Origin of the sequence: Micromonospora sp. NPDC050200 (genome assembly GCF_040656135.1) — a bacterium.
Classification (GTDB): domain Bacteria; phylum Actinomycetota; class Actinomycetes; order Mycobacteriales; family Micromonosporaceae; genus Micromonospora.
In genome coordinates this window covers 1-57,339 of the sequence record NZ_JBFALG010000027.1, presented here as the reverse complement: position 1 = coordinate 57,339, position 57,339 = coordinate 1, and the positions used below count along the sequence as shown (strand labels likewise).

The 57,339-nt window shown below is 73.9% G+C and carries 54 protein-coding genes and 3 pseudogenes (1 of these 57 only partly in view); 5 read left to right on the top strand and 52 right to left on the bottom strand.

Annotation, left to right across the window (positions count from 1 at the left end; genetic code table 11):
* The 9 genes from AB0I41_RS19170 to AB0I41_RS19130 form a co-directional block, all read right to left on the bottom strand.
* Positions 1–40, bottom strand: the start of a protein-coding gene (locus tag AB0I41_RS19170) for an RNA methyltransferase (RefSeq protein WP_357109022.1). It extends 800 nt beyond the left edge of the window; the window shows 40 of its 840 coding nt (coding positions 1–40); its start codon is at positions 38–40; its stop codon lies off the left edge, out of view.
* Between the two features lie 29 nt (positions 41–69).
* The gene (gene rplT / locus AB0I41_RS19165; protein WP_030335718.1) at positions 70–462 is read right to left on the bottom strand and encodes a 50S ribosomal protein L20; all 393 of its coding nucleotides are present in this window, start codon (positions 460–462) and stop codon (positions 70–72) included.
* Positions 463–494: 32 nt separating this feature from the next.
* Complete coding sequence (rpmI, locus tag AB0I41_RS19160) at positions 495–689, bottom strand: 50S ribosomal protein L35 (protein WP_026267805.1); 195 nt, start codon at positions 687–689, stop codon at positions 495–497.
* Between the two features lie 19 nt (positions 690–708).
* Entirely contained in the window at positions 709–1,359 is a 651-nt protein-coding gene (infC, locus tag AB0I41_RS19155) for a translation initiation factor IF-3 (protein ID WP_357109017.1), read from the bottom strand.
* Positions 1,360–1,705: 346 nt separating this feature from the next.
* Positions 1,706–2,179: a PH domain-containing protein gene (locus AB0I41_RS19150; RefSeq protein ID WP_357109014.1), complete on the bottom strand. Its 474-nt coding sequence runs from the start codon at positions 2,177–2,179 to the stop codon at positions 1,706–1,708.
* 103 nt (positions 2,180–2,282) lie between these two features.
* Positions 2,283–3,344, bottom strand: coding sequence for a DMT family transporter (locus AB0I41_RS19145; RefSeq protein WP_357109011.1), 1,062 nt, complete (start codon positions 3,342–3,344; stop codon positions 2,283–2,285).
* Entirely contained in the window at positions 3,341–4,186 is an 846-nt protein-coding gene (gene hisG / locus AB0I41_RS19140; RefSeq protein WP_357109009.1) for an ATP phosphoribosyltransferase, read from the bottom strand. Before hisG ends, AB0I41_RS19145 begins: the two co-directional genes overlap by 4 nt.
* Before the next feature lie 44 nt (positions 4,187–4,230).
* A complete protein-coding gene (locus tag AB0I41_RS19135) occupies positions 4,231–4,494 on the bottom strand; it encodes a phosphoribosyl-ATP diphosphatase (protein WP_036375234.1) in 264 nt (87 codons plus the stop codon).
* A 253-nt stretch (positions 4,495–4,747) separates the two neighbouring features.
* A complete protein-coding gene (locus AB0I41_RS19130; RefSeq protein WP_357109005.1) occupies positions 4,748–5,440 on the bottom strand; it encodes an alpha/beta hydrolase in 693 nt (230 codons plus the stop codon).
* A gap of 74 nt (positions 5,441–5,514) precedes the next feature.
* Here AB0I41_RS19130 and AB0I41_RS19125 point away from each other — a divergent pair, with 74 nt between their 5' ends.
* Both AB0I41_RS19125 and AB0I41_RS19120 read left to right on the top strand, forming a co-directional pair.
* The gene (locus AB0I41_RS19125) at positions 5,515–6,150 is read left to right on the top strand and encodes a helix-turn-helix domain-containing protein (RefSeq protein WP_357109003.1); all 636 of its coding nucleotides are present in this window, start codon (positions 5,515–5,517) and stop codon (positions 6,148–6,150) included.
* Positions 6,147–7,427, top strand: a complete 1,281-nt coding sequence (locus tag AB0I41_RS19120) for an MFS transporter (protein WP_357108999.1) — start codon at positions 6,147–6,149, stop codon at positions 7,425–7,427. The genes AB0I41_RS19125 and AB0I41_RS19120 overlap by 4 nt, the downstream gene beginning before the upstream one ends.
* 99 nt (positions 7,428–7,526) lie before the next feature.
* Here AB0I41_RS19120 and ribH read toward each other — a convergent pair whose 3' ends face one another.
* The 26 genes and pseudogenes from ribH to pyrR form a co-directional block, all read right to left on the bottom strand.
* Entirely contained in the window at positions 7,527–8,027 is a 501-nt protein-coding gene (gene ribH / locus AB0I41_RS19115; protein ID WP_357108996.1) for a 6,7-dimethyl-8-ribityllumazine synthase, read from the bottom strand.
* Between the two features lie 2 nt (positions 8,028–8,029).
* Positions 8,030–9,295, bottom strand: a complete 1,266-nt coding sequence (locus AB0I41_RS19110; protein WP_357108993.1) for a bifunctional 3,4-dihydroxy-2-butanone-4-phosphate synthase/GTP cyclohydrolase II — start codon at positions 9,293–9,295, stop codon at positions 8,030–8,032.
* Between the two features lie 37 nt (positions 9,296–9,332).
* Positions 9,333–10,025, bottom strand: a complete 693-nt coding sequence (gene pnuC, locus AB0I41_RS19105) for a nicotinamide riboside transporter PnuC (protein WP_357108990.1) — start codon at positions 10,023–10,025, stop codon at positions 9,333–9,335.
* Positions 10,025–10,636: a riboflavin synthase gene (locus tag AB0I41_RS19100; protein WP_357108987.1), complete on the bottom strand. Its 612-nt coding sequence runs from the start codon at positions 10,634–10,636 to the stop codon at positions 10,025–10,027. Before AB0I41_RS19100 ends, pnuC begins: the two co-directional genes overlap by 1 nt.
* Position 10,637: 1 nt before the next feature.
* A complete protein-coding gene (gene ribD, locus AB0I41_RS19095) occupies positions 10,638–11,702 on the bottom strand; it encodes a bifunctional diaminohydroxyphosphoribosylaminopyrimidine deaminase/5-amino-6-(5-phosphoribosylamino)uracil reductase RibD (RefSeq protein ID WP_357108985.1) in 1,065 nt (354 codons plus the stop codon).
* A 384-nt stretch (positions 11,703–12,086) separates the two neighbouring features.
* On the bottom strand, positions 12,087–13,046 hold the full coding sequence (locus AB0I41_RS19090) for a response regulator (protein WP_357108982.1): 960 nt from the start codon (positions 13,044–13,046) through the stop codon (positions 12,087–12,089).
* A 1-nt stretch (position 13,047) separates the two neighbouring features.
* Positions 13,048–13,728: a ribulose-phosphate 3-epimerase gene (gene rpe / locus AB0I41_RS19085; RefSeq protein ID WP_357108979.1), complete on the bottom strand. Its 681-nt coding sequence runs from the start codon at positions 13,726–13,728 to the stop codon at positions 13,048–13,050.
* Between the two features lie 339 nt (positions 13,729–14,067).
* Positions 14,068–15,423: pseudogene (locus tag AB0I41_RS19080) on the bottom strand (transcription antitermination factor NusB); the annotation flags it as partial.
* Between the two features lie 221 nt (positions 15,424–15,644).
* Complete coding sequence (gene fmt / locus AB0I41_RS19075; protein ID WP_357108975.1) at positions 15,645–16,571, bottom strand: methionyl-tRNA formyltransferase; 927 nt, start codon at positions 16,569–16,571, stop codon at positions 15,645–15,647.
* A gap of 4 nt (positions 16,572–16,575) precedes the next feature.
* The gene (def, locus tag AB0I41_RS19070) at positions 16,576–17,136 is read right to left on the bottom strand and encodes a peptide deformylase (protein ID WP_357108972.1); all 561 of its coding nucleotides are present in this window, start codon (positions 17,134–17,136) and stop codon (positions 16,576–16,578) included.
* 153 nt (positions 17,137–17,289) lie between these two features.
* Positions 17,290–17,536 (bottom strand): annotated as a pseudogene (locus tag AB0I41_RS19065) (cytochrome P450); the annotation flags it as partial.
* Positions 17,537–17,626: 90 nt separating this feature from the next.
* Positions 17,627–18,610 (bottom strand): AAA family ATPase, encoded by a 984-nt coding sequence (locus AB0I41_RS19060; RefSeq protein WP_357108969.1) that lies wholly within the window; start codon positions 18,608–18,610, stop codon positions 17,627–17,629.
* 213 nt (positions 18,611–18,823) lie between these two features.
* Positions 18,824–21,091 carry a primosome assembly protein PriA gene (locus tag AB0I41_RS19055; protein ID WP_357108964.1) on the bottom strand — a complete coding sequence of 756 codons (2,268 nt, stop codon included), beginning with the start codon at positions 21,089–21,091 and terminating at the stop codon, positions 18,824–18,826.
* A 59-nt stretch (positions 21,092–21,150) separates the two neighbouring features.
* Entirely contained in the window at positions 21,151–22,341 is a 1,191-nt protein-coding gene (gene metK, locus AB0I41_RS19050; protein ID WP_357108962.1) for a methionine adenosyltransferase, read from the bottom strand.
* Between the two features lie 99 nt (positions 22,342–22,440).
* Positions 22,441–23,649 (bottom strand): bifunctional phosphopantothenoylcysteine decarboxylase/phosphopantothenate--cysteine ligase CoaBC, encoded by a 1,209-nt coding sequence (gene coaBC / locus AB0I41_RS19045; RefSeq protein ID WP_357108960.1) that lies wholly within the window; start codon positions 23,647–23,649, stop codon positions 22,441–22,443.
* A gap of 15 nt (positions 23,650–23,664) precedes the next feature.
* A complete protein-coding gene (rpoZ, locus tag AB0I41_RS19040) occupies positions 23,665–23,928 on the bottom strand; it encodes a DNA-directed RNA polymerase subunit omega (protein WP_007075826.1) in 264 nt (87 codons plus the stop codon).
* Positions 23,929–23,975: 47 nt separating this feature from the next.
* Positions 23,976–24,509 carry a guanylate kinase gene (locus AB0I41_RS19035; RefSeq protein ID WP_357108958.1) on the bottom strand — a complete coding sequence of 178 codons (534 nt, stop codon included), beginning with the start codon at positions 24,507–24,509 and terminating at the stop codon, positions 23,976–23,978.
* 25 nt (positions 24,510–24,534) lie between these two features.
* Positions 24,535–24,852 (bottom strand): integration host factor, actinobacterial type, encoded by a 318-nt coding sequence (mihF, locus tag AB0I41_RS19030; RefSeq protein WP_088962722.1) that lies wholly within the window; start codon positions 24,850–24,852, stop codon positions 24,535–24,537.
* Between the two features lie 169 nt (positions 24,853–25,021).
* A complete protein-coding gene (pyrF, locus tag AB0I41_RS19025) occupies positions 25,022–25,855 on the bottom strand; it encodes an orotidine-5'-phosphate decarboxylase (RefSeq protein ID WP_357108954.1) in 834 nt (277 codons plus the stop codon).
* Between the two features lie 66 nt (positions 25,856–25,921).
* Positions 25,922–27,196, bottom strand: a complete 1,275-nt coding sequence (locus AB0I41_RS19020) for an adenosylmethionine--8-amino-7-oxononanoate transaminase (RefSeq protein ID WP_357108951.1) — start codon at positions 27,194–27,196, stop codon at positions 25,922–25,924.
* A gap of 43 nt (positions 27,197–27,239) precedes the next feature.
* Entirely contained in the window at positions 27,240–28,277 is a 1,038-nt protein-coding gene (locus tag AB0I41_RS19015) for a quinone-dependent dihydroorotate dehydrogenase (RefSeq protein ID WP_357108948.1), read from the bottom strand.
* A 106-nt stretch (positions 28,278–28,383) separates the two neighbouring features.
* On the bottom strand, positions 28,384–31,731 hold the full coding sequence (gene carB, locus AB0I41_RS19010; RefSeq protein WP_357108945.1) for a carbamoyl-phosphate synthase large subunit: 3,348 nt from the start codon (positions 31,729–31,731) through the stop codon (positions 28,384–28,386).
* Positions 31,724–32,869: a glutamine-hydrolyzing carbamoyl-phosphate synthase small subunit gene (carA, locus tag AB0I41_RS19005; protein WP_357108942.1), complete on the bottom strand. Its 1,146-nt coding sequence runs from the start codon at positions 32,867–32,869 to the stop codon at positions 31,724–31,726. Before carA ends, carB begins: the two co-directional genes overlap by 8 nt.
* A complete protein-coding gene (locus tag AB0I41_RS19000) occupies positions 32,866–34,143 on the bottom strand; it encodes a dihydroorotase (protein ID WP_357108939.1) in 1,278 nt (425 codons plus the stop codon). Before AB0I41_RS19000 ends, carA begins: the two co-directional genes overlap by 4 nt.
* On the bottom strand, positions 34,140–35,066 hold the full coding sequence (locus AB0I41_RS18995) for an aspartate carbamoyltransferase catalytic subunit (protein ID WP_238448448.1): 927 nt from the start codon (positions 35,064–35,066) through the stop codon (positions 34,140–34,142). Before AB0I41_RS18995 ends, AB0I41_RS19000 begins: the two co-directional genes overlap by 4 nt.
* Before the next feature lie 55 nt (positions 35,067–35,121).
* Positions 35,122–35,706 carry a bifunctional pyr operon transcriptional regulator/uracil phosphoribosyltransferase PyrR gene (pyrR, locus tag AB0I41_RS18990; RefSeq protein WP_357108935.1) on the bottom strand — a complete coding sequence of 195 codons (585 nt, stop codon included), beginning with the start codon at positions 35,704–35,706 and terminating at the stop codon, positions 35,122–35,124.
* A 287-nt stretch (positions 35,707–35,993) separates the two neighbouring features.
* On the opposite strand from pyrR, the gene AB0I41_RS18985 reads away from it, so the two are divergent.
* A complete protein-coding gene (locus AB0I41_RS18985; protein WP_013285505.1) occupies positions 35,994–36,482 on the top strand; it encodes a helix-turn-helix domain-containing protein in 489 nt (162 codons plus the stop codon).
* A 78-nt stretch (positions 36,483–36,560) separates the two neighbouring features.
* On the opposite strand, the gene nusB is transcribed toward AB0I41_RS18985, so the two are convergent.
* The 6 genes from nusB to aroC form a co-directional block, all read right to left on the bottom strand.
* The gene (gene nusB / locus AB0I41_RS18980) at positions 36,561–36,971 is read right to left on the bottom strand and encodes a transcription antitermination factor NusB (protein ID WP_357109116.1); all 411 of its coding nucleotides are present in this window, start codon (positions 36,969–36,971) and stop codon (positions 36,561–36,563) included.
* Positions 36,972–36,994: 23 nt separating this feature from the next.
* On the bottom strand, positions 36,995–37,552 hold the full coding sequence (gene efp / locus AB0I41_RS18975; protein WP_357108932.1) for an elongation factor P: 558 nt from the start codon (positions 37,550–37,552) through the stop codon (positions 36,995–36,997).
* Positions 37,553–37,979: 427 nt separating this feature from the next.
* Positions 37,980–38,411: a type II 3-dehydroquinate dehydratase gene (gene aroQ, locus AB0I41_RS18970; protein WP_357108928.1), complete on the bottom strand. Its 432-nt coding sequence runs from the start codon at positions 38,409–38,411 to the stop codon at positions 37,980–37,982.
* Positions 38,408–39,484, bottom strand: coding sequence for a 3-dehydroquinate synthase (gene aroB / locus AB0I41_RS18965; protein ID WP_357108925.1), 1,077 nt, complete (start codon positions 39,482–39,484; stop codon positions 38,408–38,410). The genes aroQ and aroB overlap by 4 nt, the downstream gene beginning before the upstream one ends.
* 137 nt (positions 39,485–39,621) lie before the next feature.
* Complete coding sequence (locus tag AB0I41_RS18960; RefSeq protein WP_357108922.1) at positions 39,622–40,128, bottom strand: shikimate kinase; 507 nt, start codon at positions 40,126–40,128, stop codon at positions 39,622–39,624.
* A 68-nt stretch (positions 40,129–40,196) separates the two neighbouring features.
* On the bottom strand, positions 40,197–41,375 hold the full coding sequence (gene aroC, locus AB0I41_RS18955; RefSeq protein WP_357108919.1) for a chorismate synthase: 1,179 nt from the start codon (positions 41,373–41,375) through the stop codon (positions 40,197–40,199).
* 204 nt (positions 41,376–41,579) lie between these two features.
* On the opposite strand from aroC, the gene AB0I41_RS18950 reads away from it, so the two are divergent.
* Together AB0I41_RS18950 and AB0I41_RS18945 are read left to right on the top strand one after the other, a co-directional pair.
* Positions 41,580–42,188: a helix-turn-helix domain-containing protein gene (locus tag AB0I41_RS18950; RefSeq protein WP_357108916.1), complete on the top strand. Its 609-nt coding sequence runs from the start codon at positions 41,580–41,582 to the stop codon at positions 42,186–42,188.
* Positions 42,185–43,525 carry an MFS transporter gene (locus AB0I41_RS18945; protein WP_357108913.1) on the top strand — a complete coding sequence of 447 codons (1,341 nt, stop codon included), beginning with the start codon at positions 42,185–42,187 and terminating at the stop codon, positions 43,523–43,525. Before AB0I41_RS18950 ends, AB0I41_RS18945 begins: the two co-directional genes overlap by 4 nt.
* Before the next feature lie 50 nt (positions 43,526–43,575).
* Here AB0I41_RS18945 and AB0I41_RS18940 read toward each other — a convergent pair whose 3' ends face one another.
* From AB0I41_RS18940 to AB0I41_RS18890, 11 genes and pseudogenes are all read right to left on the bottom strand, one after another.
* Positions 43,576–44,463, bottom strand: coding sequence for a sulfotransferase domain-containing protein (locus AB0I41_RS18940; protein WP_357108911.1), 888 nt, complete (start codon positions 44,461–44,463; stop codon positions 43,576–43,578).
* A gap of 13 nt (positions 44,464–44,476) precedes the next feature.
* Entirely contained in the window at positions 44,477–46,063 is a 1,587-nt protein-coding gene (locus AB0I41_RS18935; RefSeq protein WP_357108908.1) for a polysaccharide biosynthesis C-terminal domain-containing protein, read from the bottom strand.
* Positions 46,060–47,451 (bottom strand): O-antigen ligase family protein, encoded by a 1,392-nt coding sequence (locus tag AB0I41_RS18930; RefSeq protein ID WP_357108906.1) that lies wholly within the window; start codon positions 47,449–47,451, stop codon positions 46,060–46,062. The genes AB0I41_RS18935 and AB0I41_RS18930 overlap by 4 nt, the downstream gene beginning before the upstream one ends.
* Positions 47,444–48,391 (bottom strand): glycosyltransferase, encoded by a 948-nt coding sequence (locus AB0I41_RS18925; protein ID WP_357108903.1) that lies wholly within the window; start codon positions 48,389–48,391, stop codon positions 47,444–47,446. The genes AB0I41_RS18930 and AB0I41_RS18925 overlap by 8 nt, the downstream gene beginning before the upstream one ends.
* On the bottom strand, positions 48,384–50,015 hold the full coding sequence (locus tag AB0I41_RS18920; protein ID WP_357108901.1) for a Wzz/FepE/Etk N-terminal domain-containing protein: 1,632 nt from the start codon (positions 50,013–50,015) through the stop codon (positions 48,384–48,386). The genes AB0I41_RS18925 and AB0I41_RS18920 overlap by 8 nt, the downstream gene beginning before the upstream one ends.
* Before the next feature lie 184 nt (positions 50,016–50,199).
* A complete protein-coding gene (locus tag AB0I41_RS18915; protein ID WP_357108899.1) occupies positions 50,200–52,125 on the bottom strand; it encodes a delta-60 repeat domain-containing protein in 1,926 nt (641 codons plus the stop codon).
* Between the two features lie 207 nt (positions 52,126–52,332).
* Positions 52,333–53,274: a glycosyltransferase gene (locus AB0I41_RS18910; protein WP_357108896.1), complete on the bottom strand. Its 942-nt coding sequence runs from the start codon at positions 53,272–53,274 to the stop codon at positions 52,333–52,335.
* An 80-nt stretch (positions 53,275–53,354) separates the two neighbouring features.
* Positions 53,355–54,194, bottom strand: a complete 840-nt coding sequence (locus tag AB0I41_RS18905; protein ID WP_357108892.1) for a phosphatase PAP2 family protein — start codon at positions 54,192–54,194, stop codon at positions 53,355–53,357.
* A gap of 319 nt (positions 54,195–54,513) precedes the next feature.
* The gene (locus AB0I41_RS18900; protein WP_357108889.1) at positions 54,514–55,746 is read right to left on the bottom strand and encodes a hypothetical protein; all 1,233 of its coding nucleotides are present in this window, start codon (positions 55,744–55,746) and stop codon (positions 54,514–54,516) included.
* A gap of 92 nt (positions 55,747–55,838) precedes the next feature.
* A complete protein-coding gene (locus AB0I41_RS18895; RefSeq protein WP_357108887.1) occupies positions 55,839–56,825 on the bottom strand; it encodes a glycoside hydrolase family 16 protein in 987 nt (328 codons plus the stop codon).
* A gap of 103 nt (positions 56,826–56,928) precedes the next feature.
* Positions 56,929–57,339 (bottom strand): annotated as a pseudogene (locus AB0I41_RS18890) (shikimate dehydrogenase); the annotation flags it as partial.

Here is a 57,339-nt window from a genome sequence, read left to right as displayed (position 1 = left end):
AGACAGCGTCGAGGCGCCTCCCGCGCGATGGTGACTGCATGGGAGACGCCTCGATCTGCTGCGGGTGGATCAGGCGGCCTGGGCCGCGGCGCCACCGGTGCCCTCGGCCGCCACGGCGGCGCGGGCCAGCTCGACGATCGCGGCGAACGCCGCGGCGTCGTTGACGGCCAGGTCGGCCAGGATCTTGCGGTCGACCTCGATGCCGGCCAGGCGCAGGCCCTGGATCAGCCGGTTGTAGGTCATGCCGTTGGCCCGGGCGCCAGCGTTGATCCGCTGGATCCAGAGCTGCCGGAAGTCGCCCTTGCGATCGCGACGGTCCCGGTAGGCGTACTGCATCGAGTGCAGCACCTGCTCCTTGGCCTTGCGGTACAGCCGGGAGCGCTGACCGCGGTAACCGCTCGCGGTCTCCAGCAGGGTACGACGCTTCTTCTGGGCGTTAACAGCCCGCTTGACGCGTGCCATCTCAACTCCTTCTTCGGCTCAGGTGGCGCGCGTCAGCGGCCGAGCAGCTTCTTGATTCGCTTGACGTCAGCCTTGGCCAGCTCGACCGTGCCGGTCAGCCGCCGGGTCTGGGTGGAGGGCTTCTTCTCCAGGTTGTGGCGAAGGCCGGCCTGCTGGGCAACGATCTTGCCCTTGCCGGTCACCTTGACCCGCTTGCCCATACCCGTGTGGCTCTTCATCTTCGGCATGTGGAACGTCTTCTCCCTGTTACTGGCCGCTGGTCTCAGCGGTCGGGCCGGTCTCGCCGGCTGCTGCGGTCTCGCCTGCCGCCGGGATCTCACCGACCTCCGGGGCGCCGGACTCCTCCGCGGCCCGTTCCCGAGGCCCGCCGCGGGACGCCGTGGCGGCGACCGCGGAGGCCTTCACGGCCCGGTGCGGAGCGAGAACCATGATCATGTTTCGGCCGTCCTGCTTCGGCGCGGCCTCGACGTATCCCAGGTCCGTGATCTCGGACTCGAGCCGGCGCAGGAGCCGGTAACCCAGCTCCGGGCGGCTCTGCTCGCGACCGCGGAACATGATCGTCACCTTGACCTTGTCGCCCGCCTTGAGGAACCGCACCACGTGACCCTTCTTGGTCTCGTAGTCGTGCGGGTCGATCTTCGGCCGGAGCTTCATCTCCTTGATGACGGTCTGCTGCTGGTTACGCCGCGCTTCGCGCGCCTTCAGTGCGCTCTCGTACTTGAACTTGCCGAAGTCCATGAGCTTGCACACCGGCGGGCGCGCCATCGGCGCAACCTCGACCAGGTCCAGGTCGACGTCCGCGGCCAGCTGCAGGGCGCGCTCCAGCGGGACGATGCCCACCTGCTCACCCTCAGGGCCGACCAGTCGGACCTCACGTGCCCGGATCTGCTCGTTCACGCGTGGTTCGACGCTGATGGGGCCTCCTCGAGTCAAGTCTCCTGCGTGTCCGACCCCGCGGGCCCCCGGGTGGGGGCCGCCCGGAAAGCAGAAGGCCCCGGCGCATGCCAGGGCCCGCTCGACCGGTCGGCACGATCACATGATCGCGCATCCGGGACCGGGATGTGCCCGGAACCGGTGACCGGACCCGGCCACCGTCAGGGGCGACACGGGTGGGAGCAGGCGCTCCGCTTCGGGACTGCCCGCACGCCGGAACGGGGGCAGTCTGGTCGACTCGGCAACACTACACCCTCGCCCCAGGCATCCCCAAACCGGGCTCGCAGGTCAGCGCGGTGTGACCGGACGCTCAGCGGCCGGTCGGGCCGGCGGAGAGCGCGGCCAGGTGGGCCTGGTGCAGCCGGCGCAGCGCGCGGACCCCCTCCACCGCGGACTCCTTGTCGGCAGCCTGGAGGGCGACCATCGGGAGCAGGTCGTCGTCGTGCAGCTCCAGGCTGGCCCAGGGGGCGCCCCGGTCGAAGCGCACCCCGCGGACGACCTCCCAGGGCAGCTCGTACGAGCCGATCACGTTGCGCACCCGCACGCCCCGGGCGTCCGCCTCGACCCGGGGCCGGGTGAAGAGCAGGATGGCGAGCGCGCCGAAGACGCCCAGACCGATCATGGCGAGCTGGTCGCCGCGCTGGAAGGTGCCGTACCCCTCGCCGGTGGAACCGGAGAGCGAGGTCGCCACCAGGCCGAAGACCACCAGGAGGGTGGCCGCCGAGGCCCAGCAGACGACCCGGACCCGACGGGGCTTCAGGCGGACCAGCTCGCTGTCGCTCACCCCACCAGTCTGCCATCCCCGCCCGGGCGGCGTTCCGTCGCCACACGGACCCCGGCAGACGGCCGGCGGCCGAAATCCATGCCCCGTCCACGGCACGGCGGTGTCAGCCGGCCGGCGGATCCGGCCGGTCGGCGTGCGCGGAGGCCCGCCGCTCCCGTCCCGCCGCGTGCGGTGCCGGATCGTCCGGGGCGGACCGGGCCCTCGGGGCCGATCGGGTGACGGTGGAGGTCGGCGACGCCGGGACGGTCCGGGCGGGCGGACGCACCTGACGGCCGGCGACCACCGACGCGACCAGGGTGAGCACCGCGCCGGCGAGGACCGGCCAGCGCAGCCCCGGACCGCCGGGCAGCAGCAGGTCCAGCAGCAGCCCTCCACCGAGCTGCCCGGCGACCAACGCCAGACCGGTCCGCAGCACCCCCAGCGCCCGCACGCCGACCAGCAGGCTGACCACGATGCCCACACCGAGCAGTCCGCCCGTGTACAGGTACCAGGCCGGCGGCCAGGCGGGCCGGACCACGGTGAACGCGCCGGCGAGCGCCGCAACGGCCAGCACGGCCGGTGTGCTGACGGCGAAGTTGACCGCGGTGCTGGCCGCGGCAGTGCCCGCCACGGCGACCCGGCCGTTCAGCGCGGACTGCGCGGCGACCGCCAGCCCACCCACCACGGCGAGCAGGACCAGGCCGACGGCCAGCTCGCCCAGGGGCTGACCCAGCTGGGCGAGCCCCACCGCCGCCGTACCGAGCAGGGCGCCGGCCACCCGGGGCGGGGAGAGCGCGAGCCGGCCCACCGGGGCGAGCCCGGCCCGGTCCACCGCCAGGCCGCCGAGACTGCTCCCGGCGACCTGGGCGATGGTGAAGACGGCCACCCCGAGCACCGGCACGACGTAGGTGCCGATCACGACGATCGCCGCCCCGCCGAGCCCACCCAGGTAGCACCACCACGGCAGCCGGGACCGGCGCAGCGCGGCGAGCCCGGCCCGCATCGACGGCAGCACCAGCAACCCGACCAGGATCAGCAGGGTGCCACCGGCGTTGTTGACCACCGCCCCGAGCACCGGGCTGCCCACCCGCTCGCCCAGCCCGGCATTGGCCACCCCCTGAGCGGCCGAGGCCGTACCGCCGAGCATGACCAGGGCCAGCGCGGCCGTCGGCGGCAGTGGCCTCACAGCCGGCAGGCGTGGATGTTGGTGACCAGGATGGCGCGGGCGCCCAGCTCGTACAGCTCGTCCATGATCCGGTGCACGTCGTCGCGGAGCACCATCGCCTGCACGGCGACCCAGCCCTCCCGGTGCAGCGGGGAGACGGTCGGCGACTCGATCCCGGGGGTGAGCGAGCTGGCCCGGTCGAGCAGGCCGGCCGGCACGTCGTAGGCGAGCATGACGTAACGGCGGGCCACCAGCACCCCGTGCAGGCGGCGCAGCAGCTGCTCGGCCTGCGGGTGGGTCGGGGCCCCGGCGCGGCGGACCAGGACCGCCGACGACCGCAGCAACGGGTCGCCGAAGACGACCAGGCCGGCCTGGCGCAGCGTGGCGCCGGTCTCCACCACGTCGGCGACCACGTCGGCGACGCCGAGCCGGATGGCGTTCTCCACCGCCCCGTCCAGCCGGATCACGTCGGCCTTGACGCCCAGGTCGCCGAGGTACCGCTCGACCAGCCCCGGGTACGCGGTGGCGATCCGGTGCCCGCCCAGCTCCTGCACCGAGTGGACGTCCTCGGGGCGGGCCGCGAAGCGGAAGGTGGCCCGGCCGAAGGCGAGGTCCACCACCTCCTCGGCCGGCGCGCCGGAGTCGATCAGCAGGTCGCGGCCGGTGATCCCGACGTCGAGGTCACCCGAGCCGACGTAGGTGGCGATGTCCTTCGGACGCAGGTAGAAGAACTCGATGTCGTTGGGCTCGTCCCGGCAGACCAGGTCCTTGGGGTCGGCGCGCTGGCGGTAGCCCGCCTCACGCAGCATCTGGGCGGCCTTCTCGGCCAGGGCGCCCTTGTTCGGTACGGCGACACGCAGCATGACGAGTGCTCCTTCGATCGAATCAGATCAACGACGGGGCGCACTCACAGATGTCGGTAGACGTCCTTGAGCTCGAGACCGGTGGCGAGCATCAGCACCTGGGCCTGGTAGAGCAGCTGCGAGATCTCCTCGGCGGCCCGCTCCGGGCCTTCGTGCTCGGCGGCCATCCACGACTCGGCCGCCTCCTCGACAACCTTCTTGCCGATGAAGTGCACCCCCTTCTCCAGCGCGGCGACCGTGCCGGAGCCCGGGGTGCCGGCGGCGGCCTTGGCCTGCAGCTCGGCGAACAACTCCTCGAACGTCTTCACGCCGCGATTCTTCCAGCCTCGGATGGCGGCGGCGTGCGGCGGGTCCCGCCGGCGGATCGGTGGACCGGGGCGCCGCGAGTGCCGGGCCGGCGGAGAGGGCAACGGGCCGGCGACAATTCCCTACCTAACGGATGGGACACCCTTCGAGGTGACGCCGGCCAGGCCTACGCTGTCCGCCCTGACCTGGGAGGCTGGGCGGCTCTGACCGGGCCCCGCGCCCAAGCGGACCGGGGATCGACGCCTCCGGCGTGGGTCAGGCGGGCGCCCGGGACAGGAACGCCGACACCGCGGCGTGGAACTCGGCGGGCCGGGACGCGTGCACGGCGTGCCCCGCGTCGATGGTCACCAGCTCCGCCGCGGGCAGCCGGGCGGCCATCCGGGCCAGCTCGTCCTGCGGCAGGTGGCTGCTCGGACCACCGGCGACGACCAGGGTCGGCACACTGATCCCGTCGAGGCGGTCCCACCAGGCCGGGTCGGGGTCGTTCAGCTCGACCAGGACGGCCTCGCGCGCCGCCCAGTCGAAGGGCTGCGGCCCGGCCGGCCGGGGCGGAACACGAAAGCCCATCGGCACGGGCGGGACCGGCTCCTCCAGCACCAGGGCGGCCAGGCGGTCCGGGTGCGCTGCGGCGAACCGGTAGGCCAGCACCGCGCCGAGCGAGTGACCGAGCAGGGTCACCCGGGCCAGGCCGAGCGCGTCCAGCAGTGCGCCCAGGTCGTCGGTCATCGGCGCGAACCCGTACCGGCCCGGACGGTCGGTGGCCCCGTAACCGCGCAGGTCCGGGGCGTACAGGCGGACCTGGTCGCCGAGCGCGTCGGCCAGCGGCGCCCAGGTGGCGCCGTCCACCGAGCCGGGGTGCAGGGCCACCACCGGCCGCGCGTCGGGCGGGCCCCAGGTCCGGTAAGCCGTCCGCAGTCCGGGCAGGTTCACGAAGTCGATCTCCCCCATCCGGCGAGTCAACCACAACGACGAATGAAAGGTGGGCTTTCGAAAGAGTTCTTTTGAAGCGTATCCTTTGACCCATGCCCGACCAGCCCGTCCGCGACATCACCGACCCGCAGGCCCTGCGGGCCATCGCCCACCCGCTGCGCCTGCGCATCCTCGAAGCGGTCGCCCTGCACGGCCCACTCACCGCCACCCAGGTCGCCGACCACGTCGGCGAGAGCCCCGCGAACTGCTCCTGGCACCTGCGCCAGCTCGCGAAGTACGGGTTCATCGCCGAGGCCGGCGGCGGCACCGGGCGGCAGCGCCCGTGGCGGCTGGTAACCGACGGGCACCGCTGGGGCGACGGCGAGGAGAGCCCCGAACTGGCCCGGGCCGGCGACGCCGCGGCGCAGGTGCTCCTCGACCTGGAGTACCGCGCGCTGCACGCCTGGATGGCGGCCCGCCGCCAGGAGTCCCCGGCCTGGCGGGACGCCGGCTTCATCAACCAGTTCCTCAGCTGGTACACCGCCGAGGAACTGGGCGCCCTGCAGTCGGAGGTACGCGAGCTCTTCGCCCGTCACCTCGACCGGCTCGACGACCCGGCGGCCCGCCCGCCCGGGTCCCGGCCGGTCCGGCTGATGGCCTGGGGCGTGCCCGCGGTGGACGGCCGCGCCGTCGACATGCCCGCCGGGGGCGGGCCCGCCCGAACCGGCACGGAGAACGGGGAATCATGAGACAGCTGCTGCGCCGGCCGGACATCCGGCTGCTCTTCGTCGCGTTGACCGTCAGCATGGTGGCCGAGTCGGTCCTCATCCTGGCCCTGGCGGTCTGGGTGAAGGACCTGACCGGATCCGACGGGCTGGCCGGCGCCACCTTCGTCGCGCTGACCGCCCCGATGGTGCTCGCGCCGCTGGTCGGCTGGGTGGTGGACCGGGCACCCCGGAGATCGCTGTTCGTGGTGCTCAACGTCGTCACCGCCGCGCTGCTCACCCCGCTGCTCACCGTCACCGGCGCCGACCGGCTCTGGATCGTGTACGCGGTGGCCGCCGGCTACGGGCTGTCGTACATCGCGCTCGGGGCGACCGTCACCGCGCTGGTGCAGGAGCTGGTGCCGGCGACGCTCCTGCCGGACGTCAACGGGGTGCTGCAGACCGTCAAGCAGGGACTGCGGCTGGCCGGGCCGCTGCTCGGCGCCGGGCTCTACGTCGTACTCGGTGGACCCCGGCTGACCACCACCTGCGCGCTCGGGTTCGTGGCCGCGGCGGGCGCCGGTCTGCTGCTGCGGGCCGTACCCGCGATCCCCGCGGCGGACCCGCCCCGGCCCCCGGTGACCGCCGCGGACGGCGGCGCCGGCCAGGGCGGCCTGGGCGCCGGGATCCGGCACCTGGTCGGCGAGCCCGCACTCCGCCGCGTGCTGGTCGCCGCCACGGTCGCCACCGTCGCGATCGGCTTCGGCGAGACGCTCTGGTTCGCGTACGTCGACTCCGGGCTGGGCCGGGAGACCGCCTTCCTGGGCGTACTGGTCTCCGTGCAGGGGGTCGGCGGGCTGCTCGGTGGGGTGGCCTCGGCGGCGCTGGTACGGCGGCTCGGGGAACTCGGCGCGGTCGCCGTCGGGGTGACCGCCGTCGCCGCCGGCACCCTCGCCCTGGTCCGGCCGGCGCTGGCGCTGGCGCTGCCGGGCAGCGTGCTGATCGGCCTCGGCCTGCCGGTCGCCATGGTGGGCACCATGACGCTGGTGCAGCGGCGTACCCCGGCCCACCTGGTCGGCCGGGTGTCGGCCGCACTGGACGCGCTGATCAGCGGCCCGCAGGCGGTGGCCATCGGCGCGGGCGCGCTGCTGGTGGGCCTGGTCGACTACCGGGTGCTCTACGGGGTGATCGGGGCGGTGCTGGCCGCCGCCGCCGGCTACCTCGTCACGGGCCGCCGTCTCACCGCCCCCGACCCCGGCCACGCCCCCGGACCGGAGCCTGCCCACGACGCAGCCGTGCCGGTCACCGGCGCCGCCCGCTAGCTCGCGCTCCGGAAGCCCGCGTGGCGGTGTCCGGGCGTCCGGGGCACCGCCACGTCGCGCGACGGGAGTCGTCCTGGGCTGGGACGGCCCGGCGAGCGGTCAGCGACCGAAGCCGACCCGGTGGCCGTTCGCAGCGGCCACGCCCCGGATGGCCAGCGCGGCGTCGAGCGCGGCGACGGTGGCCGCCCAGCCCTTGTCCTCCGCCGAGCCGGGCAGCCCGGCCCGGTCCCGGGCCTGCTCGATGGTCTCCACGGTGAGCACCCCGTGCGCCACCGGCTTCCCCTCGTCCAGCGCGACCCGGGTGAGGCCGTCGGTCACCGACCGGCAGACGTAGTCGAAGTGCGCGGTCGCGCCCCGCACCACCACGCCGAGGGCGACCACCACGTCACAGCGGCGGGCCAGTGCCTGGGCCACCACCGGCAGCTCCACCGAGCCGGCCACCCGGGCGACGACCGACCCGGCGCCGCACGCCTGCGCCGCCGCCACCGCCCGGTCGAGCATGTGGTCGGTGAGGTCGCCGTGCCAGCGCGCGGCCACCACGCCGACGGTCAGCCCCGCCGCGTCCACCGTGGTTACCCCGGGCTCGCCGAATCCGGCCATGTCTACACTCCGATCTCGTCGCCGTCGACCGGGCGGCCCATCGGCGCCTCGGTCACCTCGTCCAGCTCGTCCAGCAGGTGCCCCATCCGGTCCCGCTTGGTCCGCAGATACCGCACGTTCTCCGGGTGCGGCCGGATCGGCAGCCCCTCGCGGCCGGTGATGGTCAGGCCGTACCCCTCCAGCCCGGCCCGCTTGGCCGGGTTGTTGGTCAACAGCCGCATGGACCGCACGCCGAGGTCGTAGAGGATCTGCGCGCCGGTACCGTAGTCGCGGGCGTCGGCGGGCAGCCCCAGGTCGAGGTTGGCGTCCACGGTGTCCCGGCCCAGGTCCTGCAGCTGGTACGCCTGGAGCTTGTGCAGCAGCCCGATGCCGCGCCCCTCGTGGCCGCGCACGTAGAGCACCACCCCCCGCCCCTCCCGGGCGACCCGGGCCAGGGCCGCCTGCAACTGCGGGCCGCAGTCGCAGCGCAGCGAGCCGAAGACGTCCCCGGTCAGGCACTCCGAGTGCACCCGCACCAGCACGTCCTGCCCGTCGCCGATCTCCCCGTAGACCATGGCGATGTGCTCGGCCGGGTCGTGCTCGGCGCGGTAGCCCAGCGCCCGGAACACCCCGTACGGAGTGGGCATCCGGGCGTCCGCGACCTGCTCCACCTGCTTCTCGTGCCGCCGCCGGTACGCCACCAGGTCGGCGATGGTCACCAGGGTCAGGGCGTGCTCGGCGCAGAACTTCTCCAGGTCGGGCACCCGCATCATGGTGCCGTCGTCGTTGACCAGCTCGCAGAGCACGCCGGCGGGACGCAGCCCGGCCAGCCGGGTCAGGTCGACGGCCGCCTCGGTGTGCCCGGGGCGGCGCAGCACCCCGCCCTCGCGGGCGCGCAGCGGCACCACGTGCCCGGGGCGGGACAGGTCGGTCGGATCGGTGGCCGGATCGGCGAGCAGCCGGATGGTGTGCGAGCGGTCGGCGGCCGAAATGCCGGTGCTGATCCCCTCCCGGGCGTCCACCGTCACCGTGTAGGCGGTGCCGCGCCGGTCCTGGTTGGTGTGGTGCATGGGCGGCAGATCCAGCCGGTCGCACTCCGACTCGGTCAGCGACGCGCAGATGTAGCCGGACGTCCACCGGACCATGAACGCCACCAGCTCCGGCGTGGCCAGTTCGGCGGCGAAGATCAGGTCGCCCTCGTTCTCCCGGTTCTCGTCGTCGACCACGACGACGGGCCGGCCGGCGGCGATGTCGGCCACCGCCTGCTCGATGCTGGCGAAGGCGCTCATGCCGGCACCACCGGACTGAACCTGATGATTCGCTCGCTCATGCGACGGCCTCCGAGTAGGTGGACGGGATCGGCTGGGCGGCCGACGCGACGGCCCGCGAGGTACGCCACCAGGCGGCGAGACCCCAGACGCAGAAGGCGCCGTAGACCAGGTACATGGCGGCCGACGGGTAGAAGCCGCCGCGCAGCAGCAGCGGCACCCCCACCGCGTCGACGGCGATCCAGATCAGCCAGAACTCGACCCAGCCGCGGGCCATGCCGTACGTGGCGAGCAGGCTGCCGGTCAGGATCCAGGCGTCCGGCAGCGGGCCCCAGGAGCCGAGCGCGGCGAGCACCGGGTACGCGGCGGCGGTGCCGACGGCGGCGGCCAGCAGCAGGCCGAGCCGCTCCCGGCCGGTGGCCCAGCGTGGGCTGACCGCCGGCTGGTCGTCGCCCTGGTGGCGGTTGCGCGACCAGCGCCACCAGCCGTAGACGCTCACCGCGAAGAAGAAGACCTGCCGGCCGGCCTGACCGTAGAGGTCGTGCGCCTGCGGGGTGGTGAAGACGCCGCCGAGGAAGACGGTGAACAGCAGCGCGTTGCCGATCATGCCGACCGGCCAGGCCCAGACCAGGCGGCGCAGCCCGAGCAGCGCGGAGCCCAGGCCGAAGACGTTGCCGACGATCTCCCGGACCAGCACCGGCGAGCCGGCGACCTGGAGCTGGGCGTCGAGCAGCCAGCCGAGCGGACCCATCAGCGCCCACCTCCTCCGACGCGGGCGCCGAGCAGTCGCTCGACGTACTTGGCCAACACGTCGACCTCCAGGTTGACCGGGTCGCCGACGCCCTTGGCGCCCAGCGTGGTCAGCTTGAGCGTGGTGGGGATCAGCCCGACGGCGAACCAGTCGTCGCCGACCGCGGCGACGGTGAGCGAGACGCCGTCGATGGTGATCGAGCCCTTCTCCACCACGTACCGGGACAGGTCGGCGGGGAGCCGGAAGCGGACCGTCTCCCACTGCTCGGCGGGTTCCCGGGCGAGGATCTCGCCCACCCCGTCGACGTGGCCCTGCACGATGTGTCCGCCGAGCCGGCTGTTCAGCGCGGCGGCCCGTTCCAGGTTGACCGGGTCGCCCACGCGCAGCGCGCCGAGCGCGGAACGGCGCAGCGTCTCCCCCATCACGTCCGCGGTGAAGACGCCGTCGGAGACGTCCACCACGGTCAGACAGACGCCGTTGACCGCGATGGAATCGCCGTGCCGGGCGTCGGAGGTGACCAGCGGGCCGCGGACGGCGAGCAGCGCGGAGTCACCCCCGGTGTCCGTGACGCGGACGACCTCGCCCAACTCCTCGACTATGCCGGTGAACATGTCAGGCCTCCGTTACCTTTCGGGGCAGCGCGGTGATCCGCAGGTCGGGACCGACCTGCGCGACGTCGGTGATCTCCAGGTCGATGGCGTCGGCGATGGTGGTCACGCCGGCGTCGAGCAGCGCCGTCGGGCCGGCGCCGAGCAGCTTCGGCGCGACGTACCCGACGATCTTGTCGACCAGCCCGGCGGCCAGGAACGCGCCGGCCAGCCGGGGGCCGCCCTCCAGCAGTGCGGCCCGCACGCCGTGGTGGTGCAGCTCCGCCAGCAGCGCCGGCAGGTCGACCCGGCCGTCCGGGCCGGCCCCGACCTCCGCTGCGGTGGCGATCCACGTCCGGGCGGCGCCGTCGCGGACCCGGGCCCCTTCCGGGGTACGCCCGGCGCTGTCCACCACCACCCGCAGCGGCTGCCGGATGGCCAGGGTGCCGTCGCGCAGGTTCCGGGCGGTCAGCCGGGGGTCGTCGGCGAGCACGGTGCCCACCCCGGCGATCACCGCGTCGACCGTGCCGCGCAGCGCGTGCACGTCGATCCGGGCCGCCTCGGAGGTGATCCACATGCTGGTGCCGTCGGCCGCCGCCGACCGGCCGTCGAGCGTCGCGGCGTACTTCCAGATCAGGTACGGCCAGCCGCGGCGCATCGAGGTCAGCCAGGCGACGTTGCCGGCCTCGGCCTCCTCGGCGCGAACCCCGAACTCGACCTGGATGCCGGCGGCCCGCAGGGTGGCGGCGCCGCCGGAGGCCACCGGGTTGGGGTCGGGCACGGCGATCACCACCCGGGCGACGCCGGCCCGGACGAGGGCCAGGCTGCAGGGGCCGGTACGGCCGGTGTGGTCGCAGGGTTCGAGGGTGACCACCGCGGTTCCGCCCCGGGCGCGCTCACCGGCCTGGGCGAGCGCGACGATCTCGGCGTGCGGTCCGCCCGCGTACGCGTGGAATCCCTCCCCGACGACCGTGTCGTCCGGATCGAGCAGCACGCAGCCGACGACCGGGTTGGGGCTGGTGGTGCCGAGGCCACGGGCCGCGAGCGTGACGGCACGACGCATCGCCTCGTCGACGGAGACGCCGGCCATGCCCCTGCCCTCTCACTCGCCGGTCCGCGCGCGGGCGGTACGGGAGGAGCCGCGGGCAGGCGGCGGCGGATCCGGGAACGGCAGGGCCGCCCCCCGGGAAGCCCACGCGCTGGCTGGAGTGCAGCCCACGCAGGCCCGCCCCGTCCCGCGCGCTGTCTCCCATCCGGACTGTCTGGGTGCGGGACGATCCCCGCTCCCAACCGTCGGCCCCGGATTCTCACCAGGTCCACCGGGCGGCCTGAGCCGTCCGGGTCGCGGGCTTACCACGGTCGGACCGTGGATCACCGCCGGTTCGGAATTTCACCGAGCCCCGCCAGCGCGTGGTGGGTACATGGGAAGTCTTACACGTTCCCCCGGGAGGTACGCCACCTCCCGGGTGCTACCTCACACCCCGTCGGCGCGTCGCCGGTCCACCGCCACGTACGAACCGGGCTGGCTCTTGGCGACCGTTTTCATCTCGGAGGCGACCGCGATCGCGGCGAGCGGGTCGGTGAAGCGCTTCCTGGCATCGGAGAGGGAGACCCCGATGGAGAGGGTGACCAGGTGCGCCTTGCGGCTGTTGCCCCGCCGGTCCTTCAGCTCGACGTAGCCGCGCTCGGCGTCGGCCGGGTCGTAGAGCTTGTCGGCGGCCTTCTCGAAGTCCTCCACCGCGCGGAAGGTCAGCGGCCGGACCTGTTCCGGGGTGCAGACGACGACGAAGTCGTCCCCGCCGACGTGGCCGAGGAAGGCCGGCGGCAGCCCGATCGAGACCACCGCCCGGTGCAGGCTGCGGGCCAGCGCGCAGATGAACTCGTCGCCGCGGACGAAGCCGTACCGGTCGTTGACGCTCTTGAACCGGTCGATGTCGACGTAGCCGACGGCATAGTCGACGCCGCTGCGCACCCGGTCGCTGATCTCCCGGCGGATCCGGCTGTTGCCCGGCAGCCCGGTCAGCGGGGAGACCTCCCGGAACTCCTTGTTGCGGCGCAGGGTGGAGCTGACCCGGGCCACCAGCTCGGCGGTGTCGAAGGGCTTGACCAGGTAGTCGTCGGCGCCGGCGCTGAGGCCGTGCACCTTGTCCACGGTCATCCCCTTGGCGGTCAGCATGATCACCGGCAGGGCCGAGGTCATCGGGTCGGCGCGCAGCCGGCGGGTCAGCTCCAGGCCGTCGATCCGGGGCATCATCAGATCCACCACGGCCAGGTCGGGGCGGTGCCGCTCGACCATCTCGAGCGCCTCCTGGCCGTCACCGGCGTGGATCACCTCGAAGCCGTGCAGCCGCAGGTTGAACTCGACGAAGCGGGCGATGTCCTCGTCGTCGTCGACGACCAGGATGACGTCGGGTCGGTCGCCGGCCGGATCCACGTCAGGCTCCGGGGAACGCGCGCTCCGCGAGCCCCCGCAGGCGGCGGACCGCCTCGGCCGGGTCGGCCGCCCCGTAGACGGCGGTGCCGGCGACGAACGCGTCCGCGCCGGCCGCCGCGGCCTGCTCGATGGTGTCGGCGGCGATCCCGCCGTCGACCTCGATGCGCAGCTCCAGGTGGCCGGTGTCGACGTGCCGGCGGGCGGCACGGACCTTGTCCAGCAGTTGCGGGATGAACCGCTGCCCGCCGAAGCCGGCCTTGATCGTCATGATCAGCAGCGTGTCGAAGCTCGGCAGCAGCTCCAGGTACGGCTCGATCGGGGTGTCCCGGTCGATGGCCAGCCCGGCCTTCGCGCCGGCCGAGCGAAGGTCCTTGGCCAGCGCCACCGGGTCGTCGCAGGCCTCGGCGTGGAAGGTGACGTTGTAGGCGCCGGCGTCGGCGTAGCCCGGGGCCCAGCGACGCGGATCGGTGATCATGAGGTGCACGTCGAACGGGATCTGGGTCACGGCGCGCAGGCTCTGCACCACGGGCAGCCCGATGGTCAGGTTGGGCACGAAGTGGTTGTCCATCACGTCGACGTGCAGCCAGTCCGCGGCGTTCTCCACGGCACGGACCTCGTCGGCGAGGCGGGCGAAATCGGCGGCGAGGATGCTGGGCGCGACGATCGGCGGCGGTACGGTCACGGGGCCAGTGTACGAATGCGGCCATCCGCCCCGGGCATCGCGGCCCACCGGGAACGCCCTGTGACCCAGGAGTGACCGCTGGTGCAATATCGGGCCCCACGGAACGCGAAACCGGACCGGCGACCACCCCCGACTGGCCGACCGACCGAAACGCGGCAACGCTCCATCAGAGACGGTCACCCGTGCGGCACACCCCGCGCAAGCGCAACGCCACGCGGGCCGCACCGACCGGCCGTCATCTCCCGGAAAGGGTGGACGACGCGACGGTGGCGCACCCCGGCGCCGGCACGAAGGGCCTGCCGGTCCGCTGAGCCGACCCGACCATCCGCGCGGCACCACTCAGCCGCGGCGCAGCACCGCCAGGAACATCGCGTCCGTGCCGTGCCGGTGCGGCCAGAGCTGCACCGTCGGGCCGTCACCCAAGCCGGGCATGCCGGCCGGCAGCAGCGTACGGGCGTCGACGAAGTCCGCCGGCACCTCGGCGCGCCGGGCCGCCTCGGTCACCGTCACGTGCGTCTCCACCACGTGCGGGGAGCAGGTGACGTAGGCGACCAGGCCGCCGGGACGGGCCGCGCGCAGGGCCGCGGTGAGCAGTTCACGCTGCAACCGGGTCAGCGGCGGGAGGTCGGAGGGCTGGCGCCGCCAGCGGGACTCCGGCCGGCGGCGCAGCGAGCCCAGGCCGGTGCAGGGGGCGTCCACCAGCACCCGGTCGAAGTGCCCCTCCGGCAGCTTCGGGTCCGCGCCGACCGTGCGGCCGTCGGTGTGCAGCACGTTCACCGGCAGGCCCCGGGTGGCCTGCTCGACCAGCCGGGCCCGGTGCTCGGAGACCTCCACGGCGGTCAGCCGGGCGCCACGTTGCGCGGCCAGCGCGCCGAGCAGGCCCGACTTGCCGCCGGGACCGGCGCACAGGTCGAGCCAGCGCCCGTCCGGCCCGTCCAGCGGCGCGGCGGCCAGCGCGTTCGCCACCAGCTGCGAGCCCTCGTCCTGCACGTGCGCCCGCCCGTCGGCCAGCGCCGGCAGGTCTCCCGGCGCACCACCGGAGAGGTAGACCGCGTACGGGGAGAAGGCGCCGGGGGCGCCGCCCACCTCGTCGGCCAGCTCGACCGGGTCGGCCAGGCCGGGCCGGGCGCACAGGTGCACCGGGGGCCGTTCGTTGTCCTCGATCAGCAGCCGGGTGGTCTCCCCCAGGTCGCCGCCGAGCGCCTCGGCGAAGGCCCGCACGATCCACTTCGGGTGGCTGTACGCCAGCGCCAGGTGGCCGACCGGGTCGGTCTCCATCGGCGGGGCGAGCTTCGCCACCCACTCGTCGGCGTCCCGGCCGGCGATCTCCCGCAGCACGGCGTTGGCGAAGCCGGTGGCACCCGGCGCCACCGAGCGGACCAGGTCGACGGTCGAGGAGACCGCCGCGTGCGCCGGCACCCGGGTGTGCAGCAGCTGGTACGCCCCGAGCCGCAGGGCGTCGCGGGCCGGCGGGTCGATCCGTTCGACGTCCCGCCCGGCGGCGTCGGTGATGATCGCGTCCAGGGTGCCGGTGTGGCGCAGCGTGCCGTAGGTCAGCTCGGTGGCGAAGGCCGCGTCCCGGCCGACCAGTCCCTCCTCGCGCAGGATCAACGGGAGCACCAGGTTGGCGTACGCGTCGTCCCGGTGCACCGCCGCGACCGCCTGGTAGGCGGCGTACCGGGGCAGGTCGACGGCCGGGCGGGCGGGCCGACCGCCGCGCCGGTCGAAGCCGGTACGGCCGCCACCCCGGTCGCCGCGGAAACCGCCACCTGCCGAGCGGTCGCCCCGCGGCGCGTCGGAGCGCCGGGGCGCGGACCGGTCGAACCGGTCACCGCGGGAGCCGTCGGCGCGGCCGGCGGACCGGTCGGCGCGGGGGCTGTCGGAACGGGAACTGTCGGAACGGTCCGAGGGGGCGGTCACGCGAGCTCCTCCCCGGCGCCGACCCGGACGCCGCGCGCCCAGTCGGTCGCCGGCATGGCCTTCTTGCCCGCCGCGCGCACCTCACCGAGCTGCACCGGCACGGTCGCGGTGCCGGCCAGCACCCGGGACTTCTCCACCAGCAGCTCTCCCGGCTTCAACTCGGGGCCGTTGCCGACCGGGGTCACCGGGCAGAGCTTGACCCGGTCGCCGCGGAAGGTCGTCCACGGCCCGGGGGCCGGCGTGCAGGCCCGGATCCGCCGGTCCACGGCGAAGGCGGGATCGGTCCAACGCACCCGGGCGTCCTCCACGGTCAGCTTCGGGGCCAGGGAGACCCCGTCGGCCGGCTGCGGCTCGGCCCGGGCCGTCCCGGCCTCGATCGCGTCGAGGACGGCCACCAGCAGGCCCGCACCGGAGTGCGCGAGGCGCTCCAGCAGGTCGCCGGAGGTGTCGGTCGGCCGGACCTCGTCGGTGAGCGTGCCGTAGACCGGGCCGGTGTCCAGCCCCTGTTCGAGCTGGAAGACGCTCGCGCCGGTCAGCTCGTCGCCGTGCAGCACGGCGTGCTGCACGGGGGCCGCGCCGCGCCAGGCGGGCAGCAGCGAGAAGTGCAGGTTGACCCAGCCGTGCCGGGGGACCTCCAGGGCCACCGGCGGCACCAGCGCGCCGTACGCGACCACGGGCACGCAGTCCGGCGCCAGCTCGCGCAGCCGGTCGAGGAACTCGGGCTCGCGGGGCTTCGCCGGGGTCAGCACCTCGATCCCGTGCTCGTCGGCCCAGGCGCCGACCGGGGAGCGGACCAGCCCGCGACCGCGACCGGCCGGGGCGTCGGGGCGGGTGACCACGGCCAGCAGCTCGTGCCCGGAGGCGGCGACGGCGGCCAGGGCGGGGACGGCGACGGCCGGCGTGCCGGCGAAGATCAGACGCACCGGGTCACCGCCCCAGACCGAAGGGGCTGCCGGCGGCGTGCGGGTTGAGCTTGACCGTGGGCGGGGCGGCCGGGTCGTACCACTCCGCCTGGCGGATGGCCTTCATGGCCTCCTTGCGCCCGGCCGGGTCCAGCCGATCGACGAAGAGCACCCCGTCGAGGTGGTCGGTCTCGTGCTGCACGCAGCGCGCCATCAGCCCGGTACCGACGATCTGCATCGGGTCGCCGTAGCCGTTGAAGCCCTTGGCGATGACGTTCTGCCGGCGCTTGGTGTCGAAGTAGAGCCCGGGGATGGACAGGCAGCCCTCCGGGCCGTCCTGTTCCTCCTCGTCGGGGAACTCCAGCACCGGGTTGACCAGGTGCCCGAGCACGTCGTCGACGTCGAAGGTGAACACCCGCAGGCCCACCCCGAGCTGGGGCGCGGCCAGGCCGGCGCCGCTCTGCTCCCGCATCGTGTCGGTGAGGTCGGCGATGAGCCTACGCAGCTCGGCGTCGAAGTCGACGACCGGATCGGCCGGCGTGCGCAACACCGGGTCCCCGAACAGACGGATGGGCTGGACGGTCACGCGGTGTGGCTCCTTCGGCTGGACGGACGCTGCCGTACCAGTCTACGGAGTGCCGGGGGCGGCCCCGGCCGGCGTACCGCGATGCGGCGCAGCGGACTCCATGTTCATGATGAGATGAGATGATGATCACCGGCAGGGTCTCTTGACGTTCTACCGGGAGATCGACGTCACGGCCGGGCTGTCCCGCCAGCCGGGCAGGAACTGGTCGCGCAGCGCGTCGTCCAGCACCCCGAACCGGGGGTCACGCAGGATCTCGTCGGCCTCGGCGTAGCCGGTGACCACGAAGAACACCGGCCCGGCCTGGACCACCGGCCCGTAGCCGCGCAGCCGCTCGTAGGTCGGGTACGTCGATTCGCCCCTGCGGCGACATGAGCAGGGCGAGTGCCTCGGCTGCGTCCATGACCGGCCTCCCGCGTCGATGCGTCGGAGGCTCCATCATGCGCGGCCCCGACGTCCCCCGGCGACCCCAGGCGGCCGGCGGTGGGCGGGTTCAGGCGCCGGCGCCGGGCTCCCCCGCCAGCACCGCGTCGCCGCCGAGCAGGGCGTGCTCGGGCAGCGGCAGCTGGATGCCGTGGGCGGCCTCCCAGTCGTAGACGATGCTCGGCCGGACCTGCGCGGCGAAGAAGTCCACCGCGCTCATCCCGCCGACCACGGGCTCGTCCACCTCGGCGACCAGCTGGGCCGGGACCAGGTTGAAGCCGTTCTGCAGGGCGGCGCTGAGCCGGCGGTGCCCGTCGACGACGAAGAAGTACTCGCCGGTGTAGCCGATCCGCAGCGGCTCCAGGGCCTCGTCGCCGGCCCCGGCCACCTCCCCGACGAACTCCGAGTCCCAGAGCCCGCGCAGGGTGGTGATGTCCTCGGTCGGGTACACCCGGGCCGGGTCGAGCAGCAGCAGCGGCGGGGCGTCGCGCAGCACCTCGGCGCCGAGCCGGCCCTCGTACGCGTCGACGATGTGCTCGATCACCTCGGGCGCCGAGGCCCGGGTGGTATCGCAGACCAGGTCGTAGTTGCGCAGCCGGGCCTTGTCCACGCCGTAGCGGACGATGAACCGGTTCCGCTCGCTCTCGCTGCGTTCGAGCAGCTTGGCCTTGGCCTCGTCCAGTGAGGTGTAGCTCTCGGCCGGGCCGGAGGGGCGCAGCAGCACCCGGCGGGCCGCCTCGCCCGGCTCGGTGATCATGTGCACCTTGAGCGCGTCGGTGAAGAAGTGCCAGGCCAGCCGGGAGTCCATGACCAGCGACTCGCCGGAGGCGGCGATGTCGCGCTGGAGCTGGTCGACGTAGCCGTCGACGGCCTGGTCCAGCTCGGCGTGCAGGTTGAGCTGGAGGGCGGTCATCTGCCGCTCCTGCGCCATCTGGCGATAGAGGTCGCCGACGCTGACCCGGCGCAGCCCCAGCCGCTTGGCGATCTCGACGGAGACGGTGCTCTTGCCGCTGCCGAGGTCCCCGTTGAAGACGATCGATTGACGAACGGTCACGACTGGTCCACCCCTGATCACCGGCTGATTGACATCATCGATATGGCGTCGGATCGACGCATTCCCGCCATCGTCGCGCCATCCGTGCGCCCGGGCATGACGGGCGATGCTACCACTTCTCCGCCAGCGGTTTGCCGGACACGGTGTGCGACGGCACCCGCTCCGGGCCGGCCGCCGGCCCGCGCCGGTGCGCGAATCACCGCTGGTCAGCGCTCAGAAGAGGCTGAGCGGGTCGACCTGGAGGCGGACCGGGTCGGCGGCCTTGCGGGCGCTGCGCACCCCGGCGGCCGTGTGCAGCGCCTCGGCGAGGGCGACGGCCCGGGCCCGCGGCACCCGCACCAGCATCCGCTCCCGGTCGTCGTCGGCCGGGACCGGGCCGAGCACCTCCGCGCCGTCGGGCAGCCGGGCCGCGGCGAGCAGGTCGGCCACGGCCGCCGCCGGACCGGTGACGCTGGCCATCTTCATCGCCGGCGGGAAGCCCAGCTCCCGCCGCTCGGCCAGCTCCCGCGAGGCGAACCAGGCCGGATCCCAGCGCAGCAGCGCCTGCACCGGCGCCAGCGCGCCGTCGGCGACGACCACGACCCGCCCGCCGGCCGACGCCGGCCGGGCCAGCGCGGCGGCGGTCAGCCAGCGGCGCAGCGTCTCCTCGCCGGCGCGCAGGTCGGCCCGGGTGAGCAGGGCCCAGGAGTCCAGCAGCAGCACCGCGCCGTAGCCGCCCTCGGCCACCGGCTCGGCGCCGGGGGTGGCGATCACCAGGCCGGCACCGCCGGGAACGCTGGTCAGCACCTCCTCCCGCCCCGAGGTGCGTACCGGCACGCCGGGGAAGGCGCGGCCCAGCTCCTCGGCGGTGCGCCGGGCGCCGGTGACCGCCGCGCGCAGCCGCCGCCCGCCGCACTCCGGGCAGGCGTACGCGGCGGCGACCCGGCCGCACCAGCGGCAGGCGGGCGCCCCGTCGGCAGAGGGCAGCGCCAACGGGCCGGCGCAGTACGGGCAGCGGGCCGGGGTGCGGCAGTCCGCGCAGGAGATCGAGGGCAGGTAGCCCCGGCGCGGCACCTGCACCAGCACCGGGGCGTCCGCGCGCAGGGTGTCCCGGGCGGTGGTCCAGGCAAGGCTGGGCAGGCGGGCGGTCGCCGCGCCGGGGTCGCGGGCCAACTGCGGGTCGTCGCCGGTCGGTGCGACGGCCGGGGTACGCGCCCGCAGGGTCGCCCGGTCGGCGACCACCTCGCGCGCCCAGCCGGTCTCCACCAGCAGCTGCGCCTCGGCGGTCCGGGTGTACCCGCCGACCAGCGCGGCGGCCCCGGCGAGCTGGGCCCGGGTGAGCAGCACGTCCCGGGCGTGCGGGTACGGGGCGCGGGGCTCGGCGTGCAGGTCGTCGCCGTCGTCCCAGACCGCGACCAGGCCGAGCCGGTCGACCGGGGCGAACATCGCCGCCCGGGTGCCGATCACCACGGGCACGCCGCCCCGCCGGGCGGTGAGGAAGGCCCGGTACCGGCGGGCCGGGCCGAGCGCGGCGGAGAGGCAGACGTGCTGGCCCGGGCCCAGGGTGTCGGTGAGCGCGGCGTCCAGCCGGTCCAGGTCCCGGGCGTCGGCGACCACGACGACCGCGCCCCGGCCGCCGGCGACCGTGGCGGCGACGACGTCGGCATACCGGGCGGCCCAGTCCTCCCCGGCCAGCGCCGACCAGACGGCGCGGGGCGCGCGGCCGGCGGCGAGCGCCCGCAGGTACGCCGGGCCGGCCGGATAGTCCCGCCAGCCCCGCGGGTCGACGGTCGGGCGGGCCGGGTCCCCGGTCGGCCCGGGGGCCTCACGTCGGGGCGCGGCCCCGGTCGGCCCGGAGGCGTCAGGTCGGGCAGTCGCCCCGGTCGGCCCGGGCGCGTCAGCAGCGGACCCGGCGGACGGCGCCGTGTCGACGGCCACCACCGCAGTCGCGCCGACAGTCGGCGCCGTGTCGACGGCCACCACCGAGGTCGCGCCGGCGGACGGCGCCGTGGCGACGGCCATCGCCGGAGTCGCAGGCGTGCCGGCCGACGGTGTCGGGGCACCAGCCACCGTCGGCGGCGCGGGGGTGCCGGCGGACGAGGCGGCGGCGGTGACCGCCTCCGGCGTCGTGGCGGTGTCGGCGGCGGCGGTGTCGGAGCCGGCGGCCGCGGGCTGTGCGCGCAGTTCCTTCTCGACCCGGGCGTGGCGGGGCGGGACGGCGAGCCGGAGCACGTCGGCCAGGCCGCCGGCGTACCGGTCGGCGACGGCCCGGGCCAGCCGGGCGATCTCCGGCGCCAGCACCGGTTCCGGGGAGACCACCTTCTCCAGGTACGCCAGCCGGCCGGTGTGCCCGGAGCCGTCGGCGCGCTCCAGCAGCCAGCCGTCGACCAGCTGCCCGGCGAAGCGCACCTTCACCCGCACCCCGGACACGGCGTCGGCATCCAGCTCGGCGGGGACCAGGTAGTCGAAAGGGCGGTCGAGGTGCGGCAGCGGCACGTCCACGCAGACACGAGCGACCGGCGACCGCTGCGCGGGCCGCCGGTCGCTGCGCCTGGTGCCGGTCAGGCTCCCGCTACCGACTTGAGGTCGGCGGCCCGGTCGGTGCTCTCCCAGGTCAGGTCCGGCAGCTCGCGACCGAAGTGGCCGTACGCGGCGGTCTGCTGGTAGATCGGGCGGAGCAGGTTGAGGTCCCGGATGATGGCGGCCGGGCGGAGGTCGAAGACCTCGGTGACGGCCTTCTCGATCGAGGCGACCGGCACGGTCTCGGTGCCGAAGGTCTCGATGAACAGGCTGACCGGGTGGGCCTTGCCGATCGCGTAGGCGACCTGCGCCTCGCAGCGCTCGGCCAGGCCGGCGGCCACGACGTTCTTGGCCACCCAGCGCATCGCGTACGCGGCCGACCGGTCCACCTTCGACGGGTCCTTGCCGGAGAAGGCGCCGCCGCCGTGGCGGGCGTACCCGCCGTAGGTGTCGACGATGATCTTGCGGCCGGTCAGGCCGGCGTCGCCCATCGGGCCACCGATCTCGAACCGGCCCGTCGGGTTGACCAGCAGCCGGTAGCCCTCGGTGTCCAGGCCGAGGCTCTCCAGCTCGGGGGCGATGACGTGGTCGCGCACGTCCGGGGTGAGCAGCGACTCCAGCGAGATGTCCGCGGCGTGCTGGCTGGAGACGACGACGGTGTTGAGCCGGACGGGGCGCAGGCCCTCGTACTCGATGGTGACCTGGGTCTTGCCGTCGGGCCGCAGGTAGGGGATGGTGCCGTCCTTGCGCACGGCGGCCAGCCGGCGAGCCAGCCGGTGCGCCAGCGCGATCGGCAGCGGCATCAGCTCCGGGGTTTCCGAGCAGGCGAAGCCGAACATCATGCCCTGGTCGCCGGCGCCCTGCGCGTCCAGCGCGCTCTCCGACTCACCGGTACGCAACTCGAAGGCGTTGTCGACGCCCTGGGCGATGTCGGTGGACTGCTGGCCGATCGAGACGCTGACCCCGCAGGAGGCGCCGTCGAAGCCCTTCTTCGACGAGTCGTACCCGATTCCGAGGATGGTCTCCCGGACGATGGTCGGGATGTCGGCGTACGCCTTGGTGGTCACCTCGCCCGCGATGTGCACCTGCCCGGTGGTGATGAGGGTCTCCACCGCGACACGGCTGTGCGGGTCCCTGGCCAGCAGGGCGTCGAGGATGCCGTCGCTGATCTGGTCGGCGATCTTGTCCGGGTGGCCCTCCGTGACCGATTCGGACGTGAAAAGACGTGTCACGGCACTCCTAAGCACTTGAGTCTCTACTGAAAGGTCACTCCGCGGCAGTTTAGTCACCCACCTCCAGAGTGACGCAGCCAACGCGAAAGTGACCAGCGGTCAGGACACGGCGGCCAGTCGGGTCACCACAAGGTCCCAGACGCGATCGGCCAGGTCCTCCTTGGACTGCTCGGGCAGCGTGGCCACGCTGCCGTCCGCGCCGACCACGGTCGCCGCGTTGGTCTCGGCCCCGAAGACCTTGTCCACGCCCACTTCGTTGATCACGATGAGGTCGGCCCGCTTGCGGGCGAGTTTCGCCCGGCCGTTGGCCTCGGCGTCGCCGGTCTCCGCGGCGAAGACCACCAGCAGTTGCTCCGGCCGGCGGCGCCGCCCCAGCTCGGCGGCGATGTCGGGGTTGGTGACCAGCGCGATGGTGGGCGCGGTGCCGTCCTCCGATTTCTTGATCTTGCCAGAGGCGTAGGTCGCCGGACGGAAGTCGGCGGGCGCGGCCGCCATCACCACCACGTCGGCGTGCTCGGCGGCCGCCAGGGTGGCCGCGCGCAACTCCTCGGTGGTGCCCACCCGGACCAGGTCGACCCCGGCCGGGTCGGGCAGGGCGACGTTCGCCGCGACCAGGGTGACCCGGGCTCCCCGGGCGACGGCCGCGCGGGCGAAGGCGTACCCCTGCTTGCCCGAGGAGCGGTTGCCGAGGAAGCGGACCGGGTCCAGCGGTTCGCGGGTGCCGCCGGCGGTGACCACGACGTGCCGGCCGGCGAGGTCGGCGGGTGCGTCGACGCCCCGGGCCAGGGCCCGGCGGGCGACGGCGAAGATCTCCGCCGGGTCGGGCAGCCGCCCCTTGCCGGTGTCGGCGCCGGTGAGCCGGCCGACGGCCGGTTCGATCACCCGTACGCCGCGCGAGCGCAGCGTCGCGACGTTGGCGACGGTGGCCGGGTGCTCCCACATCTCGGTGTGCATCGCCGGGGCGAGCACCACCGGGCAGCGGGCGGTGAGCAGGGTGTTGGTGAGCAGGTCGTCGGCGAGGCCGTGGGCCGCCTTGGCGAGCAGGTCCGCCGTGGCCGGCGTGACCACCACCAGGTCGGCGCGCTGGCCGAGCCGGACGTGCGGCACCTCGTGCACGTCGGACCAGACGTCGTCGGCGACCGGCTGGCCGGACAGGGCCGCCCAGGTCGGCGCCCCGACGAAGCGGAGCGCCGACGCGGTCGGCACGACCCGGACCCGGTGGCCCGACTCGGTGAAGAGCCGCAGCAGCTCACACGCCTTGTAGGCGGCGATGCCGCCGCCGACCCCGAGGACGATCTCGGCGGGCATCGGCGGGCGCGGTTGTTACGGCTGGTCGGTCGGCTCGGCGGTGAGCAGGCCCGCGTTGATCTCACGCATCGCGATCGAGAGCGGCTTCTCCTGCGGGGTGGTCTCCACGAGCGGGCCGACGTACTCCAGCAGGCCCTCGCCGAGCTGGCTGTAGTAGGCGTTGACCTGGCGGGCACGCTTGGCGGCGAAGATCACCAGCGCGTACTTCGAGGTGGTCTTCTCGAGGAGCTCGTCGATCGGCGGGTTGGTGATGCCCTCGGGGTTGGCGATGGATCCCACGAAATACCCTCTGCGTCTGAAGTGTCCGCGCGAGCGCGGCTGGTCGCTCAACCGCACAGTCGCGGCTGGGCGGGAGCCAGATAGGAAGAACCGAGCAAGCCTACCAGTTCGGCCACGACCCGCTCGGAGCGGTCGTGGACCACGGTGTGTCCGACGGCCGCGACGACCGCCGGGTCCGGACGGTACCCCGGGGGCACCAGCAGGACCAGCCGGACGTCCGGCAGGGCCTCCCGGACGGCGAGCGCGCCGGGCAGGTCGAGCGGGAGCAGCACGGGCTGCCCGTCGGCCAACCGGGCCCGCAGCGGCCCGCGGGGCGTGCCGCGCCGGTGCCCGCCGGTCCGTGACCACTCCAGCAGTTCGCCCGCGGCGACCATCCGGTCGAAGCCGACCGGGTCCACGAAGCGCCGGTCGACGCCGTCGACCTCGTCGGGGCGTCGGGGCCGGGTGGTCACCGGCACCGGCACCCACACGGACGGAGAACGCGCCCGGACCAGCTCGACGACACTCTCCCGCGCGGCGCCCGAGGGCCCCGCCAGGACAGTGAGCCGAGCCGCCGGGCGCGCCTCGTCATCCGTGCTCACCGCTTGTTTCTACACGGTGCGCCGTTCAGTTGGCGGCGAACTCTCCGAGCAGAGCCTTGCGCTGCTGCTCGCCGAGCCCGCGCAGGCGACGGCTGTCGGCGATCTTGAGCTTCTCCATGATCTGGGTGGCCCGGATCTTGCCGATGCCCGGCATCGCCTGCAGGACGGCCGAAACCTTCAGCTTGCCGACGACGTCGTCGGACTCGGCCCGCTCGAGGACGGCGGCGAGGGTGGTCTTGCCCTGCTTGAGCTGCTCCTTCAGCTCAGCACGGGCCTTGCGGATCTCCGCGGCCTTCTCCAGCGCGGCAGCGCGCTGCTCGGGGGTCAGTGACGGGAGCGGCACCAGTTCTCCTCAGGTCCCTATCGCGACGGGCGGAACGCACCGCCGCTCTGTGAAACGTGGTGTCGCTGGCAACCAAAGGGGTCCGTGGTTCCCAGCGCGGGGAAAACTAGCGGTCGCGGACGCTTTCGGCAACGTGGGCGCGCGAAGATCAGCAAAAGTGACCGAGCCGTCAGTCAGCCAGCACGCCCCGACAGTCGGCCAGCACGCGGTCCACGGCGGTCCGCAGGGCGGCCGGGTCCGGGCCGGCACCGAGCACCTCCCGGGAGTACGAGGGCAGCACCGACCGCAGGCTGGATCCGAACACGGTCCGCAGGTCCGCCGCCGTGGCGCCCTGCGCGCCGAGCCCCGGGGCGAGCAGCGGGCCGTTCACCGTCGACAGGTCGTGGCCGGTGTCGCCGATGGTCGCGCCGACCACCAGCCCGAAGCTGCCCAGCGGCTCGGCACCCCTGTTGAGCTGGGAAATCTCGTCGATGACGGTCTGCGCGACGGTGCGCCCGTCGGCCGTACGGGCCCGCTGCACCGCGGCCCCCTCGGGGTTGGAGGTGAGCGCCAGCACGAAGACCCCGCCGCCGTGCGCCGCCGCCAACTCGAACATCGGGGCCAGCGATCCGACCCCCAGGTAGGGGCTCGCGGTCACCGCGTCGACGTGCAGGGGGCTGGACGGGTCGAGGTAGGCCGAGGCGTACGCGGCGACGGTCGAGCCGATGTCGCCACGCTTGACGTCCAGGAGCACGAGCGCGCCACATTCCCGCAACTGTCGGATAGTTGACTCGAGAATCCCGACACCTCGGGCACCGAACCGCTCGAAAAAGGCCGACTGGGGCTTGACCACCGCGACCCGGTCACCGATCGCCGCCACGACGGTCCGCGCGAACCGGTCCAACCCGTCGACGTCGTCCGGCAGCCCCCAGCGGGCCAGCAGCCCGGGATGCGGGTCGATGCCCACGCAGAGCGGCCCCCGCTCGGCGACGGCGCGGTGCAGCCGGGTCCCGAAACTCTCCATCGGCGTTCCTCTCCTCACACTCGCGCTCGGGACCCGGCCGCGCCGGCCCCGTCCTGCCCGCCGGGCTCAGCCGGCCTTCACCGCCGCGGCGATCCCGGCCACGATCCGGGCCAGGTCGGCGTCGTCGGTCACGTACGGCGGCATGGTGTAGACCAGGTCGCGGAACGGGCGCAGCCAGACGCCCTGCGCCACGGCGGCGGCGGTCGCCGCGGCGATGTCCACCTCGTGGTCCAGCTGCACCACGCCGATCGCGCCCAGCACCCGCACGTCGGCCACCCCGGGCGCGCCGCGCAGCGGCTCCAGGCCGGCCCGCAGCCCCGTACCGACCCTGGCGACCTGGGCGGCCCAGTCGCCGGCCCGCAGCAGCCCCAGGGACGCGTTGGCGACCGCGCAGGCCAGCGGGTTGCCCATGAAGGTGGGGCCGTGCGCCAGCACCCCGTCGGCGGAGATGCCTCGGGCGACCTCCGGGGTGCAGAGCGCGGCGGCCAGGGTGAGGTACCCGCCGGTGAGGGCCTTGCCGACGCAGAGCACGTCCGGGCTCACCCCGGCGTGCTCGGCGGCGAACATGGCGCCGGTCCGGCCGAAGCCGGTGGCGATCTCGTCGAAGACCAGCAGCACCCCGTGCGCCCGGGTCACCTCGCGCAGCACACGCAGGTACCCGGGGTGGTGGAAGCGCATCCCGCCCGCGCCCTGCACCACCGGCTCGACGATCACCGCGGCCAGCTCGCCGGCGTGCCGCTCCACCGCGTCGGTCAGCGCCGCCACGTACGCCGGGTCGGGCGGGTCGTCGAAGCCGCCGGGCGGGACCGGGGCGAAGACCTGCCGGGGCAGCACGTCACCCCAGAGGTGGTGCATGCCGCCCTCCGGGTCGCAGACGCTCATCGGGTGGAACGTGTCGCCGTGGTAGCCGCCCCGCCAGGTGCCCAGCCGGCGGCGTTCCGGGCGGCCGGTGGCCCGCTGGTACTGCAGGCACATCTTGATGGCGACCTCGACGCTGACCGAGCCGGAGTCGGCCAGGAAGACGTGCTCCAGGCCGTCCGGAGCCAGCTCCACCAGCGTCCGCGCCAGCCGCACGGCGGGCTCGTGGGTGAGCCCGCCGAACATCACGTGGCTCATCCGGCCGAGCTGGTCGGTGACCGCCGCGTCGAGCACCGGGTGCCGGTAGCCGTGGATCGCCGCCCACCAGGACGACATCCCGTCGACCAGCTCCCGGCCGTCGGCCAGCCGCAGCCGGACGCCCTCGGCGCTGTGCACCACGTACGGCGGGTGGGCCGGCGGCAGCGCCGCGTACGGGTGCCACACGTGGGCCCGGTCGACGGCCAGGATCTCCTCGGGCGTCACGCGCTCTCCTTCGTACCCTCGGGGTCTGCCCGGCCGGGAGGGGTCACCCGGCCGGCACCGGCGCGGTGGCGCCCGCCGCCGCGCGGGCCGCGGCCCGGACCAGCGCCGGGCCCCGGTAGATGAAGCCGGTGTAGAGCTGGACCAGGCTGGCCCCGGCGTCGAACATCCGGGCGGCGTCGTCGGGGTCGAGGATGCCGCCCACGCCGATCACCGGCAGCCGCCCGCCGGTCTCCCGGTGCACGAAGGCGACCACCTCCCGGGCGCGCGCGGCAAGCGGACGCCCGGAGAGCCCGCCGGTCTCCGCGCCGCGGTCCCGGTCGGCCGGGGCGAGGCCGTCGCGGGCCAGGGTCGTGTTGGTGGCGATCACGCCGGCCGCGCCGCGGGCCAGGCAGACCTCCAGCAGCTCGGCGATGGCCGGCCCGGTCAGGTCGGGGGCGATCTTCACCAGCACCGGCTTCTCCCCCACCAGGGCCGCCAGCAGGGCGTCCAGATGGGACCGGTCCTGCAACGCGCGCAGGCCGGGGGTGTTGGGCGAGGAGACGTTGACCGCGAAGTAGTCGCCGTGCGCCCGCAGCGCCCGGTACGAGGCGAGGTAGTCCTCGACCGCGTCGGCCAGTGGGGTGACCTTGGACTTGCCCAGCGAGATGCCCAGCGGCGCCCCGATCGGGCGGGGCAGCGCCGCCAGCCGGGCCGCCAGGGCCTCGGCGCCGGCGTTGTTGAAGCCCATCCGGTTGACCACGGCCTCGCTGTCGCGCAGCCGGAAGAGCCGGGGCCGGGGGTTGCCCGGTTGGGCGTGCGCGGTGACCGTGCCGACCTCGACGAAGCCGAAGCCCAGCGCCGGCCAGGCCGGCAGCGCCACGCCGTTCTTGTCCATCCCCGCGGCCAACCCGACCGGGTTGGGGAACTCGACCCCGAACACCGTGCGCGGCGCCCGCACGAGGTAACGGGCCCGCAGCGCGGCGAGCACGGCCGGCCGCCGGGAGAGCCCCGCCAGCCGCCCGAGCGTCCACTCGTGCGCCGCCTCCGCGTCCCCTCCCCCGATCCGGAACAGCCAGGGCCGCAGTCCCTTCTCGAACATCACCGCGCTCTCCCCGGGCCCTCCCCCGGGTTGATCATGAAGTTGACGGCGGTGTCGATCTCCTCGGCTGCCGCCAACTTCATGATCGACGCGGGAACCGCGTCGGGGGTCACTCGCCCGCTCGCAGGGCGGCGTGGAGTTCCTGGAGCGGGCGGACCTGCATGTCGCCGCGGATCCTCGCCTCGATGCCCATGACCGCCGCGGCGGCGCCGGGGACGGTGGTGATGCAGGGGATGTCCGCCGTGACGGCCGCGCTGCGGATCTCGTAGCCGTCGGAGCGGGCGCTGGCGCCGGAGCCCTGCGGGGTGTTGACCACCAGCGCAACGTCGCCGCCGAGGATCATCGACACCGCGTCCTCGCCCTCGCCGGACTCGTAGTGCTTGCGGATCTGCTCGCAGGCGATGCCGTGCCGGCGCAGCACCTCGGCGGTGCCGGTGGTGGCGACGATCTCGAAGCCCAGGTCGGCGAGGCGCTTGATCGGGAAGATCATGCCGCGCTTGTCCCGGTTGGCGACCGAGACGAAGATCCTGCCGCCGGTCGGCAGCGACCCGTACGCGGCCGACTGGCTCTTGGCGAAGGCGTGCCCGAAGTTGGTGTCGATGCCCATCACCTCGCCGGTGGACTTCATCTCCGGGCCGAGCAGCGAGTCGATGCCCTTGCCCGACGGGGTGCGGAACCGCTTGAACGGCAGCACCGCCTCCTTGACCGCGATCGGGGCGTCCGCCGGCATCGTGCCGCCGTCCCCGGTCGGCGGGAGCAGCCCCTCGGCGCGCAGCTCGGCGATGGTGGCGCCGAGCGCGATCCGGGCCGCCGCCTTGGCCAGCGGCACCGCCGTGGCCTTGGAGACGAACGGGACCGTCCGGGACGCCCGGGGGTTGGCCTCCAGCACGTAGAGCATGTCGTCCTTGAGCGCGTACTGGACGTTGAGCAGACCCTTGACCCCCACCCCGCGGGCGATCGCCTCGGTGTAGCGGCGCACCTGGGCCAGGTGCGACCCGGCCAGGGTGATCGGCGGCAGCGCGCAGGACGAGTCGCCGGAGTGGATGCCGGCCTCCTCGATGTGCTCCATCACCCCGCCGAGGTAGACCTCGCCGTCGGCGTCGACCAACGCGTCCACGTCGATCTCGATGGCGTCGTCGAGGAAGCGGTCCACCAGCACCGGGTGGTCCGGGGAGATGTCGGTGGCCCGGCCAATGTAGCCGCGCAGGGTGGCGTCGTCGTAGACGATCTCCATGCCCCGCCCGCCGAGCACGTACGACGGCCGGACCAGCACCGGGTACCCGATCTCGTCGGCGATCGCCTTCGCCTCGTCGTACGAGGTGGCCATGCCGTGCGCCGGTGCGCGCAGCCCGGCCCGGGCCAGCACCGCGCCGAACGCGCCCCGCTCCTCGGCGAGGTGGATCGACTCGGGCGAGGTGCCGACCACCGGCACGCCGGCGTTCTTGAGCCGCTGGGCCAGGCCCAGCGGGGTCTGCCCGCCCAGCTGCACGATCACCCCGACCACGCCCGGCCCGCCGGCCGCCCGGCCCGAGGAGTCCTCGGCGTGCCAGACCTCCAGCACGTCCTCGAAGGTCAGCGGCTCGAAGTAGAGCCGGTCGGCGGTGTCGTAGTCGGTGGAGACCGTCTCCGGGTTGCAGTTGACCATCACGGTCTCGTAGCCGACCTCCCGCAGCGCCATGACGGCGTGCACGCAGGAGTAGTCGAACTCGATCCCCTGCCCGATCCGGTTCGGCCCGGAGCCCAGGATCAGCACCTTGGGCCGGTCCGAGGGCGCGACCTCGGTCTCCTGGTCGTACGTGGAGTAGTGGTACGGGGTGGTCGCCTCGAACTCGGCGGCGCAGGTGTCCACCGTCTTGTAGACCGGCCGGACGTCGAGCCGGTGCCGCAGGGTACGGACGCCGTCCTCGGCGGCCAGCTCCGGGCGCAGCGCGGCCAACTGCCGGTCGGACAGGCCGGCCCGCTTGGCCCGGCGCAGCAGCTCGGCGTCGAGCACCGGGGCGTCCACGATCTCCGCCCGCAGCTCGACCAGGGCGGCGATCTGGTCCAGGAACCAGGGGTCCATCCCGCCGGACGCGGCGGCGACCTCGGCGATGGAGGCGCCCAGCCGCAGTGCCCGCTCGACGGTGTAGAGCCGGCCGTCGTGCGGCATCCGCAGCGCGGCGAGGGTGTTCTCCTTCGTCGCCCCGCGCGGATCCGGCACACTCCAGAACCCGGCTGCTTTCGTTTCCATCGAGCGCATCGCCTTGTTGAGCGCCTCGGTGAAGTTACGCCCGAGGCTCATCGCCTCGCCGACCGACTTCATCGTGGTGGTCAGTTCCGGGTCGGCGCCGGGGAACTTCTCGAACGCGAACCGGGGGATCTTCACCACCACGTAGTCCAGGGTCGGCTCGAACGCCGCCGGGGTCTTCAGCGTGATGTCGTTGGGGATCTCGTCCAGGGTGTAGCCGATGGCCAGCTTCGCGGCGATCTTGGCGATCGGGAAGCCGGTCGCCTTGGACGCCAGCGCCGAGGAGCGGGACACCCGCGGGTTCATCTCGATCACGACGATCCGGCCGTCGGCCGGGTTGACCGCGAACTGGATGTTGCAGCCGCCGGTGTCCACCCCGACCTCGCGCAGCACCGCGATGCCCAGGTCACGCAGGCGCTGGTACTCCCGGTCGGTGAGCGTCATGGCCGGGGCGACGGTGACGCTGTCGCCGGTGTGCACGCCCATCGGGTCGACGTTCTCGATCGAGCAGACCACCACCACGTTGTCGTGGCGGTCGCGCATCAGTTCGAGCTCGTACTCCTTCCAGCCGAGCACACTCTCCTCGATGAGCACCTCGTGCACCGGGCTGGCGGCCAGGCCGGCCCCGGCGATGCGGTGCAGGTCCTCGTCCGTGTGCGCCATGCCGGAACCCAGTCCGCCCATGGTGAACGAGGGCCGGATCACCACCGGCAGGCCCAGCTCGGCGGCGGTGTCCTCGACCTCGGCCATCGAGTGGCAGACCCGGGAGCGGGGCACCAGGCCGGTCGGGTCCTCGACGCCGATCCGGGCGCCGGCCTTGGCGACGATGTCCTTGAACAGTTGCCGGTCCTCGCCGCGGTTGATCGCGTCGATGTTCGCGCCGATCAGCTCCACGCCGTACTTGTCCAGCACGCCGGCGGAGTGCAGGGCGACCGCGGTGTTCAGCGCGGTCTGCCCGCCGAGGGTGGGCAGCAGGGCGTCGGGGCGCTCCTTGGCGATGACCAGCTCGACGAACTCCGGGGTGATCGGCTCGACGTACGTGGCGTCGGCGAACTCCGGGTCGGTCATGATGGTCGCCGGGTTGGAGTTGACCAGGCTGACCCGGATCCCCTCGCTGCGCAGCACCCGGCACGCCTGGGTGCCGGAGTAGTCGAACTCGCAGGCCTGCCCGATGACGATCGGCCCGGAGCCGATCACCAGGATGTGCTTGAGATCGGTCCGCTTAGGCATTCTTACCGCCTTCGATGAGCTCGGCGAAGCGGTCGAAGAGGTAGTCCGCGTCGTGCGGGCCCGCCGCCGCCTCCGGGTGGTACTGGACGGTGAAGGCGGGCACGTCCCTGGCCCGCAGCCCCTCGACCACGTTGTCATTGAGGCAGACGTGCGACACCTGGACGCCCCCGAACTCGGTGTCGATCACCTGGTCGGGGACCACCGCACCCTGCCCGGCGCCCGGCACCTGCACCGCGAAGCCGTGGTTGTGGCTGGTCACCTCGACCTTGCCGGTGGCCCGGTCGAGCACCGGCTGGTTGATGCCGCGGTGGCCGTAGCCGAGCTTGTAGGTGCCGAAGCCCAGCGCCCGGCCGAGGATCTGGCTGCCGAAGCAGATGCCGAACAGCGGCACCTCGCGGCGCAGCACCTCCCGGGCGAGCGCGACCGGCCCGTCCGCGGTGGCCGGGTCGCCCGGGCCGGGCGAGAGGAAGACCGCGTCCGCGCCGGTGGCGAGCAGGTCGTCGATGGTCGAGCCGGCCGGCAGCACGTGGGTGGTGACGCCGCGCGCGGCGAGCCGGCGCGGCACGTTGCGCTTGATGCCCAGGTCGAGCGCGGCCACGGTGAACCGGTGCGCGCCCTGCGCCTCGACCACGTACGGCTTCGCGGTGGTCACCTCGGCGGAGAGGTTCGCGCCGACCATCTGCGGCGACTGGCGGACCCGGGCCAGCAGGGCGCGCGGGTCGTCGTCGACGCTGGAGATGCCGACCCGCATCGCGCCGCGCTCGCGCAGGTGCCGGGTCAGCGCCCGGGTGTCCACTCCGGCGATGCCGACCACACTCTCGGCGGCGAGCCGGTCCTCCAGCCCGCCGGTGGCCCGCCAACTGGAGCCGATCCGGGCCGGGTCACGCACGACGTACCCGGCGACCCAGATCCGGCCGGACTCGTCGTCCTCGGTGTTCACCCCCGTGTTGCCGATGTGCGGCGCGGTCTGCACCACCACCTGCCGGTGGTACGACGGGTCGGTCAGGGTCTCCTGGTAGCCGGTCATGCCGGTGTTGAAGACCGCCTCGCCGAAGGTCTCGCCGATGCTGCCGTACGCCTCGCCGTGGAACGTGCGCCCGTCCTCCAGGACGAGGATCGCTGAACGCCTGCGACTCACTTGACTGCCTTTCCGTCCAGGACCGTCGGCTCGCCACGCAGGAAGGTCGCCACGATGCGACCCGGCAGCGTCATGCGGGCGTACGGGGTGTTGCGGCTGCGGCTGGCCAGTTCCGCGGGCTCGATCACCCGGCGGGCGGCCGGGTCGACCAGGGTGAGGTTGGCCGGCACGCCGGGGGCCGGATCGAGGCCGTGCCCGTCCAGCCCGGCGATCCGGGCCGGGGTGCGCGACATCCGCTCGGCGATCAGGTCCCACTCCGGCCCGAACACGTCCAGGGCGATCGACAGCGCCGTCTCCAGCCCGAGCATGCCGGGCCGGGCGTACGCCCACTCGCACTCCTTGTCCTCCACCGCGTGCGGGGCGTGGTCGGTGGCGATGACGTCGATGACGCCCTCGGCCAGCGCGGCACGCAGCGCGGCGATGTCGGTGGCGGTGCGCAGCGGCGGGTTGACCTTGTAGACCGGGTCGTAGGTGGCCGCCCGCTCGTCGGTGAGCAGCAGGTGGTGCGGGGTCACCTCGGCGGTCACCCGTACCCCGCGCGCCCTGGCCTGGCGCAGCACCTCGACGCTGCCGGCGGTGGAGACGTGGCAGACGTGCAGCCGGCTGCCGACGTGCTCGGCCAGCAGCACGTCCCGGGCGATGATCGCCTCCTCGGCGACCGCCGGCCAGCCGGTCAGCCCGAGCCGGGTGGAGACCTCACCCTCGTGCATCTGCGCGCCCTCGGTGAGCCGGGGCTCCTCGGCGTGCTGGGCGACCACCCCGTCGAACGCCTTGACGTACTCCAGGGCCCGGCGCATCAGCTTGGGGTCGGCGACGCAGTGCCCGTCGTCGGAGAAGATCCGCACCCGGGCGGCGGAGTCGGCCATCGCGCCCAGCTCGGCCAGGCGCTCGCCGGCCAGCCCGACGGTGACCGCGCCGATCGGCTGCACGTCGACCAGCCCGGCCTCCCGGCCCAGCCGCCAGACCTGCTCGACCACGCCGGCGGTGTCGGCGACCGGGGAGGTGTTGGCCATCGCGCAGACGGCGGTGTAGCCGCCGAGCGCCGCCGCGCGGGAGCCGGACTCGACGGTCTCGGCGTCCTCCCGGCCGGGTTCGCGCAGGTGGGTGTGCAGGTCGACCAGGCCGGGCAGGGCAACCAGCCCGGTGCCGTCGACGACGGTGGCGTCCGGCGCGGTCAGCCCGGCGCCGGTCTCCGCGACGACGCCGTCGCGGATCAGCAGGTCGGTCGGCGCGGCGCCGACGACGCTCACGTTGCGGATGAGGTACGAGGTCACAGGTTGTTCCCTCCGAGCAGCAGGTAGAGGACGGCCATCCGCACGGAGACCCCGTTGGCGACCTGTTCGACGATGGTGGAGCGGGGCGAGTCGGCGACCTCGGGCGTGATCTCCATGCCGCGGTTCATCGGACCGGGGTGCATGACGATCGCGTGCTCGGGCAGGCGTCGCATGCGCGGGCCGTCGAGGCCGTAGCGGCGGGCGTACTCGCGGGCGGAGGGGAAGTAGGAGTCGCTCATCCGCTCCCGCTGCACCCGCAGCATCATCACGACGTCGGACTGCGGCAGCACCGCGTCGAGGTCGTAGGAGACGTCGGTGCCGGGAGCGAGCGCCTGGCCGATGTGCACCGGGATCAGCGTCGGCGGGCCGACCAGGGTGACCTTGGCGCCGAGGGTGGACAGCAGCAGCACGTTGGAGCGGGCCACCCGGGAGTGCAGCACGTCCCCGACCACCGCGACGTGCAGGCCGGCGAGCCGGCCCAGCCGGGAGCGCATCGTGTACGCGTCGAGCAGCGCCTGGGTGGGGTGCTCGTGGGTGCCGTCGCCGGCGTTGACCACCGACCCGTCCACCCAGTTCGCCAGCCGGTGCGGCGCGCCGGAGGCGGGGTGCCGGACGACCACCGCGTCGGCGCCCATCGCCTGGAGGGTGAGCGCGGTGTCCTTCAGGCTCTCCCCCTTGGCCACGCTGGAGCCCTTGGCGGAGAAGTTGATCACGTCGGCGCTGAGCCGCTTGGCGGCCGCCTCGAAGGAGATCCGGGTCCGGGTGGAGTCCTCGTAGAAGAGGTTCACCACGGTCCGGCCGCGCAGCGCGGGGAGCTTCTTGACCTCCCGGCCGGCGACGGTGGCCATCTCGGCGGCGGTGTCGAGGATCTGGGTGGCGGTGGCCGCGTCCAGGTCGGCCCCGGAGAGCAGGTGCCGGATCACTGTGCCTGCCTTTCGTTCGCGACTGCGGGGCTCCGCTCCGCTGCACTCCTCGCGCTCACAGGGTGGCACCCCCGAAGAGCCTGACCTCGTCGGCGCCGTCGGTCTCGGCGAGGGTGACCTTGACGCTCTCGGTGAGCGCGGTCGGGATGTTCTTGCCGACGTAGTCGGCGCGGATCGGCAGCTCGCGGTGGCCGCGGTCGACCAGGACGGCGAGCTGCACGCAGGCCGGCCGGCCGACGTCGTTGAGCGCGTCGAGCGCCGCCCGGACGGTGCGGCCGGAGAAGAGCACGTCGTCGACGAGGACGACCCGCTTGCCGTCGATGCCGCCCGGCGGGAGCTGGGTCGGGCCGACCGCGCGGGTGGCGTGCCGGCGCAGGTCGTCGCGGTAGAGGGTGATGTCGAGCACCCCGACCGGGACGTCGACGTCCTCGAAGGTGCTGATCCGGGCGGCGAGCCGCCGCGCGAGCGGGGCGCCCCGGGTGGGGATGCCGAGCAGGACGGTGTCGGCGGCGCCCTGGGTCTTCTCCAGGATCTGGTGGGCGATCCGGTCGACGACGCGCTGAACGTCGGCGCTGGCGAGGATCACCTTCACCGAGGGTTGTCGCGCCGGCGATGAAAGGGCAGCCGGTGGGCAGGCCACGGCGGACCTCCTTCCCCGCCTCACGGGACGGGTCGTTAAAGGACGTCTGGATTTCCGGTCGGATCGCGGGCGGCCCGGACCGGGACTTCACGCCACGTTACCAGCGGTCACCGGGCCGACCGCCAGCACCCACTGATCCCCGGATCAGGGTGGCGAAATGGGGATAAGTCACCCCGCGCTCCCCAACGGTAAGGTCACGACCACTTGACCACGTGTCGCAATCCCCGTACCGTCACGCTCCGTAGCGATCGCTGGGAGAACCCCAAAGCAGCACTGGGAGTGTCCGAATGCCCTCTGAATACGCCAAGTCGCTGGGCGCCCGCCTGCGCTCCATCCGCCAGCAGCAGGGCCTGTCCCTGCAGGGTGTGGAGGAGAAGTCGAACGGCCGGTGGAAGGCCGTGGTGGTCGGCTCGTACGAGCGCGGCGACCGGGCCGTCACCGTGTCCCGCCTGGCGGAGCTGGCCGACTTCTACCGCGTTCCCGTCTCGGAGCTGCTGCCCGACGGCAGCGGGGTGCGGCACGAGCCCACCAGCAAGATCGTCCTGGACCTGGAGCGGCTCTACGACGAGGCCTCCGAGGACCTCGCCTACGTCGCCCGGTACGCCCGCGCCATCCAGCAGCAGCGTGGCGACTACAACGGCCGGGTGCTCTCCATCCGCGCCGACGACCTGCGCGCGCTGGCGATCGTCTACGACGCCTCGCCGTCGGGCCTGATCGAGCGGCTCACCGAGCACGGTGTGCTGGTCGCCGACCCGCGGGCGTTCTTCGCGTCCTGAGGGGCTGTCGCAGGAAGGGCCCGTGCCGTCCGGCACGGGCCCTTCCTGCGTACGGGGTGCGGCTGACGCCGCCGTCGTTCAGCGGGTGGCGTACTCGGCGATCCGGCCGAGGATGCCGTTGAGGAAGCGCGGCGAGTCGTCGGTCGACATCTGCCGGGCCAGTTCCACCGCCTCGCTGATCGCCACCGCGTCGTCGATCTCGTCGACGTAGAGCAGCTCGTAGACGGCGATCCGGGCGAGGTTGCGGTCGACCACCGGCATCCGGTCCAGCGTCCACCCCTCGGCGTAGCTGGCGATCACCTCGTCGATCCGGTCGAGGTGGGAGGCGACCCCCTCGACCAGGCCGACCGCGTAGCCCAGGTGCTCCGGCCGCGGCTTCTCGATCCGCTCGACGTAGCCGGCGAGCACCTCGACCGGGGGCCGGTCACGCAGGTCGGCCTCGTAGAGCACGTCCAGCGCCCGCTTCCGCGCCTTGCGGCGCGACGGCATCTGCTGCTTGGGACCCTCGGCCATCAGGCTCGGCCGAGGTAACGGCCGTCGCGGGTGTCGACCTTGATCTTCTCGCCGGTGGTGATGAAGAGCGGCACCTGCACGGTCGCGCCGGTCTCGACGGTGGCCGGCTTGTTGCCGCCGGTCGACCGGTCGCCCTGCAGACCCGGCTCGGTGTAGGTGACCTCGAGCACTACCGAGGTCGGCAGCTCGATGTAGAGCGGAAGACCCTCGTGGGTGGCGACGGTCGCCTCGGCCTCGGGGAGGAGGTAGTTCGCCGCCTCGCCGACGGTGCCGCCGGGGACGGTGATCTGGTCGAACGTCTCCAGGTCCATGAAGACGTAGTCCTCGCCGTCGGCGTACAGGTACTGCATGGTGCGCTTGTCGACGGTCGCGGTCTCGACCTTGGTGCCCGCGTTGAAGGTCTTGTCGACGACCTTGCCGGACAGCACGTTCTTCAGCGTCGTGCGGACGAACGCCCCACCCTTACCGGGCTTGACGTGCTGGAACTCGACGACGGCCCAGAGCTCCCCGTCGAGGTTGAGTACCAGGCCGTTCTTGAGGTCGTTGGTGGATGCCATTTCCTGCCTTGATCATCAATTGGCGGACAGACCTCGCAAGTCTACTAGCAGTGTCGAGCCGGCGACTGCACCGTCTCTTCCCACCCCACCGGCGGCGCCCATGGGGACGGCATCCGGGTACCGGGTACGGGGCCAGAGAAGAAGCCGCGCAGCCCGTCGCCCTTCGTCCTCCGCCCCCGGTCGTGGCGATGCCCGGCGGCTCGTCGCTGTCGCGCGGGCTGCGACCTGTGGTCACCCGGCGTAGGCGACATGCCCCCCGGCCGCACCCGAGGTGATGTGGGAAACCCGCAGGTCAGGCCACTGCTGCATCGGAGGCGGCAGAGCAAAAGCGGCCGGGGCGGTCGGCGCGCGGGGTGACGAGGGCCACACAGCGTGATGTATGTCCTGTCGGCGGCCGAAGCGGCGGGGCGGGGCGGGGCGGGAGCTGTCAGGCGGCGAGGGTGGCCAGGTGGTGCAGGGCGAGGCGGTACCCGTCGACGCCCAGGCCGCAGATCACCCCGGTCGCCACGGCGGAGACCACCGAGTGGTGCCGGAACTCCTCCCGGGCGTGGATGTTGGAGATGTGCACCTCCACCAGCGGCCCGCGCAGCATCGCGCAGGCGTCCCGGACCGCGATCGAGTAGTGCGACCAGGCGGCCGGGTTGAGCACCACGGCGGCCCCCTCGTCGGCCGCCTCGTGCAGCCAGCCCAGCAGCTCGTGCTCGGCGTCGGTCTGCCGGACGGTCACGTCCAGCCCCAGCTCACGGCCGGTGTCGGCACAGAGTGTCTCCAGATCGGCGTAACTGGTCACCCCGTACACGTCGACCTGCCGGGTGCCCAGCCGGCCCAGGTTCGGCCCGTTCAGCACGTACACCCTCATGAGGTGACCTCCCGGTAGGCGGCGTGCAGCAGCTCGTCGTCCGGCCCCTCCAGGATCGCCGGCCGGGCCAGGCCGTCGAGCACCACGAAACGAAGCCTGCTGCCCCGGGCCTTCTTGTCCACCCGCATCGCCGTCAGCAGCTCCGGCCAGGCGTCCGCCGGGTAGCTGGTGGGCAGGCCGAGCGCGGCCAGCACCGTCCGGTGCCGTTCGGCGGTGGCGGCGTCGAGCCGCCCGGCCAGCCGGGCCAGGGCGCCGGCGTAGACGGTGCCGACCGCGACGGCGTGCCCGTGCCGCCAGCGGTAACCCTCCACCTTCTCGATCGCGTGCGCCAGGGTGTGCCCGTAGTTGAGCACCTCCCGGATCCCGGACTCGCGCAGGTCACCGGAGACCACGTCGGCCTTGACCCGGATCGCCCGCTCGATCAGCTCGCGGGCCACCGGGCCGGTCGGGTCGACGGCGGCAGCCGGGTCCCGCTCGACCAGGTCGAGGATCATCGGGTCGGCGATGAAGCCGCACTTGACCACCTCGGCCATCCCGGCGGCCAGGTCGGCCGGGGGCAGGCTGCCCAGCGTCGACAGGTCGCAGAGCACGCCGGCCGGCGGGTGGAACGCGCCGACCAGGTTCTTGCCGGCGGCGGTGTTCACGCCGGTCTTGCCGCCGACCGCGGCGTCGACCATGCCCAACAGGGAGGTCGCCACCGGCAACCAGCGCACCCCGCGCAGCCAGCAGGCGGCGACGAAGCCGGCCAGGTCGGTCACGGCGCCCCCGCCGATGCCGACGACCACGTCGGTACGGGTGAACCCGGCCGCGCCGAGCCGCTCCCAGCAGTCGGCGGCCACCTCGATCCGCTTGCCCGCCTCGGCGTCGGGCACCTCGATCTGCAGCGGGGCGACGCCGAGCGCGCGGAGCCGTTCGGCCAGCGTGTCGGCCAGGTCCTTGAGCGGCGGCGCGAACAGCAGCGCGACCCGCTCCGCGCCGGGCAGCAGCCGCGGCAGCGCATCGAGCAGGTCTCGTCCCACCAGCACGTCGTACGGCCGCTCGCCGCCGACCGGAATCCGGGTCACCTCGTCCATCGCAGGGCAGCCTAGTGCAGTCGGTACCGCCGCGACGGCGGTCGTCCACCTGGTGGCAAGCGACAATGCCGACGGCAGGGCAGGTATGGCGGTCGGGCTGGTGCTCGGCGCCGTCGCCGGTGTCGGCCTGAGCCGGGTCAGGGCCTGAGCAGGCCGACGATCTCGGCGGCGATCTCCGCGGGGCTACGCCCGTCGGTGACCACGGTCGCGGTCGCCACCTCGGCGTAGAGCGGGCGGCGCTGGTCCATCAGGTGCTTGAGCGTGGCCCGGGGGTTGATCGCGAGCAGCGGCCGGCCGACGCCGAGGCCGACCCGCTTCACCGCGTCGGGCAGCTCCACCGACAGGTGCACCACGGTGTGCCCGACCAGCGCGGCGCGATTCTCCTCGGCGAGGACCGCGCCGCCGCCGAGGGCGAGCACCCCGCCGTGCGAGGCCAGCGCCGCCGCCACCGCCGCCCGTTCGAGGGTACGGAAGTGCGCCTCCCCCTCGTCGATGAAGATCTCCGGGATCGGCTTGCCGGCCAGCCGCTCGATGTCGGCGTCGGTGTCCCGGAACTCGACCCCGAGCAGCGCCGCCAACTTCTCGCCGAGGGTCGTCTTGCCGGAGCCGGGCGCCCCGACCAGCACGCAGACCGGCTTCGTCACCGGATCACGCTCCGATCCGTGGCGGCGCGGCCGGTCAGCGGGACGCGGCCCCTGGCCCACCCGGCCGCTCACCGGATCACCAGCGCGTCGAGGTAGCCGGCGAGGTTGCGGCGGATCTCCGCCACCGAGTCGCCGCCGAACTTCTCCGTGGCCGCCTCGGCCAGCACCAGCGCCACCATCGCCTCGGCGACCACCGCCGCGGCCGGCACGGCGCAGACGTCGGAACGCTGGTTGATGGCGGTGGCCGGCTCGCCGGTGGTCACGTCGACCGTGGCGAGGGCCCGGTTCAGCGAGGAGATCGGCTTCATCGCGGCCTTCACCCGCAACGGCTCACCGGTGGTGATGCCGCCCTCCAGGCCGCCGGCCCGGTCGGTGACCCGGCGGACGCCGGTGGCGGTCGGCATGATCTCGTCGTGCGCCTCGGAGCCGCGCGAGCGGGCCTGCTGCCAGCCGTCGCCGATCTCCACGCCCTTAATCGCCTGGATGGACATCAGCGCGGTGGCCAGCCGGGCGTCGAGCTTGCGGTCCCACTGCACGTGGCTGCCCAGGCCCGGCGGCACCCCGTACGCCAGCACCTCGACCACGCCGCCCAGGGTGTCGGCGGCCTTCTTCGCGGCGTCGACCTCGGCGACCATCCGGAGGCTGGCGTCGGGGTCCAGGCAGCGCAGCGGGTCGGCGTCGATCCGCTCGGCGTCCTCCGGCCGGGGTCGCAGGCCCGGCTTGGCGGCGACCGGGCCGAGCTCCACCACGTGCGAGACGATCTCGATGCCGAGGGCCTGCTTCACCAGCGCCTTCGCCACCGTGCCGACGGCGACCCGGGCGGCGGTCTCCCGCGCGCTGGCCCGCTCCAGGATCGGCCGGGCGTCGGTGTGGCCGTACTTCTGCATGCCGGCCAGGTCGGCGTGACCCGGCCGGGGCCGGGTCAGCGGGGCGTTGCGGGCCTGCCGGGCCAGCTCGTCGGCGTCGACCGGGTCGGCGGCCATCACGGTCTGCCACTTGGGCCACTCGGAGTTGCCGACCCGGATCGCCACCGGGCTGCCCAGGGTCACGCCGTGCCGCAGGCCGCCGATGACCTCGACCTCGTCCCGCTCGAACGACATCCGGGCGCCCCGGCCGTAGCCCAGCCGGCGGCGGGCCAGCTCGTCGGCGATGTCGCCGGTGGTCACCGCCACCCCGGCGGGCACCCCCTCCAGCAACGCGACGAGGGCGGGTCCGTGCGATTCACCTGCAGTCAGCCAGCGCAACACAGCGGTCAGTCTGTCACGCCCGGTGGCCGACCCGACGCTCCGCCCGCCGCGTCCCGTCCTGCGGACACGACCGGTTGACCGGAGCCCGCAAGATCACCTTGCCGCGCCCGGGCGTTGTCACTGAGCGCGGCTTGGCAACAGGCAACAGGCCGCCACAGGCGTGAGAGTTGACTCTCACGAATCATGAGAGGAGACTCTCACGTCATGGACTCCAATAATCGCCTGGGCGATATCGAGATCACTGATCCGCAAGCCATGCGGGCGTTGGCGCATCCGGTGCGGCTGGCGATCCTTGACCACCTTCAGCGGGACGGGCCCGCGACCGCCACGCAACTCGCGCCCGACGTGGGAGCGACGCCGTCGGTGACCAGTTGGCATCTGCGTCACCTGGCCAGCTTTGGACTGGTCCGCGACAGTGATCCCGGCCCGGACCGCCGCCAACGGCGGTGGGAGGCAGTGGCACGCGGCTTCCGATTCGAGACGCCGCAAGACCCGGCTGATGAGGCGGGCCAGTCAGCCGCGCGGGTGCTGTCGCAGCAGATGTTCCGGCGCTATGCCGACTTCCCGAGCCGATGGGCTGCCGAAGTCGAATCCGAACTCGATCCAGCGTGGCGCAGGCTGGCCGGGCTGGCCAACACCCGCGTCGTCGTTTCCGCTGAGGAACTCGCCGCCATCGAGGACGGGATCGAGCGCATTCTTGCGCCGTACGTCACTCGCGACCCGGCCGAGCGGCCCACCGACGGCCGCGGCGTCCGGCTGATGCGCTACGTCCTGCCGGAAGGTGCCGGGGAGCAGACCGGACAGACACGGTGAACACCCTGGAGCAGACCGCTGCGATATCGCTGTGGCGGGATCGACGGTTCCGCCGCTTCTGGGCCGGTCAGTCGGTCTCGCAGTTCGGCGACCGGATCACCGAACTGGCCCTGCCCCTGATCGCCGTCAGCGCCCTGAACGCTACGGCCAACCAGGTGGCGTGGCTGACCGCACTCATCTGGGCCCCGAACCTGCTCGCAATCTTCCTGGGGGCCTGGGTCGACCACCGAGCCCACAAACGCCGTCTCATGATCCTCGCCGACCTGGTGCGGGCGGCAGTGCTGCTCAGCCTCCCGGCGGCCTACCTGCTAGGAGCGGTGACACTGGGGCAGTTATATGCCGTGGCGTTGCTGACCGGCGCCGCCGGGGTGCTGTTCAATACCGCCTATCCGCCATTCTTCGTGCGCCTCGTGCCGCGCGCGTCCTACGTCGACGCCAACAGCAAGCTCAGTGCCAGCCGGTCCGCATCGTATGTCGCTGGCCCGGCCATCGGGGGCCTACTGGTCCAGGCGCTGACCGCACCCGTGGCCATCGTCGTGGATGCCCTGACCTTCCTGGCGTCAGCGGTCCTGATCAGCCGGGTCTCGGTCGACGAACCGCCGACCGCCTCCGGCACCGCAGCGGCGCCCTCGCTGTTGCGGCGGGCCAAGGAAGGCCTGACGTTCATCGTCCGTCACCCAGTACTGCGGGCCAGCCTCGGCTGCGCGGCAACCGTCAACTTTTTCACCTTTGTGGCAGGCAGTGGGCTGATCGTGCTGTTCGCCAACCGGAGCCTCGGACTGTCCGCGGGAGTGATCGGCATCGCGTTCGGGATCGGCGCCACCGGTACCCTCCTTGGCGCGGTGTTCGCCCCGAGGGTCTCGCGACGGTTCGGTGTGGGGCGCAGTATCGTCGTGGGCGCGGTGCTGTTCCCGGCGCCGATCGCCATCGCCGCCATTGCGGACGGCCCGCTCTGGCTCCGCGCCGGAGCCTTGGCCGCGGTCGAGTTCCTCTCAGGTTTTGGCGTCATGCTGTTCGACGTCAACCTCAACTCCCTCCAGGCCACGGTGATCCCCGACGGCATGCGCAGTCGCGTGGCCGGCGCGTTCAGCACGATCAATTACGGCGTACGCCCCGTCGGCGCCGTCGTCGGCGGGCTACTCGCTACCCTCATCGGCCTGAGGGCGACCCTCCTCATCGCCGCCGTCGGCGGAGCCCTGTCGCTGCTCTGGCTACTGCCCTCACCGATACCCCGCATCCGCTCCCTGGCTCCGAGCGACACTGCGGATACGGCTGGTGACGCGGACGACGACAACCCCGCTGGATCGGTAGTTGCCAGCAACATCCCGTCCTGCTGAGTTCCACGTAGAGGCGCCTACCGCGGCACCTTCCCCCGCTGCGGTAGGCGTCAGGACCAATCGAAGCGCAGCCCGAGGCGCTCCGCCAGGGCGGCGTTGTACGGCGCGAAGTACTGGCTCAGCTCCACTCGGACCTCGGGGTCCATCGCGCTGCCACGCCGATGGTTGTGCGCCTCGTACGCCCGCAGCCGGTGCGGCGGAAGGCCGAGGAAGTCCAGCACCCGGGCGTGGCTGGCGGCCGGCTCGGCATACAGCGTCTCGCTGGGCAGGATGAGCAACTGCGCGGGGTCGAAGCGCTCCAGCCAGGGTTCCAGGTGCTCCAGGTAGCGGCCCCGGGCCCGGTAGGTGTACCAGTCGTACGCCTCGCTGAAGTACGTCGGGTCGGCGATCAACTTCTCCCGCTCCCCCGCCGTGCGCTCCTCCTCGCGGGACAGCGCCTCGGGGAAGTCCAACGGCTCCTTCCCTTCGGTGCGCCGCTCCTTCCAGTGCGAGTACGCCCGCTCCACCGGGTCGCGCAGCAGGAAGATCAGCCGGACATCCGGCAGCAGGTCGGCCACCCGCTGCGGGACGAGCGGGTGGAACATGTACAGCGGCGCCGCCTCGCCGACCCGGACCGGTCCGCGGTGCCGCCGCTCCAGGGCCCCACGCCGGCGCTCGGTCGGGAAGTGCGAGCGGTACCACGCCTCCCCCCGACCCCAGTTCTCCTCGAAGTAGTGCGAGGTCTTGGTGTTCCAGGCCGGGAAGAGCCGCGGCACCAGGGGATGCTCCAGCAGGTACCGCCACAGCGAGGTGGTGCCGCCCCGCTTGGTGCCGGTGATCAGGAAGTCGGGCAGCGGCCGCCGGTCGCTGGTTCGTTCGCCGTAGCGTACGAGTGAGTTGCGGACCTGGCGGGTCACCTGGTGCGGCACCACACCCTTGAGCCGATCGCGGATCGCCATTCTCTCCCTTTCGTCACGCCGGTCCCGGCCGGAGCATCGTCACCGCTGCGCGGACCGTTCGGCGGACCCGCCGGACCAGCAGCAGCCCGGCGACGGCGACCGCCAGCACCGCCAGGGCGAGGACGAGGCCCGCCACGCCCCGCCCGGCCAGCAGGGCGCTGAGCACCGCGACCACGGCCGCACCCCCGCCCGCCGCGGCCGCCGTCCAGCCCACCGACCGGGTGAGCAGCCGCTCCCCGACGGCGACCCGGGCCGACACCGCGGCCAGGACGTTCTCCGCGACGATGCCGGCCGTCCAGGCGTACGCGGCGCCGAGCGCGCCGTGCCCGGGGATCAGCAGCACACCGAGGCCGACGGTGAGCACCAGATTGATCAGGGTGGCCTGAAGGTGCCGGCCGCTGTTGCCGCTCATCAGCAGCAGCGTCTGGACGACGCCGACCCCGGAGTTGACCATCATGGCGCCGGCGAGGACCGCCAAGGGGGTGGCGCCGGCGACGAACCCGTCGCCGAAGAGGCTGAGGAAGCCCGGCGCGAAGACCGCGAGGAGCAGGTACGCGGGCCAGGAGAGGATGATGATCACGACGGTGACCCGCCGATGGACCAGCGCCGCGTCCGCGCTGCGCCCCTGCCCCAGCAGCCGGGACAACTGCGGCGCGACGGCCACCCGGAGTCCCTGCATGACCAGCAGCCCGGCGAGGGCGTACCGGCCCACCGCGGCGAAGACACCGGACTCCGTCGCGCCGGCCAACGCCGAGGTGAGCAGCACCCCGACCCACATGCTGCTCGCATCGATGGCCGCCGACACGGCGCGGGGCAGCGCGAAACCCCAGAGGGTACGCCAGTCCGCGCGGTCCGGTCGCAGCCGCACGCCGGCGAGCAGGCCGAGGGGCCGGATCAGCAGGGCCGCGGCGGCCACCACCGCCAGAGCGACCGGCAGCAGCCAGCCGCCGAAGCCGACCGCCACGCCGGCCCCGGTCGCCACCGCCGCCAGTAGCAGCACCGGGCGGGCCAGCGGCACCAGCACGTACTGGATCCCGACCACCGCGGTCACCGGCCGGACGGCGCGTACGGCCGCGAGCAGCACCGTCATCGCGGCGGTGACCGGCAGCGCCAGGAAGGCCAGGCGGAGCAGCGCCGGCCCGTCCGGACTGTCGAACAAGGCCGGGGCGAGCCCGTCGGCGGCGAGCGCGCCCGCCGCAGCGACGACGCCGGTGAGCAGCAGCACGGGTAGCAGCGCGACCGGCAGCAGCCGCGCCGCGTCGCCGTCGGCCCCGGGCCGCCGCCGCGGCAGCGCCCAGACCAGGGCGGTGTCGGCGCCGGCGCAGCAGACCGCGCCCAGGATGGAGACCACGCCGATGGCGGTGAAGAGCGCGCCGGACCCGGCGGCGCCGAAGCCGCGCACGATCACCACGGTGAGCGCGAAGCCCAAGGCGCCGTTCACGATGGCGCCGGCCAGCCCGACCGCGCCGTTGCGGGCGCTGCGCCGGGCCTCGCCCTGACCGGTGGACACCCCCGCGCCGCCCGCCGAGGGCGTGCTCGGGTGGATCTGCCGGGGGATCGCCGTGGTCACCGGTGTCGTCCCGGTGCCCGGATGACTCATGCCCGCTCCCCGTCCACCTCGGTACCCGCCTGCCTGTGAACGCGGGCGGCCGCTCGTACCGGCGGGGTGACGAACCCCCGGGTACGCCACGGCGTGAGCGGCGCCGGGCCGGCCATGGTGGACGGTCCGGCCGGCGCCCGGTTCACCGGCCCGCCGACCGCCGCCAGCCCGGCCCCGACGGCGAAGAAGATCACCGACAGGTTGGGGTCGACGTAGGCGTAGACCGGGATGACCACCAGCGCGATCACCGGCACGGTGCTCAGCCAGTGCCCGGCCGGCGAGACCGCGGTGGCCAGCCGCCGGGCCACCAGCACCAGCCAGCCGAGGAGGACCAGCAGCGCCGGGATGCCGTGGCTGTAGAGGACCTGCCAGACCAGGCCCTGGGTGCCCAGCGGCTCCCCGGCGAGGGTGGTGTCCACGCTCCTCGGCGCCCCGTACCCGAGCAGCGGCGAGCGCTCCACCGCCTGCCAGGTCCGCACGTAGAGATCCATCCGGTCGACATCGGTGTCGGTGCTGCCGACCCGGGCGTCGATCATCTCCTGCACCGGCACGACCAGGCTGACCACCCAGACCAGCCCGACCAGCCCGGCGATCGAGACGATCAGCCGGGCGTTGCCCCGGACCAGGGCACGCAGGGCCAGGTAGAGCAGGCCGGCGCCGAGGCCGAGGAACATGCCCCGGTTGAGCGTCAGGAACGCCGGCACCACCGACAGCGGCAGCGACACCCACAGCGCCACCCGGAACCGCCCGGTACGCACCGAGGTCAGGTACGCCAGCACGCAGGGCACCAGCACCGCGTACGCGGTGCCCCAGTTGTTGGTGTACGGGTACGGCGCGGCGGTGCGGTAGATCGGCGAACGCGACTGCGGGTTGAACTCGTTGGCCCGCACGTGGGTCAACGCCTGGATGAACCGCTCCCCCGAGATGCCGTGCGGCAACGCCATCTCCACCGGCGTGGTCAGGGCGAAGGTGGGCGCGAGCACGGCCAGCCAGCCCAACGCCACCACGCCCAGCCAGTACCAGCCCAGCGGACGCAGCACCCGGTCCCACCGGGCACCCTCGCGGACCAGGGTGTGGACGTAGACGCAGACCACCAGGGCGGTCGCCAGGAAGCCGAAGCGCAGCCCGAAGGTGAGGTACGCGGTGGCCCGGTCCAGCCGGGTGGCGCTGAGCAGCACCAGGGTGAGGAAGACCAGCCAGGCGGCGCTGCCGGGGGGCAGCGCGACCCGGCCGCGGGTGACGAGCAGGGCGAGCAGCACGACCCCGAAGACCGACCAGCCGAGGTAGAACGCGCCCAGCGCCCACCAGAGCGGCACCAGGGCGAACATGGCCGTGAGCGGCCAGACGGGCAGCGGCGGCGGGGTCGCCGGGGGCCGCCGGTCAGACACCCCGGCCCCGGCGCTGGGCCAGCCGGAGCACCCGTTCCCCGGAGAGCAGGCCGAGCACCACCGGCAGGGTGACCAGCAACCGCTTCTCCCGGGGGTTGAGCCGGAGCACCCGGCCCAGCTCGCGCAGCGCCTCGCGGCGCCGGCGGCCGGCGGCGAGCGCGAAGGCGATCTGGCCGTGCAGCCGGGCCAGCCCGGTGCGGCTGCCGGCCAGCTCGGGGTGCTTGTCCAGCAGGTAGCGGGTGGCCTCGACGATCGTCGCCCAGCGGCCGAAGAAGAACGACCCGCCGTGCCAGTCGACCACCACCAGCACCTCCGGCACGATCACCACCGGGCCGTGCGCGGCGACCCGCAGCAGCCACTCGTAGTCCTCGCCGTAGCCGCCGGGCAGTTCCTCGTCGACCGGGCCGACGGCGTCCCAGGTGGAGCGGCGGACCAGGACGGTGCTGGAGTGCACCTCCATGACCCGGTCCTCGACGAAGTCCGGCAGGGCCACCTCCGCCCGGTCGAGCCGGCGCTCCCTGGCGATGCCCGGGCCCTCCAGCCGGATGCCGCAGCTCGCGGCGGCGGCGTCGGGGCGGGCTGCCAGCAGCTCCACCTGCCGGGCCAGCTTGGCCGGCAGCCAGAAGTCGTCGTCGTCGCAGAACGCGACGAGGTCGCCGGTCGCCTCGTCCGCGCCGGTGTTGCGGCCGCCGGGCAAACCGCGCCGGTGCGTGTTGGTGACGTACCGCAGGGTGCGCCCGGCCGGCGGGTCGAGGTCGAGCGGGCGGATCTCGACGTGGTCGTAGACCACGACGCACTCGACCGGGCCCGGGTAGTCCTGGTCGAGCACCGCCTGGACGGCCCGCTCCAGCAGCCCCGGGCGGTCCCGGGTGGCCACCACCACGGTCACCGGCGGGTACGCCGGCCCCGTCCCGGCGTCCGGCCGGCCGCGGTCAGTCACGGCCGTCTCCCGTCAGCACGAACCCGAACGGCTCCACCCCGACGGCGCGCAGCCGGTCCACCAGTTGGGTCAGTTGGCCGGTCCGGGTCCGGTCCCGGGCCGCGACCAGCACCGCCCGGCCCTCCCGGGCGGCCCGGACCCCGCGCTCGTCGTGCAGCGCGGGCGGGGCGTCCAGCACGGTGAGGCCGTCCGACGAGGCGCCGTCCAGGTCGACGAGGCGGACCCTGCCGGTGCCGATCCGCAGCTCCTGACCGTCGGTCGCCGCGCCGTCGGCGGTCGCCGGCCGGGTGCTCGGCTCCCGCTTGTCCTGCGCGGTGGTGGTGGACCGGTACACCGCGCCGTTCTTCGCCTCGGCGGGGACGGGGAACGGCCGGGGCTTGCGGACCGCCGGCACGACGGCGGTGTCCTCCGGCCCGGCGGTGGCCGCCGGGGCAGGCGTGGTGGCGGGCACCGGACGGGGGCGGGGCACCCGGGGGCGCGCCGACTCCACCGGCGGGTGGCGACGCTGCGCGTCCAGCATCAGCCGGCGGATCCGCTCCAGGCTCTCTGGCGTGACGCCGAGCCGGACCTCGTGGCCGGCGGCGGCCAGCACCGCGGCGAGCCCGGCGCTGATCTGCTCGCGCCCCTCGTCGGTCGCCGGGGAGAGCACCACCAGCGGGCTCCGCCGCGGCCCGTCGACCCAGCGGCCGAGGGCCAGCACCAGGTAGCGCAGGTCGGACTCGTCCGGCTGCCCGCCCCGGCGGCGCCGCACCCTGCCCAGCAACGGCGCGCCGACCGCCGCGGCGGCCTCGGCGGAGGTGCGGACCCGACGGTCCAGGGACTCCCGGGCGAAGGCCACCAGCCCGCCGAGGAGCAGGCCGCCGAGCAGGCCGGCGACCAGGATCAGCGGCGCCGCGTTCCGGCTGGACGGCACCGGGGGACGGGCCGCGCTGGTCACCGAGCCGGGGCTCAGGTCGGCCGAGGCCACCTTGGACCGCTGCTCGGCAAGGGTGGCGAGCTGGTCGTTGAGCGCCCGCAACTGGTCGAGCAGGGCGCTCGTGCGTGGGGACGGGTTGCTCGAACTCTGGTTGGCCGGCAGCGACCGCTGCGTCGTGGCGCGCTGGGCGGTGACCAGGTCGATCGTGTCGTCGTACGACGTGAGCACTCCGGCCCGCTGGTTCTCGTACATACCCTTGCGCAGTGCCAGGTACGACTCGGCGGCGCCGTTCGCGCCGTCCACCGCCTCGCGCTCACTGTGGCCGGCGTAGCTGAAGCGCATCACCTGGCCGCCGACCGGCGTCTCCACCTCCAGGGCGTCGGCCACCTCCCTGGTCTCCCGTCCGGTGATGCGGGCGACCTTGTCGATCACGTCGTTGCTGGTGGCGATCCCGCTCTCGGCCGTCATGTTCACCGCGCGGTCGGCACCGCCGGACGGCACCGAGAACGGGTCGGTCACCACCGGCCGGACCACCACCGCCGTGGTCGCGGTGTACGTGGCCGGCAGGACGAACAGGTAGCCCAGCACGGCCAGCAGCACCAGCGCCGCGCAGCCGAGCACGGTCCGCCACCGCCGCAGCGGGATGCGGGCCAGCTCCACGAGGCCGACCGGGCGTTGCCGGGCGGAGGCGACGTCGGTGAGGTCCATCAGGTCGGGTCCTTGCGCGATGAGGGTGGGGCGGCACCGGCCGGGTGAGGAGTGGACCGGGGCCGGTGGTCACCCCATTGTGGCCGACCGCTCACCCGTGGTCGACAACCGTCCGGCCCCCTGGTGCGGGCGGTCCGCCCGGTGGCCCGAGGACGTCGGCGGACCGCCCGGCACGCGGGCGGGGTCAGGAGGTGGCGAAGAACAACGTCCGGCTCGACCAGTTCACGCCGGCCGAGGCGGGCGCGAGCTGGACCGAGGCCTTGCCGTCGACCGCCCTCTGGTCGAACGGGACGGCACGCAGCGAGCCGTCGGCGTTGCCGTACACGATTCTGCCGTTGACCCAGGCCAGGCCGCGGGCGTTGCCCCAGTAGAGGTTCAGGCTGGGCAGCGTGAACTCGGTGCAGCCGACGATGTGGCCGTCCGGCTCCAGGTAGCGGTAGAACAGTTTGTTGGTGCCGGCCTTCGTGTAGTACATCCGGCCGTCGAGATAGAACGCCCCGCTCATCGAGGCGGCGGTGAACCACGAGTTGTAGCCGCTGCTGATCCAGGGCGCGCCCACCGAGCCGCCCGAGAAGGTCGACACGTTCAGGTAGCTGCCGCTCGGCGCGGTCGCGTCGGTCCTGGACCAGTAGAGCTTGTTGCCGATCGAGAACGACGCGCCGGCCGCGGTGAGGTTCGGCTGGCTGGTGCTCACCGGCGTGCCCAGCGTGGTGCCGTCGAACGGCACCTTGGTCGCCCGGCCGTCGGCGGTGCCGACGTAGAGGTGGCCCGAGGCCGCCGACGGCGCGTTGACCGCCGGCACCGTACGGCCGCCGGCCAGCGGGAACAGCCCCATCCGGCCGTGGTACTCGTTGCCCAGGCCGTCGTTGTCGAAGCCGGCGAGCAGGCCGTTGCTGCCCCGCCACAGCTCCCACAGGATCGGGCCCCAGTCCGTGGTGCCGGCCGGCGCGCCCGAGCGGGTCGGGTTCCACACCAGCGGTAGGCCGTTGATCGGGTCCAGCGCGCCCAGGCCGAACCGGTTGATCGCGCCGGCGCCGGCGGAGTCGTCGCCGTTGGCGTTGTTCAGCCAGCGGAAGTGGCCGCCGACGTAGACCACGTCGTCGGCCACCTCGACGGAGGTCACCGAGTCGGTGCCGGTGTAGTTCACCCAGGTGCCGGAGATGGCGGCGCCCCGGGTGGCGGTCTCGAACCGGGCGATCGCGTCGCAGTACGCCCCGTCCGCGCGGCCCCCGTCCGCGACGATGACGAAGTAGCTGCCGTCGTCGGAGAAGTCGACGTCGCGGGCGTAGAACGGGAAGCCGCTGTGGCAGGGCGCCACGTACCGCTGGGTGCTCCAGTCGGCGACGGTCGGGGTGCCGGTCAGCTGCTCGACGACCACCACCTGGTTGCGCGCCTGCCCGTTGACCTGGGTGAAGTTGCCGACCGCGACCAGGGTCCTCCCGTCCGGCGCGACGGCGAGGCCCCAGACCAGTTCGGCGCTGGTCCGGGCGACGCTGGCGTCGATCTGGAACGTCGGGTCGATCGCGCCGGTGGTGGCGTCGAGCCGGGCCAGCAGGGAGTGCTGGGTGCCGTTGACCCAGTGGAAGGCGCCGGCGATGTAGAGCTTGTTGCCCGCCACGATGGTGCGCCGCACGAGGCCGCCGTCGCTGCGGCCGACCCAGGAGGCGACGGTGGCGCCGGTGGCCGGGTCCAGCTCGACGAGGTTCTTGCGGGCCACCCCGTTGACCGTGCCGAACGCGCCGCCGACGATGAGCTTGCCGTCCGGGCTGGCCGCCAGCGCGTGCACCGCGCCGTCCAGGGCCGGGGTGAAGCCGGCCTTCAGCGCCCCGCTCGTCCGGTCGTACGCGAACAGGTAGTTGCGGGTCGTCCAGCTCGCGTCGCCGGCGGCCTTGACCGAGGTGAACGACCCGCCCACGTAGACCGTGCTGCCGATCTCCGCGAAGGCCTTCACGTCGCCGTTGCGCGCGTGCGGGATGTTGTCGGCCGGGTTCGCCGAGGTGAGGGTCATGGGCACCGGCGGGAGGCCGTCCGCCCGGGCGGGCGCGGCGAGCAGGCCGACGGCCAGCACCGGCGCGGCGAGCGCGGCGAGGCACCGCCGCAGCGCCGGCATCCGGCGCGATCGAGACGACGTTCTGAGCAGCACTGGCGCCCCCAATGACGAAGTGAGATCCTGTTTGGCTTTTGTGTAGGCATTTGTCGCACCCTCGACCGACCAACCCATTCGGGCGGCGGCTCGGCCCGACCCCACCGTCCGGGTCCGTGCCGGGGCGGCCCGCGACGAGTGCACATTCCTCCACCACCGGTGGCCTGCCGGCTGTCACGCCGTCCACCGGAAGGGGGTCACCGCGCCGGTCGTGGTGACCGTCCATCGGGCCGCCTCGGCCAGGTCCCCGGCGGTCACCTCGTCCGCCTCGCGGGCCAGCGCCAGCCCCCGCCGGTCCAGCTCCCGGGCCATCCCCACCTGGTGGTCGTCGACGTGCTCGCCGTGCCGGCGGCGGCGGGGCACGAAGACGGCGCGGTGCCCGGACCCCATCGCGGCCAGCGCGCAGCCGACCCCGGCGTGCGTCACGATGACGTCCGCCTCCCGCATGGCCTGCTGCATCTCGGCGTACGGGACCTCGCGGCGGGCGCCGGCCGGCATCCGCGGAATGACGGTCGAGCCGACCTGCCAGAGGACCTCCGCCTCCGGCGGCAGGACGTGGACCAGGCGGCGCAGAAGCCGGGGGAACCCGAACCGGTCGTGGGTGCCGAGGGCGACGACGATCCTCGACACCGGCCGCGGTGTCGTCTGCCGGGTGGCGACATGACCGTCGAAGATGGAGCCGCCGTAGCTCCACCGGCCGTCGGCCCAGCCCGGATGCTGGGTGTAGAGCCGGGTGCGGGGCACCTTCGCGGCCAGTCGCCCGGTGAGCGAGGGCCCGTCGGTGCGGGTGGCGCTCTCGATGTAGTGGCAGGACAGGCCGTGGCGCGCGGCGGGCAGGAAGAACGACATGGCCACGCTGGCGCCGGTGCTGACCACCCGCCGGAACCGTCCGCCGCCGAGCAGCCGGCGGGCCGCGAGCAGGTCCCGCAGGGCACCCACGGCGTCCCGCGTGGTGGCCGGCGGGACGTGGATGACCTCCTGGCCGTCAAGCAGCGACCGGCTCTGCGGCGAGTCGAAGGTGACCCAGACGCAGTCGCCCTGCACGCCGAGGCGGGGCGCGAGGCCGTGCAGCTCGGCGAGGTGTCCACCGGTGGAGGCGACGAGAAGGGTGGTCACGTCCTTGCAGCTTCCGTTGTCAGGGGTAATGGCGGGGTGCCCGGCGGCCGGGGAGGCCTCGCGACGCCGGAACCTCGGGCTCAGGGACCGGTCATCACGGGGTCGAAGACCGCCGGGGCCGCGGCGCCCGGCGGCACCGGTGGGCGGATCCTGCCCTCGGCGACGAGCAGCGCCAGCGCCAGGACCCCGAGCAGCAGGGCGCCGAAGATCCAGCCGCCGAGCACATCGGTCAGCCAGTGCTTCTCGGCGTAGATCCGGGTGTAGCCCTCCACCCCGACCAGCACCGCCAGCCCGGTCGCCAGGGCGATCCGGCCGGCACGGGGGACGCGCCAGGTCAGCCCGACGAGCACCGCGATCGTGCCGAAGGTCAGCAGCACCCGGGCGCAGCCGCCGGAGGGGTAGGTGCCGAGGTCCGTCGGCGGGTGCCCCCGGTCCACCGCCAGCGTGAGGATCTCCTGCGTGTACTGCTCGACGACGAACTGCAGCGGCATCGCGGTCAGCGGGATCCACCAGCGGCGGCGCCGCCAGAGCACGGCGAAGGCCAGCGCGGCGACCGCGGTGACCCACGTCAGCGGGTACCGGTCGCCGATCGCGGTGACGAAGGAGTTCAGGTCGGCCCAACCGTCGACGCGGCGGGCGTGCACATGGCCGAAGACCGGTTGGTCGACGTGCGGTTCGAGGCGCGCCAACGCCTCGCCGAGCGGCCAGCAGAGCGCGACCACCGCCGCGCAGCCGGCGAGCAGCACGACAGCCGCGGCGCCGGCCCGGCCGAACGCCCCGGTCAGCCCGGCGACGGCCACCCGCACTCGACGCGCCACCGGGCCGTCCCGCACGGCCGGCGCCCAACGGGCCGCCACCAGGGGGGTCAGGATCGCGGGCACGAGCACGGCCAACGCGCCGAGCGCGTAGATGATGATCACTGACGGGCACCGCCGCGCCACGGTGCCGCCGGCCCGCCGGCCGCCGTCCACCGGGTGACCCCTCGCCCGCTGTCACCTGCCGTTGCCATCCGTCCCCCTGCCATGCCGCCGGCCAGCCGACCCACATCCGGAGCCGGCCGGACGTGGGGACGCCGGGCCCGCCCGGCGGCATGGACCACTGCGCCAACGACAGAAAGTAGTCGAACGGTGACACATTAGAGGATGGGCCGGGCAAGCGATAGAGACAGGTCCATCGCTGCGGCTTTTCCACCGATTTCCGGGTCGGCTCCTCGACTCCCCGGCCCCGCCCGCCCGGGTGCTAACCGGTCAACCGGTCGGCGAGCAGACGCGGCAGCGCGGAGTGCAGCCGGTCGCTCCAGCCGCCGCCCCCCGCGGCCAGCTCCGCCGTACGCAGCCACAGCTCGACGAGGTACGCGTCGGCGACCAGCCGGCGGCGGGTCGCGTCCAGCCCGAACGCGTCGCCGTGCCGCTGGAGCACCGCGACCAGCTCGGCGGCGGCCTCCGGCACCGACCGGCCGCGCAACGACAGCGCGCTCTGGAACCCCTGGTGGGCCAGGTCGAACCCGACCGGCCGCGCCGCACCGCTGTTCTCCCAGTCCCAGGCGACCAGCCGGCCGCCGTGCCGGCCGAGGTTCCAGGGCACCCAGTCGCCGTGCCAGTGGCCGAACTCCAGCGCGGTGTCGCCGTCGCGCGCGACGAGCGCGGCCACCGCGTCGACGACGGGGCCACCGGCCCGCCCTGCGCGCGCGCCCAGGTCGGCCAGGAACGGCGAACCGCGCAGCGGACGGGGCTCGGCCGCCGGACCGCCCCGGCGGGCGACCGCCAACATCGCGGCCACCTCGGGACGCTGCGGGTGCGGCAGCCGGCGGACCCGCGCGGGCATCGGCTCCACCAGGGTCACCGCCAGGTCGCCCCAGCGCAGCTCGCGCAGCAGCCGGGGCACGTCCGGGAAGTCCTCGCCGGCGCGGGGCAGCGCGCGCAGCGCGACGGCCTCCGCCGCCACCATCGCCCGGGTCGCGTCGTTCCAGCCGACCTTCGCGTACGCGTGGGCCGCGCCCCGGTCGTCGAAGAGCTGCAACGTCGGCTTGTGGTGCGGGTCCGGCGGGCGGATGCCGATCGCCGCGTGCAACCGGCGCCCCGCCAGCCGGCCCAGGTACGCGGCCAGCAGCAGCTCGGACGGGTCGACGCCGTCCGGCACGGCGACCGTCAGCACCGGCATCCGGGCCAGCCCGGTGGCGCCGAGCCCGGCCAGCACGCCGACGGCGAGCCGGTTGGCCCGCACCCGGGGCGGCCGCAGCGCGTTGTACGCCAGCGTCGACGCCGCCCCCACCCGCCGGGAGACCAGCGGCAGCAGGAACTTCGCCCGCGCCACGGACGGCACCACCGCGTAGCGGGCGGCGACGCGGTGACCGGGCGGGGGCGCGCCGGCGGAGACGTCCAGCCACAACCGGGGGTCGCCGAAGACGGCCCGGCTCACCCAGCCGATGCCGTCCCCGTGTTCGCGGGGATCGTCGGCCCGGAGCGCCGCCATGCCGTCTCCCGTCCGCCCGGACCGCCACCCGGCCCGCGCTGGCGGACACGGTAGGGCCCGGGGGCAAGGAACCGCCCGGCCGGCGGCCCGGGTCAGCGTTGCCAGACGCGGACGTGGTCGACCCGGAAGTCGGCCGGGAAGCGCGTCGCCGCGTCCGGGTCGCCGAGCCAGCCGCCCACCTGGAAGTTCAACCGCAGGTTGTACGGCTTGTGGAAGACCTCGTCGAACCAGGGCGTGGTGCTCCGGTCGCGCTGCCAGACCAGCCGGCCGTCGACGTACCAGCGGATCGCGTCCGGCTCCCACTCGGTGGTGTACGTGTGGAAGCCGTCGCCGGGGTACCCGGTCGGGAACTCATACCGCTGGTCCTGCTTGACCGGGGTGTAGTCGGAGAAGATGGCCAGGGTGGCCGCCCGGTGGAGGTCGCCGCCGGGCAGCTCGACCACGTCGATCTCGCCCCGGCCGCCGTCGTCCGGGCGCAGCCAGAACGCCGGCCAGAGCCCCGTCGAGTCGGTCGGCCCGTTGGGCGACCGGGCGCGCACCTCGAACCGGCCGTACCGGAACGACGCCCGGCCGATGGTGTCCAGGTAGCTCTGCGTGTACTGGCGGGTCTGCGAGCCGCACACCGTCGTCTTCCGCTGCGCGCGCAGGGTGAGCACGCCGCCGGCCACGACGGTGTTGTCCGGGTCGTCGACGTTGCAGCCCCGGTCGATGTCGCGTCCCTCGTTGTCGCGCAGGTTCCACTTCGACCGGTCGATTGCCGAGCCGTCGAACTCGTCCGACCAGACCAGCCGCCAGCCCGGGACCTGGCCGCCGGGGCCGGTGGTCGGCGACGACGCGAGTGGGGTGGTGGTCGGCGGCGCTGTCGTGACGGTCCACGTCGGGGTGGGAGCCACGCTGCGGCCGGGCGACGGCGCGGGGGTGGCGATCGGACCGGCGATGCCGACGAGCGGCGGCACCTCGGCGGCCACCAGCGGCATCATCGTTGCCACGATGCCGGCGACCGCGCCGGCGCTCAGGACGACGGCAGTGCGAGGCGGTCCGGGGCGGGAGGCCACGCGGCGGAGCAGGTGCCGGCTCATGGGACACTCCCCCGGACGGGCGACGACTACCGGCAGCAGCGTATCGGTGCCGGACGGTCACCTTCCATCGGAGATCCGGTCGCCGCGACGAATCAACCGGCGGCTAAGGAAGCCCGGCGCGGTGCGCGGCCAGCGCCCGGGCCATCGCCTCGCGCGGCGCGGGCACGCCGGTGAACTGCTCGAACTGGCCGACCGCCTGGGCCAGCAGCAGGTCCAGCCCGGAGACCACCCGGCAACCGGCGGCCAGGGCCGACACGGCCAGCGGGGTCGGCCAGGGGTCGTAGAGGGCGTCGAAGAGGACCGTCGACGACCGCCAGCGGAGCTCGCCGGCCAGCGGGTCTGCGACCCCCTTCGGCACGGTCGAGACGACGACGTCGGCCCCGGCGTGCGCGGTGGCGTCCGCCCAGCCGGCGCCGGTCAGGGCCACCCCGACCGCCCGGGCGACCGGCCGCAGCTCGTCGACCGCCGCCGCCCGGCGGGCCACCACGGTCACCGAGGCCGCGCCGAGCCGGGC

Excerpts from the sequence above, each read along its gene's own strand:
- rplT (WP_030335718.1), bottom strand. The coding sequence starts at position 462 with ATGGCACGCGTCAAGCGGGCTGTTAACGCCCAGAAGAAGCGTCGTACC.
- rpmI (WP_026267805.1), bottom strand. The coding sequence starts at position 689 with ATGCCGAAGATGAAGAGCCACACGGGTATGGGCAAGCGGGTCAAGGTG.
- hisG (WP_357109009.1), bottom strand. The coding sequence starts at position 4,186 with ATGCTGCGTGTCGCCGTACCGAACAAGGGCGCCCTGGCCGAGAAGGCC.
- AB0I41_RS19130 (WP_357109005.1), bottom strand. The coding sequence starts at position 5,440 with ATGGGGGAGATCGACTTCGTGAACCTGCCCGGACTGCGGACGGCTTAC.
- AB0I41_RS19125 (WP_357109003.1), top strand. The coding sequence starts at position 5,515 with ATGCCCGACCAGCCCGTCCGCGACATCACCGACCCGCAGGCCCTGCGG.
- AB0I41_RS19120 (WP_357108999.1), top strand. The coding sequence starts at position 6,147 with ATGAGACAGCTGCTGCGCCGGCCGGACATCCGGCTGCTCTTCGTCGCG.
- ribH (WP_357108996.1), bottom strand. The coding sequence starts at position 8,027 with ATGGCCGGATTCGGCGAGCCCGGGGTAACCACGGTGGACGCGGCGGGG.
- AB0I41_RS19110 (WP_357108993.1), bottom strand. The coding sequence starts at position 9,295 with ATGAGCGCCTTCGCCAGCATCGAGCAGGCGGTGGCCGACATCGCCGCC.
- pnuC (WP_357108990.1), bottom strand. The coding sequence starts at position 10,025 with ATGGGTCCGCTCGGCTGGCTGCTCGACGCCCAGCTCCAGGTCGCCGGC.
- AB0I41_RS19100 (WP_357108987.1), bottom strand. The coding sequence starts at position 10,636 with ATGTTCACCGGCATAGTCGAGGAGTTGGGCGAGGTCGTCCGCGTCACG.
- ribD (WP_357108985.1), bottom strand. The coding sequence starts at position 11,702 with ATGGCCGGCGTCTCCGTCGACGAGGCGATGCGTCGTGCCGTCACGCTC.
- coaBC (WP_357108960.1), bottom strand. The coding sequence starts at position 23,649 with ATGCCCGCCGAGATCGTCCTCGGGGTCGGCGGCGGCATCGCCGCCTAC.
- pyrF (WP_357108954.1), bottom strand. The coding sequence starts at position 25,855 with ATGGAGAGTTTCGGGACCCGGCTGCACCGCGCCGTCGCCGAGCGGGGG.
- carB (WP_357108945.1), bottom strand. The coding sequence starts at position 31,731 with ATGCCTAAGCGGACCGATCTCAAGCACATCCTGGTGATCGGCTCCGGG.
- AB0I41_RS18985 (WP_013285505.1), top strand. The coding sequence starts at position 35,994 with ATGCCCTCTGAATACGCCAAGTCGCTGGGCGCCCGCCTGCGCTCCATC.
- nusB (WP_357109116.1), bottom strand. The coding sequence starts at position 36,971 with ATGCCGTCGCGCCGCAAGGCGCGGAAGCGGGCGCTGGACGTGCTCTAC.
- efp (WP_357108932.1), bottom strand. The coding sequence starts at position 37,552 with ATGGCATCCACCAACGACCTCAAGAACGGCCTGGTACTCAACCTCGAC.
- aroQ (WP_357108928.1), bottom strand. The coding sequence starts at position 38,411 with ATGAGGGTGTACGTGCTGAACGGGCCGAACCTGGGCCGGCTGGGCACC.
- aroB (WP_357108925.1), bottom strand. The coding sequence starts at position 39,484 with ATGGACGAGGTGACCCGGATTCCGGTCGGCGGCGAGCGGCCGTACGAC.
- AB0I41_RS18950 (WP_357108916.1), top strand. The coding sequence starts at position 41,580 with ATGGACTCCAATAATCGCCTGGGCGATATCGAGATCACTGATCCGCAA.
- AB0I41_RS18940 (WP_357108911.1), bottom strand. The coding sequence starts at position 44,463 with ATGGCGATCCGCGATCGGCTCAAGGGTGTGGTGCCGCACCAGGTGACC.
- AB0I41_RS18935 (WP_357108908.1), bottom strand. The coding sequence starts at position 46,063 with ATGAGTCATCCGGGCACCGGGACGACACCGGTGACCACGGCGATCCCC.
- AB0I41_RS18920 (WP_357108901.1), bottom strand. The coding sequence starts at position 50,015 with ATGGACCTCACCGACGTCGCCTCCGCCCGGCAACGCCCGGTCGGCCTC.
- AB0I41_RS18915 (WP_357108899.1), bottom strand. The coding sequence starts at position 52,125 with ATGCCGGCGCTGCGGCGGTGCCTCGCCGCGCTCGCCGCGCCGGTGCTG.
- AB0I41_RS18900 (WP_357108889.1), bottom strand. The coding sequence starts at position 55,746 with ATGGCGGCGCTCCGGGCCGACGATCCCCGCGAACACGGGGACGGCATC.
- AB0I41_RS18895 (WP_357108887.1), bottom strand. The coding sequence starts at position 56,825 with ATGAGCCGGCACCTGCTCCGCCGCGTGGCCTCCCGCCCCGGACCGCCT.